Source organism: Kitasatospora sp. NPDC001261 (genome assembly GCF_042896795.1).
In the GTDB taxonomy this organism is placed as follows: Bacteria; Actinomycetota; Actinomycetes; order Streptomycetales; family Streptomycetaceae; genus Kitasatospora.
In genome coordinates, this window is record NZ_JBIAXP010000011.1 from 168,155 (window position 1) to 225,110 (window position 56,956).

A 56,956-nucleotide genomic window follows, 5' to 3' on the forward strand; every position below is an offset into this window, starting at 1 on the left:
CCCAGACCCTGGCCGCCCTCGACCTGCCGCCGCACGAGGTGCTCTACCACCTGGACGAGCAGGCCCAGCGGCTCGGCCGCGAACAGCACCTGGCCACCTGCGTCTACGCGGTGTACGACCCGATCGCCAACCGGGTGGTGATGGCCAACGCCGGGCACGTCCCGCCGGTGCTGGTCCGCCCGGACGGCACCGCCGAGCTGGTCGAGCTGGACTCCGGGGCGCCGATCGGCGTCGGCGGGGTGGACTTCAACTCCGTCGAACTGCCCGCGCCGCCCGGCTCGGCGCTGCTGCTGTTCACCGACGGCCTGGTGGAGACCCGCACCCGCCCGATCAGCGACGGCCTGGAGGTGCTGCGCGCCCGGATCGCCGCCGCCCGCTGGCAGTCCCCCGAGCAGCTGTGCCAGGAGGCGCTGCGGATCCTGCCACCCGGCGACCGGGGCGACGACATCGCGCTGCTCGGCGCCTGCTTCGACGGCATCCCGGCCGGGGACGTCGCGCACTGGTACCTCCAGCCGCGCAACGAGACGCCGGGCCGGGCCCGCCGACTGGCCGCGCACACGCTGCGCCGCTGGGGGCTGGACGAGCTCAGCGAGGCGACCGAGCTGATGGTCAGCGAGCTGGTGACCAACGCCGTCCAGCACGCGACCCGGCCGGTCACCCTGAGCCTGGTGCGCACCACCCGGCTGCGCTGCGAGGTCGGCGACGACAGCCCGCTGCTGCCGCGCCCGCGCCGCACCGGGCCGGAGGACGAACGCGGGCGCGGGCTGCAGATAGTCGCCCGGTGCGCGGACCGCTGGGGCGCGACCAGGCTGGGCACCGGCAAGGTGGTCTGGTTCGAGCAGCGGCTGCCCGTCCAGACCTGACGGCGCCCGGCGGGAACGGGTCCCGCCGGACGCCCGGACCTGCCCCCGGGTCTCAGACCCGGGCGGGCTCCCGCGCCGGCCCCTTCTCCAGCTCGGCGATCAGCTGCTCGCCCTCCATGTCGACCTTCGGCACGACCTTCTCCAGCCGCTTCGGGAACCACCAGGCGGCCCGGCCGAACAGCGCCATCGCGGCCGGCACCAGCGCCATCCGCACCACGAAGGCGTCCACCAGCACGCCCACCGCGAGGGCGAAGCCGATCGGCTGGACGATCGGGTCGTGGCCGAAGACGAACGAGCCGAACACCGCCACCATGATCAGCGCGGCCGCCGTGACCACCCGGGCCCCGTTCTTCACCCCGCCGACGACCGCCTCGCGCGGCGCCGCCCCGTGCACGTGCTGCTCCTTCATCCCGGAGACCAGGAACAGCTCGTAGTCCATCGCCAGTCCGAACAGCACGCCGATCAGCAGGATCGGCACGAAGCTCACCACCGGCCCGACCTTGGGCACGTCGATCAGCCCGTCCAGCCAGCCCCACTGGTAGACCGCGACCACCGCGCCGAGCGAGGCGGTGATGCTGAGCAGGAAGCCGGCCACCGCCTTGAGCGGGACGAGCACCGAGCGGAACGCCAGCGCCAGCAGCACCAGCGCGATCCCGACGATCACCGCGAGGAACGGCGGCAGCGCCTGGCCGAGCTTGGTGGAGACGTCGATGTTGGCGGCCGTGGTGCCGGTGACGGCGATGTCCGCGCCGGTCGCCGCCCTGAGCTCCGCCTTCTGGCCGCGGATCTCGTTGACCAGCGCCTTGGTGTCCTCGTGGTCCGGGCCGGTCCGCGGGATGACGGTCACCAGCGCGGTGCCGCTCGCCTGGTCGACGGTCGGCGGCAGCAGCGTCGCCACGCCGTCGAGGGTCTGGAGCTTCGCGGCCACGCCCTGCACCGCCTGCTCGGGCCGCGGCGCGCCGTGGGCGTCCACCACGACCACCAGCGGCGCGTTGAAGCCCGGCCCGAAGGCCTCGCCCACCAGGTCGTACGCCTTGCGCGCGTCCGTCCCGGCGGCCTGCGAACCGCCGCTCGGCAGGCCGAGGTTCAGGCTCGCGGCGGGCACCGCCAGAGCGCCCAGCCCGGCCAGCCCGACCAGCAGGACGGGCAGCGGGCGGCGGACCACGAAGCGGCCCCAGCGCTCGCCCAGGGTGGTGCGGCCGTTGGTGGCCAGGGCCCGCTTCCAGACCGGCAGCCGGTCGATGGCCCGGCCGGTGAAGCCCAGCACGGCGGGCAGCAGCGTGATCGCGACCAGGACGGCCACCACGACGGCCGCGGAGGCGGCCAGGCCCATCACGGTGAGGAAGGGGACGCCCGCGACGGAGAGCCCGGCGAGCGCGACGACCACGGTCAGACCGGCGAAGACGACGGCGCTGCCGGCGGTCGCGGTGGCCCGGGCGGCGGACTCCTCCGGCGTCAGGCCCTCGTCCAGGTGGCGGCGGTACCGGAAGAGGATGAACAGCGCGTAGTCGATGCCGACCGCGAGGCCGACCATCAGGGCCAGCACCGGCGCGGTGGTGATGATCTCGAAGGAGCCGGTGAGCGCCAGCAGGCCGGCCATCGTCACGCCGACGCCGACCAGCGCGGTCAGCAGCGGCAGCCCGGCGGCGACCAGCGTGCCGAGGGTGACCACCAGGACCACCCCGGCCACCACCAGGCCGATCGCCTCACTGGCGCCCTCGATCTGGGCCATGGTGTTGTAGGCGTCGCCGCCGAAGGCCACTTCGAGCCCGGCCGCGCGGGCCGGCTCGGCGGCGGCCTTCACGGCCTCGCGCTGCCCGTCGGTGACGTCGGCGAGCTTGTGGTCGAAGGAGACCAGGGCGATCGCGACCTTCCCGTCCGGCGAGAGCGCGCCGGTGGCGTACGGGTCGGGCACCGCGGCCACGCCCGGCACCTGGGCCATCCGGGCGACGGCCTCGCCGACCGCCCGGCCCGCCTCGGGCGTCCCGATGCCGCCGGGGGCGCCGGCGGCGAAGATGACCTGCGCGGAGCCGTGGCCCTGCGCCGGGAAGGTGTCCTTGATCCGGTCCAGGGTGGCCTGCGCCTCGGTGCCCGGGACCTTGAACTCGTCGGTGGTCTTGCCGGCGAAGGCGCCCGCGGCCCCGCCGACGGCGATGAGCAGGGCGATCCAGACGGCGACGACGGCCCGCCGTCGCCGGAAGCAGAAGCGGCCCAGTCGGTACAGGTACGTGGCCATCGGCGGTCCCTCGGGTCGGTCAGGGCAGGTCGCGTCCCACCGTAGACCGAACTTTGTCGGGTGACAAAGTTGACCGACAAGATCATGCGACGCAGTTGCCCGACCATGGCGCTACCCTGGCGGGATGGCACACGTCCCCGCCTCCGAACGCCGACCGCAACTGGTCCAGGCCGCCATCGACCTGATGACCAGGGAGGGGATCGCGGCCGGCAGCACCCGCGCGATCGCGGCCGAGCTGGGCGTGGCGCAGGCGACGGTGCACTACACCTTCGGCACCAAGAAGGACCTCTACCGGGCGATCGTCGAGCGGCTGACCTCCGACTTCGTCGGCGAGGTGCGCGCCGCCTCCCCGGGCGACGGCGCGTTCGGCGAGCAGGTCCGCACCCTGGTGCAGGCGCTCTGGGAGGCCGCCACCGGCGAGCACGGGCACTGCGTACTGCTGAGCGAGTTCGGGGCGCTGGCGCTGCGCGACCCGGACATGCGGGAGATCATGCTGGAGATGCAGCACGACATCGAGGGCACCGCCGTCGAGATGCTCGACGCCCTCGCGGCCGCCCACGGCCTGACCCTGGCACTGCCCGCCCGCCGGATCGCCGTCCACTTCCTCGGCGGCTTCGACGGCCTGACGGCCCGCCACCTGACCCTGCGCAACCCCGGCGACCGGCCCGACCCGAACACCCTGGAGGCGCTGGAGCTGCTGGTCGCCACGACGGTCGGGCTCTGCCTGGGCACCCCGGCCGCCCGCCCCGAGCCGGGCTGGCACGGGGACCGGGACGGGCTCTGAGCCGGGACTGGCCCTAGGACACGATCCGGACCGGCAGCTCGACCAGCACCTCGCGCAGCGCGGCCGCGAAGCGCTCGTACTCGGCGCTGCGGGCCGAGCCCGGCCGGACGGCCAGCCCGATCCGGCGGCCGGGCGCCGGGGCGGCGAAGCGGACGGCGGCCAGCCGGTCGGTGCGCCCGGCCTCGACGTCCAGTGCGGTGGCGGGCAGCAGGGTCACCCCGAGGCCGCCGGCGACCAGCTGGACCAGGGTGGACAGGCCGGCCGCCCGGGTGGTCGAGCCCGCCGGGTCGGCGCCGACCTCGCGGCAGATGTCCAGCGCCTGGTCGCGCAGGCAGTGGCCCTCCTCCAGCAGCAGGACCTCCAGGTCGAGCAGCACGTCGCGCGGTACGTCGATCCGACCGGCGAGCGGGTGGGTGGGCGGCGTGAGCAGGACGAAGTCCTCGTCGAACAGCGGGATGTCCCTGGTCGGCGAGGTCCCGCCGGCCGGCAGCGCGAGCAGCAGGACGTCCAGCCGGCCGGCGGCCAGGCCCTCCAGCAGCGAGGGGGTGCGCTCCTCGTGGACGTGCGGCTCCAGGTCCGGGAAGCGGTCGCGGACCAGCCGCAGCACGGTGGGCAGCAGGTAGGGCGCGACGGTCGGGATGACGCCCAGGTGCAGCGGCCCGGTGAACGGGCGGCGGGCGGCCTCGACCTCCTCGGTGAGGGCCTGCAGCGAGGCGAGCACCCGGCGGGCATGCTGGTGCACGCGCTCCCCCAATGGGGTGACAATCACCTTGCGCGTCGTACGCTCGACCAGTTGTGCGCCCAGCGACTCCTCCAGCGCCGCGACCGCCCCGGACAGCGCGGGCTGGCTGGTCCCGGTGGCGGCGGCGGCCTCCCGGAAGTGCCGGTGCTCGGCCACCGCGACGAAGGCCCGCAGCTGGGCGACGGTCGGGGTGCGCGGGCTGCGGACTGTGGCGCTCGCCACAGTCGGGTCGGCCTTCGTGCCGCCGTTCCTGCGGGAACCCGGCCGCGACGTGGGGGATTCGTTACTGATAACAATCTCCGATCAGACACATCCAGTGTAGCTATTTCCCTGATCAGTCCACGATGTGGAACTGTGAGCGGTGTCCGGATTCCGGACAAAGCTCCCCTCATCTCACTTCAGGAGAAGCGAACGTGCTCACGATCGGTGACAAGTTCCCCGAGTTCGACCTCAAGGCCTGTGTCGACCTGGATGCCGCGAGCGCCTTCGCCGACATCAACCACAAGTCCTACGAGGGCAAGTGGAAGGTCGTCTTCTTCTGGCCGATGGACTTCACCTTCGTCTGCCCGACCGAGATCGCCGCGTTCGGCAAGCTGAACGACGAGTTCGCCGACCGCGACGCCCAGATCCTCGGCGTCTCCGGCGACTCCGAGTTCGTGCACCACGCCTGGCGCAAGGACCACAAGGACCTGCGCGACCTGCCCTTCCCGATGCTGGCCGACATCAAGCACGAGCTGATGCGCGCCTGCGGCGTCGAGGGCGAGGACGGCACCGCCCAGCGCGCCGTCTTCATCGTCGACCCGAACAACGAGATCCAGTTCGTCATGGTCACCGCCGGCTCCGTCGGCCGTAACCCCAAGGAGGTCCTGCGGGTGCTGGACGCCCTGCAGACCGACGAGCTGTGCCCGTGCAACTGGAACAAGGGCGAGGACACCCTCGACGCCCAGGCCCTGCTGGCGGGCTGACCCATGGCTCTCGACGACCTGAAGGCCGCCCTCCCGGACTACGCCAAGGACCTCAAGCTCAACCTGGGCTCGGTCATCGGCAACTCCGACCTCCCCGCCCAGCAGCTCTGGGGCACCGTGCTGTCCTGCGCGATGGCCACCCGCAGCCCCGGCCTGCTGCGCGAGCTGGAGCCCGAGGCCAAGGCCAACCTCTCCCCGGAGGCGTACACCGCCGCCAAGGGCGCGGCCGCGATCATGGGGATGAACAACGTCTACTACCGGACGCTGCACCTGCTCTCCGACAAGGAGTACAGCACGATGCGGGCCGGTCTGCGGATGAACATCATCGGCACCCCGGGCGTCGAGAAGGTCGACTTCGAGCTCTGGTGCTTCGCAGTCTCGGCCATCAACGGCTGCGGCCAGTGCCTCGACTCGCACGAGGCCGTGCTGCGCAAGGCCGGCGTCGAGCGCGAGGTCGTCCAGGCCTCGATGAAGATCGCCGCCGTCCTCCAGGCCGTGGCCGGCGTCCTCGACTCCGAGGCCGCCCTGGCGGACGTCACCGCCTGACGCACCCCGGCACCCCGACGGGCCCCTCCCGGACACCATGTCCGGGAGGGGCCCGTCGTCGCTCTCCCGCGCCGGTCGCCCCGGCACGGCGGGGGGTCAGTCGGTGGCGGGCGCGGCCGACGGGGCGGGGTGGGCGGCCGCGGTACGCTCGGCGGCGGGTTCGGCCGTGCGCCCCGCCGTACGCTCGGCGGCCTCACGGGCGGCTTCGAGTGCTGTGAAGACGGCCTGGCCGGCCTCGTTGCGGCGGCGCAGGTGGGCGACCACGGTGTTGGTGACGGCGATCAGCGGGACGGCGACCACCGCGCCGCCGATGCCGCCGATGATGCCGCCGGCCGCGACGCCGAGGACGACGCCGAGCGGGTGGACCCGGACGGCCCGGCCGAGGATCAGCGGCTGGAGGATGTGGCTCTCCACCTGCATCACCGCGACCAGCACCACCAGCACCATCAGCGCCGTCCACGGCCCCTGGGTGACCAGCGCGATCAGCACCGCCACGGTGCCGGTGATCAGCGCGCCGACCAGCGGGACGAAGGCGCCCAGGAAGATGATCACGGCCAGCGGCAGCGCCAGCGGCACGCCCAGCAGGTCGACGCCGATGCCGATGCAGAGCGCGTCGATGAAGGCCACGCACACCGTGCCGCGCACGTAGGCGGTGAGCGTCGCCCAGGCCTTCGGGCCGGCCCCGGCCATCGCGAACCGGGAGTGCCGGGGCAGGCCGCGCAGCGCCCAGTTCCAGATCTTCGCGCCGTCGTAGAGGAAGAAGAAGGTGGTGAAGAAGGTCATCAGCAGCGCGGTCAGCACCTCGACGGCGATCTGCGCGCCGGTGATCGAGGCCGAGGTGAGCTGATCGGTGTTGGTGGTGATGGCCTTGGTGATCTGGTTGGCGAAGTCGGTGATCTGCTGCTGGGTCAGGTGCAGCGGTCCGGTGACCAGCCAGTCCCGCAGCTGGTTGACGCCGGTCTTCACCTGGGTGGTGACGTCCGAGAGGTTGGTCGACACCTGCCAGACGACGAACCAGCCGACCAGCCCGATCCCGGCCAGACCGCTGAGGAAGACCCCGCCGGCCGCCAGCGAGCGCGGCACGCCGTGCCGGCGCAGCCAGGAGACCGAGGGCTCCAGCAGCGCGGTGATCAGCAGCGAGGCCAGCACCGAGAAGGCCACCAGCCGCAGCATGTCGACCACGTAGAAGACGACGTAGAGCGCGGCACCGAGCAGCAGCAGCCGCCAGGTCGACTCGGCGGCCACCCGCAGGCCCCACGGCACCGCCTCGGCGGGCGTGGCCGGGCGGCCGGGGTGGTACTCCCGCCCGAGCCCGACGTGCGCGGCCGGGGCGGCCGGGGCCGGTTGGGCCGCCGGAGCCGTCGGGGCCGGCGCGGCGGACGGCGGGACCGGCTCGGCCGCCGGGGCCGGGTCGGCCTGCGGCACCGGAACGGCCCGCGGGACCGGGACGGGGCCCGGCGCCTCGACGAGTGCCGGGACGTGCCCGTCCACGAGCGCCGGCACCGGCCCTTCGGCCAGTGCCGGGAGTGCCGGTTCGTGCGGGTCGGCCGCCATCGCGGCACGCCGGCGCCGTTCGATCACGGCGGCCGCGCTCGCCACCACGGCCATGCCCTTGGCCACGGCCTTGAAGGCCTTTCCGCCCCGCGCCATCCTCGCTACCACCGCTCCCCTGCCGAACCCGCCGTGTCCGGCGGTACGCCGCGGGTCCTGCCGCGGCCGTCAGGGATGACGCTACCCGCCGGAGGAGCGGCGAGTCCGGTCGCCGGTCCGTTCGACTCGAACCGTCCATCCCGATGAACCGGACAAAACGCAAGGTTCCATGCGGTTTCGGACACGGTTCACCGGGGAGGAGTCGGGACGAGACCCCGGAGCCCAGCCGCCGAGGTCGCCCCACGGCCAACCGCCGGCGGACCGGCCGGTGCGGGGAGCAACCAGGACCCCTCCCCGCGCCCCGCGTCCGCAACCGGGGCCGCACCGCCCGAGGGCGCACTGGTCAGCGCCGCCCGGGCGGCGCGGTCCGCCCCCTCGCCGCGAACCGGAGAACCGCCGAGCCGGAGAACGTCCTGGCCGCGAACCGGAGAACGTCCTGGCCGGAGAACGCCACGGCCCCCGGTCGCTCGCCCGAGGAGGGCGAACGGCCGGGGGCCGGGTGGAACCGCGCCGCCGGAGCGGCAGCCGTTTCCTAGTACCAGTTGTGCGCCTGCCAGAACGACCACGCACCGCAGGGGCTGCCGTAGCGGGAGTTCATGTAGCCGACGCCCCACTTGATCTGGGTGGCCGGGTTGGTGCGCCAGTCGGCACCGGCCGAGGCCATCTTGGTGCCGGGCAGCGCCTGGACCAGACCGTAGGCGCCGGAGCTCTTGTTGGTCGCGGTGTAGTCCCAGCCGCTCTCGCGCTTCACGATCTGGCTGAAGCACTGGAACTGCGCGTCGTTGCCGACGATCTGCCGGGCCAGGTCCTGGACCGAGCCGGGGCTGACCGAGACGGGCGGCGCGCTGTCCTCCACCGCGCTCATCGCGGAGCGGGACTTGGAACGGTTCGCGGCGGCCTCGTCGGCCTTGCGCTTGTCGTCCGCGGCCTTGGCGGCCTTCTCCGCGTCGGCCTTGGCCTGGGCGTCGGCCTTCGCCTGGGCGTCCGCGGCGGCCTGCTGGCGCGCGGCCTCCTCGGCGGCCTTCTGCTCCGCGGCGGCCTTGGCGGCGGCGTCGGCGGAGGCCTGCTGGGCGGATGCCTGCTGGCCGATGTTGTCACTGATGGTCTGCGCCTGGGCGCCAGAGGGGACTTCGGCAAGCAGGGTCGCGCCCGCGACGTCGACCGTCTGCGTCGTCTTGCCCTCGCTGCCCGAGGCCATGCCCACGACGGCACCGACAGCGGTGACGGCGGTGGCGGAGGCCACAGCGACTCCCCGGACCGAGATCCGAGTCACATGGATTCCTTCCAGCATCGCCCACGCGTGACCGTACGGGCGCAACATGCCCCTTGACACTGACCTCCGCACGGTGCACTGGTCACGGGAGGTGCTGGCCCGGCGTCCGGCCGAGGTGAGTCGACCAGGCGTTGGAATCGGGCGGCGTACGGCTCAACGTTCTTCAATTGTGCGTCCACCGACCGGAGTTGGTGGACCTTCCGGGGCCTGACCTCCGGTGGCCGGAAGCCCTGCCGCGCCGTACGCGGGGCCTGACAGAACCCTCACCATGCCGCACCGGGTACGGTCGACGCAATTCCCGCCCGCGTGGCGCATGTCACATTCACCGCACGGCAGTTCCCCGGACGGAAAGCACTCGATGTGATGAAACGGACGGGGCCCGCTCCCTCAGGAGCGGGCCCCCGGCCATGAGTTGACCGTATTGTCCGACTATGCCCTCGGAGGGCGGATCACGGGTGGATGTCCTCCAGCATCTCCGTGACCAGCGCCGCGATCGGCGAACGCTCCGAGCGGGTGAGCGTGATGTGGGCGAAGAGCGGATGACCCTTCAGCTTCTCCACCACCGCCACCACGCCGTCGTAGCGGCCCACCCGGAGGTTGTCCCGCTGCGCCACGTCGTGGGTGAGCACCACCCGCGAGCCCTGGCCGATCCGGGACAGCACCGTCAGCAGGACGTTCCGCTCCAGCGACTGCGCCTCGTCCACGATCACGAAGGCGTCGTGCAGCGAGCGCCCCCGGATGTGGGTCAGCGGCAGCACCTCCAGCATCCCGCGGGAGATGACCTCCTCGATCACGTCCGGGGTGGTGACGGCGGAGAGGGTGTCGAAGACCGCCTGCGCCCAGGGGCCCATCTTCTCCGCCTCGGAACCGGGCAGGTAGCCCAGCTCCTGCCCGCCGACCGCGTACAGCGGCCGGAAGACCATCACCTTGCGGTGCTGCCTCCGCTCCAGCACCGCTTCCAGCCCCGCGCACAGCGCCAGCGCCGACTTCCCGGTGCCGGCCCGGCCGCCCATCGAGACGATCCCGATCTCCGGGTCGAGCAGCAGGTCCAGCGCCACCCGCTGCTCGGCGCTGCGCCCGCGCAGCCCGAACGCCTCGCGCTCCCCGCGCACCAGCCGCACCCGGCCGTCGCCGGTGACCCGGCCGAGCGCGCGGCCGCGCTCCGAGGTCAGCACCAGTCCGGTGTGGACCGGCAGCTCGGCGGCCCCGTCGACGTCCACCCCGGCGTCGTGGCCGACCGAGAAGAGCGCGTCCACCTGATCGGCCGGGACGTGCAGCTCGGTCATGCCCGTCCAGCCCGAGGTGATCGCCAGCTCGGCCCGGTACTCCTCGGCGAGCAGGCCCACCGAACTGGCCTTGATCCGCAGCGGCAGGTCCTTGGACACGACGGTGACGTCGTAGCCCTCGGCCTGGAGGTTGCGGGCGACCGCGAGGATCCGGGTGTCCGCCTCACCGCCGCCGGCCCGGTAGCCGACCGGCAGTATCGACACGTCGGAGTGGTTGAGCTCGACCCGGATGGTGCCGCCGAGCTCGCCGACCGGGATCGGCTCGTCGAGCCGGCCGTGCCGGATGCGGTAGTCGTCGAGCAGCCGCAGCGCCTGACGGGCGAAGTAGCCCAGCTCCGGGTGGTGCCGCTTGGCCTCCAGCTCGGTGACGACCACCACCGGGAGGACGACCTCGTGCTCCTCGAAGCGGGTCATGGCGAGCGGGTCCGCCAGGAGCACGCTGGTGTCGAGAACGTACGTGCGCCGGTCTGGTGTCCGGCGGCTCTTGGAACTGACCACTAGGCCTCCAGAGCGGATGACCCTGCGTCATCCGCGGCAAGCCGGCCCCCGCTGCCCCGGTGGCCTCGGGACCGGACTGACTGGAGTATTCCCAGGCGGGGAACGGTGCATTCGCGCCCCCGGCGAACTGACGGATCATTGCCGGTGAACGTTTGGCCTCGCCCGGGCGCCGGGTAGGCCAGGCCTACGGCGGTCATTTCCTCCGGACGGCCGGACCTGGGACGACGGCCCCCGGACACGGGGTCACCGCCCCCGAGGGCGCGGGGCACCGGCCCCGGGAACGCGGGGCACCGGCCCCGGGACGCCGGGCCGGAACCGGCCGATCCGGGACTACAGCCCCAGCCGCCGGTGGCGCTGCTCGTAGGCGCGCAGCGCGCGCAGGAAGTCGACCTTGCGGAAGGCCGGCCAGTACGCCTCGCAGAAGTAGAACTCGCTGTGCGCGCTCTGCCAGAGCAGGAAGCCGGACAGCCGCTGCTCGCCCGAGGTGCGGATGATCAGGTCCGGGTCGGGCTGGTTGCGGGTGTACAGGTGCTCGGCGATGTGCTCGACGGTCAGGACCTCGGCCAGTTCCTCGATCGAGGTGCCGCGTCCGGCCTGCTCCTGGAGCAGCGAGCGGACGGCGTCGGCGATCTCGTGCCGACCGCCGTAGCCGACCGCGACGTTGACCGTTATCCCGTCGATGTCGGCGGTCTGGTCGGCGGCCCGCTTGAGCACGTCGGCGGTGTGCTGGGGCAGCAGGTCCAGCGCGCCGACCGGGTTGACCCGCCAGCGGCGGGCGGCGGCCAGGCCGGTGACGGCGTCCTCGATGATGCCGAGCAGCGGGACGAGCTCGTCGGCCGGGCGGTCCAGGTTGTCGGTGGAGAGCATCCAGAGGGTGACGACCTTGACGTGGGTCTCGTCGCACCAGCCGAGGAACTCGCTGATCTTGTCGGCGCCGCGCTGGTGGCCGTACGCGGTGGAGCCGCCCGCCGCCTTGGCCCAGCGGCGGTTGCCGTCCAGGATCACGCCGATGTGGCGCGGGGTGCTCGCGAGGTGGACCTCGACCCGTCGCCCGTAGAGCCCGTACATCCCGCCGAGCAGGGTGCGCAGCCCCGGCGTCCGTTCGGCGACATCGCGCAGACCCATGTTTCCCGGCCCCTCCGTGCTCGTTGCAACTGGTGCGTCTCCGCCCCCGGCGCAGCCTACTCCGGCGCGCAGGTGCACAGTAAAGCCGCAGGTAGCGGTCTGGTCACGGTCCTGTACGAAGTCTGTCCCGACGGGCGTGTCGGGGGTCCTCCGGACGGGTGGCGGGGCCTCCGCGGGGCCGCTGCGGGGCCTCCGGGGCGCGGACACGGAACGGTCTCCGAATCCTTAACGGAACCGTAAGCCGTTCTTCCGATGCTTGACGACCAGCAATGGTCTAGTCCAGCTTTTGATCCGGGACGGAACGATCCTCCTGCTCCGCCCCGCAGGCTCACTTCGGACCTCCCCTCCCCCACACGCGGCCGCCGCGCCCCCCACCGCGGCGGCCGCTCCTCCCCCAGGAGCGTCACCCCATGGCCCGTACGCTGAACCAGCCTTCGCACAAGCGCCGGCGCAGCCCCCTCCCGGCCGTCGCGGCCGGCGCCACCGCCCTCGCCCTGGCCGGCGGCGGCCTCGCCCTCTTCGCCGGCGGTGCCAGCGCGGCGGTCGGCAACCTGGTCGCCAACGGCGGCTTCGACGGCGGGCTCGGCGGCTGGACCTGCACCGGCGCCGCGACCACGGTGTCCTCCCCGGTCCACTCCGGCACCGGCGCGCTCCAGGCCACCCCGGGCGCCGGCGACACCGCCGAGTGCGCCCAGACCATCAGCGTGCTGCCCAACACCAGCTACACGCTGAGCGCGTGGGTCCAGGGCCCGTACGTCTACCTCGGCGCGCGCGGCACCGGCGGCACCGACCCGTCCGCGTGGTCGAACCAGAACAGTTGGAACCAGCTGTCCACCACCTTCACCACCGGGGCGAACGCCACCAGCGTCACCGTCTACCTGCACGGCTGGTACGGCCAGAGCGCCTACCTCGCCGACGACGTCGCACTGGTCGGCCCCGGCGGCACCGGCACCCCGTCGCCGACCGCGACCCCCACGCCGACCCCGACGCCGACGGCCACCGCCTCCCCCACGGCCACCGCGACGCCCACCCAGACGGCGACCCCGACCCCCACCGGGACGCCCACCCAGACCCCGACGGCGACCCCCACCGCCACGCCGACCAGCACCACCCCGCCGGTCACCGGCCTGCCCGCCCACGCGGTCACCGGCTACTGGCAGAACTTCGACAACGGCTCGACCGCGCAGCGGCTGAGCGACGTCCAGAGCGCGTACGACATCATCGCGGTGTCCTTCGCCGATGCCGTGCCGACCAGGACCGGCGCGATCAGCTTCACCCTGGACCCGGGCCTGTCCAAGGCCCTCGGCGGCTACACCGACGCCCAGTTCCGCGCCGACGTCAAGGCCAAGCAGGCGGCCGGCAAGAAGGTCATCCTCTCCATCGGCGGCCAGAACGGCGCGATCACCGTCGGGGACGCCACCGCCGGCGCCAACTTCACCAACAGCGCCTACGCGATCATCAAGGACTACGGCTTCGACGGCATCGACGTCGATCTGGAGAACGGCGTCCAGGCCGGCCCGCTCGGCGACGCGCTGCACGCCCTGCAGGCCAAGGTCGGCCCCGGCTTCGTCCTGACCATGGCCCCCGAGACCATCGGGATGTACAACACCTCCGGCGCCTACTTCCAGCTGGCGCTGAAGACCAAGGACATCCTCACCGTCGTCAACACCCAGTTCTACAACTCGGGCGGCATGAACGGCTGCGACGGCAAGGTCTACAACCAGGGCACCATCGACTTCATCACCGCGCAGGTCTGCACCCAGATCCAGGGCGGCCTGCGGCCGGACCAGGTGGGCATCGGCGTCCCGGCCTCCAGCCGGGCGGCGGGCGGCGGCTACGTCTCGCCGACCGTGGTGAACAACGCGCTGGACTGCCTGGCCACCGGTAACAACTGCGGCAGCTTCGTGCCGCCAGCCAAGTGGCCGACCATCCGCGGCGCGATGACCTGGTCGACCAACTGGGACGCCAACAACGGCAACGCGTTCTCCAACACGGTCGGCCCGTTCGTCCACAAGATGCCGTGACGGCCGGGAGGCCGTGACCCCCTAGAGCCCAACTCCCCCGGCGCGCCGCTCCTTGAGGGTGGGGCCTGCGCGTCGGCGGCGGGGCCCGTCGTACCGACCGGTACGGCGGGCCCTTCCGTTTCCCCTGTCCCCTCTATTAGGGACGGGGTCCGGCGGGGGCGGTGGCGGGGTCCCCCGGGAGCCGGGAGCGGGGTGGACCGGAGGCCGGGGCGGCTCCCGGTCGTCGCCTGGTACGGCTCCGCTCACCGCGCCAGGACCGCGGTGAGCGCGCCGAGCAGCAGGAACGGGCCGACCGGGAGGTCGAGCCCGCGCACCGGGCGGCGGCGGGCCAGCGCGGCGGCGGCCCGCAGGGTGCCCCACAGCCCGGCGAGCACCATCGCGGCGAACAGCCCGCCGAGCGCCACCGACCAGCCGAACCAGCCGAGCAGCCCGCCCAGGGCGAGCCCGAGCGGAGAATCCCCGGGGCCCAACGCGCCCAGCCAGACGGCCAGTTCGAGGACGCCCCCGACCGCCAGCGCGACCAGCAGGCAGCGCAGCAGCGCACCCGGGTCCCGCTCGGCCTGCGCCGCGACCAGCAGCAGCGCCGCCACCCCGCCGAGCAGCGGCACGGTCAGCCCGTACGGCAGCCGGCGCACCCGCGCGTCGACGAAGCCGAGCGCCACGCCGAGCGCCGCCGCCCAGCCCAGGGCCAGGGTCACCACCACCAGGCGGTCCGCCGCGTACGCCACCGCGACGGCGACCGCCGCCGCGACCGCCTCCACCGTCCAGGGGCCGGCGCCCAGCCGCTCCCGGCAGCCCGGGCAGCGCCCGGTCGGCGGCAGCAGCCGCACCGCGCGCCCGCAGGACGGGCAGGCCTCGCACCAGGGCTCGCCCTCCGGCACCGCGAAGCGGGCGATCCGCCCGCGCAGCGGCGGAGCCGCCAGGAGACCGACCAGAACCGCCGCGACCACGACCGGGACCACCGGCGCACCCCCTCCTCGACCGACACGACCGACACGACCGGCCACATCCTCCCGCGCCGGGCGTGTGCCGTCCGTCTCGCTTCCATGGAACGGTGCGGCGGCGCTCCTCGCATACAGGAGCATTCCGGACATTCGACTGCCGGTTCACAAGGCCGCCCGCCGCCCCTGCCTGCCGATCCAAGGGGGCCGTTCCGACCCTCCGAAGCACCCCCGCGGAGACCCGCCGCACGGCCGCTCCGTACCCCTAAAGTAGGCGGACATGCAGGTCATCCAGTCCAGCAAGCTCGCCAATGTCTGCTACGACATCCGCGGACCGGTACTCGACGAGGCGATGCGGCTGGAGGAACAGGGCCACCGCATCCTCAAGCTCAACACCGGCAACCCGGCCACCTTCGGTTTCGAGGCGCCCCCGGAGATCCTCCAGGACATCCTGCGCAACCTCGCCACCGCGCACGGCTACGGCGACTCCAAGGGCCTGCTCTCCGCCCGCCGCGCGGTGGTCATGCACTACGAGGACCGCGGGCTGCACGGCCTCTCCGTCGACGACGTCTTCCTCGGCAACGGCGTCTCCGAACTGATCCAGCTGGCCATGACCGCGCTGCTGGACGACGGCGACGAGGTGCTCGTCCCGGCCCCGGACTACCCGCTGTGGACCGCCTCGGTCTCGCTGGCCGGCGGCACCGCCGTGCACTACCGCTGCGACGAGCAGTCCGAGTGGTACCCGGACCTCGCCGACATCGAGGCCAAGGTCACCGACCGCACCAGGGCCATCGTGGTGATCAACCCGAACAACCCGACCGGCGCGGTCTACCCGCGCGAGGTGCTGGAGGGCATCGCCGAGATCGCCCGCCGGCACGACCTGGTGGTCTACGCGGACGAGATCTACGACAAGATCCTCTACGACGACGCCGAGCACGTCCCGCTGGCCACCCTGGCCCCGGACCTCTTCTGCGTCACCTTCAACGGGCTGTCCAAGGCGTACCGGGTCGCGGGCTTCCGCTCCGGCTGGATGGTGCTGTCCGGCGACCGGCACCGGGCCCGCAGCTACATCGAGGGCCTGACCGTGCTCGCCTCGATGCGGCTCTGCGCCAACATGCCGGCCCAGCACGCGGTGGCCGCCGCGCTCGGCGGGCGGCAGTCGATCCGCGACCTGGTGCTGCCCGGCGGCCGGCTGCACGCCTCGCGCGACGCCGCGTACAAGCTGCTCAACGACATCCCCGGGGTCAGCTGCGTCAAGCCCAAGGGCGCGCTGTACGCCTTCCCCCGGCTGGACCCCAAGGTCCACAAGATCAAGGACGACGCCCGGATGGTGCTCGACCTGCTGCGCTCCCAGCGCATCCTGCTGGTCCAGGGCACCGGCTTCAACTGGCCCGAGCCGGACCACTTCCGGCTGGTCACGCTGCCCCGGCCGGAGGAGATCACCGACGCGGTGACCCGGATCGGCGACTTCCTGAGCGGCTACGTCCAGCCGTAGCCACCGGGCCCGACGACACCCGGGACGGCTCCCGGGAAAACACTACGGCCGGAGTTCCGGCCCGGGCGATCTCCTTGGTCGGGGGAAAATCGCCCGGCGGAACTCCGGCCGTCCTGCCGCTCGGCGGGGCGCGCGGTTCGTGCCGCGCGCCCGCCGCTACCGCGGCTGAGGCTCAGGCTCAGCCGAGGCGCGCGACGAGGTTCCGGTACTCGTCCCACAGCTCCTTCGGGGTGTGGTCGCCGAAGGTCTCCAGGTGGGCCGGCACGAGCGCGGCCTCCTGGCGCCAGATGTCGGCGTCCACGGTGAAGAGCAGGTCGAGGTCCTCCTTGGAGAGGTCCAGGTCGCCGAGGTCGAAGCCCTCGACGGTCGGCAGCACGCCGATCGGGGTCTCGACGCCCTCGCCGGTGCCCTCCAGGCGCTCGACGATCCACTTGAGCACGCGGCTGTTCTCGCCGTAGCCGGGCCAGACGAACTTGCCCTCGGCGTCCTTGCGGAACCAGTTGACGTAGTAGATCTTCGGCAGCTTGGCGGCGTCCGCCTGGGCGCCGACCTTCAGCCAGTGGGCGAAGTAGTCGCCCATGTTGTAGCCGCAGAACGGCAGCATCGCGAACGGGTCGCGGCGCAGCTCGCCGACGGTGCCCTCGGCGGCGGCGGTCTTCTCGGAGGCGATGTTGGCGCCCAGGAAGACGCCGTGCTGCCAGTCGAAGGACTCGGTCACCAGCGGGACGGCGGTGGCGCGGCGGCCGCCGAACAGGATCGCCGAGATCGGCACGCCCGCCTGGTCCTCCCACTCCGGGGCGATGGTCGGGCACTGCGCGGCCGGGACGGCGAAGCGGGCGTTCGGGTGGGCGGCCGGGGTGCCGGACTCGGGGGTCCAGTCGTTGCCGCGCCAGTCGGTCAGGTGCGCCGGGGGCTCATCGGTGAGGCCCTCCCACCACACGTCGCCGTCGTCGGTGAGGGCGACGTTGGTGAAGACGGTGTTGCCCCAGAGCGTCTCGATGGCGTTGGCGTTGGTGTCCACGCCGGTGCCGGGGGCGACGCCGAAGAAGCCGGCCTCGGGGTTGATGGCGTACAGGCGGCCGTCGGCGCCGAAACGCATCCAGGCGATGTCGTCGCCGATCGTCTCGACCTTCCAGCCCGGGACGGTCGGCTGGAGCATGGCCAGGTTGGTCTTGCCGCAGGCCGAGGGGAAGGCCGCCGCGACGTACTTGACCTCGCCGCTCGGCGGGGTGAGCTTCAGGATGAGCATGTGCTCGGCCAGCCAGCCCTCGTCGCGGGCCATGGTCGAGGCGATGCGCAGCGCGTAGCACTTCTTGCCGAGCAGGGCGTTGCCGCCGTAGCCCGAGCCGAAGGACCAGATCTCCTTGGTCTCCGGGAAGTGCGAGATGAACTTGGTGCTGTTGCACGGCCACGGCACGTCCGCCTGGCCCTCGGCGAGCGGGGCGCCGACGGTGTGCACGGCCTTGACGAAGTCGCCGTCCTCGCCGAGCTGGTCCAGCACGGCCTGACCCATGCGGGTCATCACGCGCATGGAGACGGCGACGTAGGCGGAGTCGGTGATCTCGACGCCGTACGCGGCCAGCGGGGAACCGACCGGGCCCATCGAGAAGGGCACGACGTACATCGTGCGGCCCTTCATCGCGCCGCGGAAGAGGCCCTGCTCGCCCTGGAAGATCTCCCGCATCTCGGCGGGGGCCTTCCAGTGGTTGGTCGGTCCGGCGTCCTTCTCCTGCTCGGAGCAGATGAAGGTGCGGTCCTCCACGCGCGCCACGTCGGACGGGTCCGAGGCGGCGTAGTAGGAGTTGGGGCGCTTCTCCTCGTTGAGCTTCTTGAAGGTGCCCTGCGCCACCAGCAGGTCCGCGAGGCGCTGGTACTCCTCGTCGGAACCGTCGCACCACTCGATGCGGTCCGGCTGGGTGAGCTCGGCGATCTCGCTCACCCAAGCGAGCAGCTGCTTGTGGCGGGTGGGCGCGGATGCGCTGAGAGCAGAGATCTCGTACGACACGATCGCTCCGTTTCACGCCATCTCGGCGTGGAGATGGCGTCGCGGGGGTCTGAGGGTGCTTGCAGCGTAGCTCCGGACTCAAGGCCGGAACGCGGCGAAGCGTCGAAATTGACGCACCCTTTACTACAGCCAGTATGATTACTCATCGGTAACATGCCGACCGACCCCGCGACGGAGTGCGCGGCGCCACACTCCAAATACTCCAAAACGTCTAAGAGTGACGATCGCCACTTCCTACGCGTGAGTAACCTACGGAGCCGTAGGTAACGGGTAGCATGCTGCGCATGACTGCTGCTGCGCTCGCGGAGAGTGCACTCACGGAGAGCAAGCCGAAGTGGCGCGGCTGGCTGCACGCCGGAATGTTCCCCGCCACGGTGGCCGCCGGGATCGTGCTGATCTGCCTGGCCGACTCCACCCCCGCCAAGATCGCCTGCGCGATCTACTCGGTCAGCGCCTGGCTGCTGTTCGGGGTCAGCGCGGTGTACCACCGCTTCAACTGGGGGCCGCGCGGGGACGCCGTGCTGCGCCGGCTGGACCACGCGAACATCTTCCTGATCATCGCGGGCACCTACACGCCGTTCACCATGCTGCTGCTCAAGGGCGCCGACCAGCAGGTCCTGCTCTGGGTGGCCTGGGGCGGCGCGCTGGCCGGGATCGCGTTCCGGGTGTTCTGGGTCGGCGCGCCGCGCTGGCTGTACACACCGGTGTACCTCGCGCTGGGCTGGGCCGCCGCCTTCTTCCTGCCGGACTTCCTGCGCGCCGGCGGGGTCGCCGTCCTGGTGCTGATGATCGTCGGCGGGGTGCTCTACAGCATCGGCGGCGTGGTGTACGGGCTCAAGCGGCCCAACCCCTCACCGCGCTGGTTCGGGTTCCACGAGGTGTTCCACGCCTTCACCCTGGGGGCGTTCATCGTCCAGTACGTCGGCGTCTCGCTGGTGGCCTACAGCACCACCGGGTGACCACCGGTGCCGTACGCCATGGCCGGGTGAACACCGGTGCCGTACGCCACGGCCGGTCGGCCACCGGTGGCGTACGGCACGGTCGGGTGATCACTGGTGGCGTACGGCACGGCCGGTCGATCCCGGCGCACCCCGACGGGCGGTCGAACGGTCCACGGACCGGACGGCCGCCCGTTCCGCCGTCCAGGGCCGCTCGTACGGGGCCCGGAGCTGCGGGCGGCGCGGGTAGGCCGCGTGGTCGGCCGCGCCGGCCTCCGGCTGCGGGCCCGGATCCTGCAGCGGCCCGTGCGCGTGGTGCTGCTCGCCGTACCCGTGGTGCTGCTGCCCGCCGTGCGCGTGGTGCTGCTCCCCGTGCGACTCCCGGTGGGGCTCGCGCGGCGGCCAGGCCGGCGCCGGGAGCGCCTCGGGCTCGGGCCACCGCACCGCGCCGACCGCACGGCCCCGCGCCTGCCGGGCGTCCAGCGCCTCGCGGGCCCGGCGGCAGCGCTCGCAGTGCGCGGCGTCCGGGATGCCGCGGCGCGGACGGTGCCGCACCGGGGCCGGCCCGCCGCGCATCGCGCGCCAGCGGCGGGCGACGTAGACCATCAGCAGCAGGGTCTCCACCCCGGCGACCGCCAGGACCAGTGGGGCACCCTTGATCAGATAGGCCGCCACCACGGCCAGCGCAGAGCCCACCACCACCGCCGAGCCCCACACCTGGGAGCTCATCTGCTTGTCGTCCGCGTCGGCCACCTCGGTCCCCTTTCCCGGTGCCGGGCTCGTGGTCGGCTCCCGCCGCCCCACCTCTTCTCCGCTCTCGGCACGCGTCGGCCAGCACTGACCGATTGCCACATCGTATCTACCGTCAGTCATGGCCAACCGCCCCCAGGCGGCGAACGACAGATCAACGTTGCGTCAATTCCTTGTGCGGAAGCAGCACTTCCAGGACACATCACGGAACGTGACCACGGCAAGGCGCCCGGCCGGGAGAACCCGGCCGAGCGCCTCGGTGAACCTCTCGCGACCCCGCCCGCCGTCAGCCGCGGCGGACGCCCCTCCGCCGCAGCACGGCACCCGCGCCCACCAGGGCGGTGGCCCCCAGGGCGGCCGCCGCCGTCACGGCCGGCAGTGCCGAACCGCCGCCCGCGGGTCGCGGTGCGACCGCGAGTTGCGGGCCCTCCCCGGGCTGCGGTGCCGTCCCGGACCGCGGCGCGGCCGCGAGTTCCGGCGCGGCGTCCGCCTCGTAGCCGCCGCCCTTGCCCGCCCGGTCGTACGCCGAGCCGGGCAGCTTGTCCCCGTACCGCTGGTGCACCAGCTGCTGGTACGCGGCCAGCGTGACCCCGCCCGCGCCCACCGAGCGCCGCGCCTCGTCGTCCAGCGGCAGCACCCGGCCGTCACGCAGCACGTACCAGGCGTTGACCTGCGGCTCGCGGAAGGCGGTGCCACCGCCGCTGCCCGCCGCCTTCGCCGCGTAGTCGCTCTCGTCACCGCCCGAGGCGATGTTCACCACCTTCCAGCCGTCGCCCTGCCGGACGGTCCAGACCGAGGCGCTCTGCCCGTCCGCCGCGACCACCTTGCTGGCGGTGAACTCCGGCGTCGCCACCGGTGCGCCGGGGGTACCGGCCACGAAGCCGGGGTCCAGGACGTACACCGGCACGGTGTCGCCGACCAGCCGCGGCGCGGCCTCGCCCGCCGCCCGGGCCTCCTCGGCGGCGCCGATGGTCAGCTGCCGGGTCGGCGGGACGCCCTTGCGGGCGAAGAAGTGGCCGACCTTGTCGAGGACGGCCGGGTCCTGGACCGCGCCGCGGGCCTGCGCCAGCTCGGCGGCGGGCACCGGGGCCGGGGCGGACGGGGAGTCCGCGTGCGCGGCCGGGGCGAGCGCCAGCGCGAGGCCGGCGGCGAGCAGGGCGGTGGCGGTCGCGGTGGCGGCCCGACGGCGGCTCTTGGTCTCGGTCATGGCCGCCCTCACGCGCCGATCCGGTACAGGGAGTGGGTCCACGAGAACGTGTTGTTGTTCACGTAGTACCCGTAGTCCGCCCAGTTGTAGCGGTAGTTGGAGGGCCACGGATCGCCCCAGTAGACCCAGTTGCTCGACGTGTCGTAGCCGTACAGGACGTGCATGTGGCCGCCGCCCGAACTCCACTGGATGCGCGTCTCGATCGGGCGGTCCGCGTTCACCTCGGACTGCACGGTGCCGTAGTTCAGGTACCCGTTGACGTACGAGCCCGGGTTGATGCCGACCCAGTTCAGCCCGTTCTGCACGTCGCCCAGCGTGGCCTGGCTGTTGGGGCAGCTGGAGTTGGCGGAGCGGCCGAACGCGGCGTTGCAGAACTGGTTCTGGCTGTAGTTGTAGCCGAACCAGGTGGCGATGGTGTTCCCGCTCGCCGCCCAGCACCAGTTGGTCTGCTGTTGCTGCTGCATGGTGATGTTGAGCTTCTTGAAGGTGCCGGCCAGGTCGGCCGTGCTGCCGGGCGCGGCGGCCTGGCGGACCTGGTGCGCGGCCCGGTCCTGGGCCTCGGCCTGAGTCTGGGCCTGGGTCCGGTCCTGGTCCTGGTCCTGGTACTGGGCCTGCTGCCCGGCCGGGGCGGCGATCGCGGGCGCCGCCACCGCGGCGGTGAGCGCCGGGCCCAGCACGCCGAGGGCGAGCAGCGAGACCGCGCGGCGCAGCCGTATTCGTGGAACTGGCATGGCGGGAAAGCCTCCTTGCACGAGTGGAGCGAGGTGCTGTGTGGGGGCGCGGTCCGGATCGCGCCCCGAGCATCGCGCCTCGTCAGGGACAGGTCAACGGCCGTCCGCGGGGCCCGGACCGAGGTGTGAACGGGCGGACGCGGATGTGAACGGCGCCCGGAGAACCACCGCGCAGCAGGCCCGGACCGGTGACAAACCACCGCACCGATGTGAATATTCACGGTCAAACGCCGCTCCGTCCCGAGCCGCCCGCACGCCGGTCCGCCCGTCCCCCAGGAGGCCGCCATCCACAAGAGCGACCCAGCCGACCTCGCCGCCGCCCTGCGCACCGGCCCCTTCCACCTCGCCCTGCGCACCGCGATCTCCGCCCGGGGCCTCGCCCTCCACCGCATCCGCCGCCACCTCGCCCTGCGCGGCGTCACCGTCGGCCTCACCAGCCTCAGTTACTGGCAGCAGGGCCGCCGCCGCCCCGAACGCACCGAGTCACTGCGCGCCGTCGCCGCCCTGGAAGAGGTCCTCGACCTGCCCGAACACTCCCTCACCCGGCTGCTCGGCCCCCGCCGCGCCGCCGGCCCCGCCCCCGCCGGCCCGCCCGTCCGCCCCTACCGCGACCTCATCTCCCCCGCCGTCGCCGTCGACGACCTGCTCGCCACCCTCGCCGGCCCGCGCGACACCGGACTGCACACCATCACCCACATCGAACGCATCCGCGTCGGCCCCGACCGCCAACTCGCCCGCCGCGACTCCCAGCACGCCCTGCGCGCCCACCGCGACGGTATCGACCGCTACCTCGCCCTCTACCAGGGCGACCCGGGCAGCGACATCACCCGCGTCGGCGTCCGCGCCGAGGAGAACTGCCGCCCCGGCCGCATCCGCCGCGACCAGGCCCACCACCTGCTCGCCGCCGAACTCCTCCTCGACCGCCGCCTACGCGCCGGCGACACCCACCTGCTCGGCTACGGCTTCGACGACGCCCCCTCCCCCGACCCCAGCTGCGAATACGTCCGCGGCTTCAACTCCGGCGCCGGCCAGTACGTCCTCCAGGTCACCTTCCACCCCGCCGCCCTCCCCGTCCGCTGCCACCGCTTCGCACTGCACTCACCGGGCGCCGCCCCGTACGAGACCGAGGAACTCACCCTCGACGGGCACCACTGCGTCCACCTGGTGGCGACGGCGGTACGGCCGTGCCTCCTGGGGATCCGGTGGGACTGGGAGTGAGGGGGGTGGGGGTCAGTGCGACCAGTACGGGTCGTCGACGGGGTCGATCACATAGCCGTCGGCGTCGTACGGCGCACGGCCCAGCGGGGGGAGGGGCTTGTACTCGTGGGCCGGCTGGTACAGCACCCCGGCAGTCCCCACCAGGAACTTCACCCGGTACGTCGAGTCCTGCTGCGGCTTCGCGAGGAACGTCAGGTACGTCTCACCGTCCGCGTTCCCCATCCCGTCCATGCCCTGGATCCCGTCAGCGGGCTTCGACCGTTCGACCACCCTGTTTCCGAGGCCCTTCCAGGCCTGCGCCACCTGGTCCATCAGCGCCGGAAGCTTCGCCTGCGAGACCACGGTCCGAACGACCACGATCTCGGTCAGATCCGACCCCATGCTCGGCTCGCCGTCCCAGAGATCGGGTTTCCTCAGCACCTCGAAGTCGGCCCCCGCATAGCTGAGGGCGGGCGTGATCCCGTCCATGGTCACGCGCAGCGCGCGGTCGACCCGGTCCTTCGCCTGGCCCGTCCTCACCCAGTCCGACCGGCCGGCCAGTGCCAACGGCCCGTAACCGTTCAAGAACAGCGCCCAGCCACCGACCACCGCGACGACGAACGACAGCACCACCGCGCCGAGCACCTTCCACCGGGGCTTCATCGTCCCCCTGTCAGATGAACGTCGTCAGGGTTGCCCGCGATGATCGCGGCGACGTTGCCCAGCGAAGGACCACCGGTCTCCGGAGCCAGGTACTTGGTGTGCATGCCGAAGTCCCCCCAGCTCCACCACTGGCTCCAGCCGTCGACGGTGAAGCGCTTGGCCCCGAAGGAGCCGCTCGCCGGATCCCTCCCGTAGTAGAGGTCGTGCGGGTCCGCCCCGACCAAGCCGCCGAAGGGCCAGGGCACCGCCGCCGCGGTCGGCGAGGGGATCTGGGTGACCGGGTCGTCGCCGGCCGCACCCGCCCACACATGACCTGCGGGCATCCCGAGGTCCGAGGCGTGCTTCACCCCGACGCCGGGGCTCCCGATGATCACCACGTCGTCCGGCAGCGTGTAATTCCCTTGATGGGCGGCCAGCTTCGTGGCCTGGCCGACGAGGAGCGAACCGTAGCTGTGGCCCATCGAGGTGATGTGCGGGTTCTGACCACTGCTGTTGGCAGCCCGGAGCCCACTGACGAACCTCGCGTAGTCGGGTGCGCCGGCCAACGCCCGCTCGGGAGTGGTTGCCTTGAGGTCCATGTCCGGTGGGTCGTAACCGAGCCAGACGATGGAGGCCACCGAACCGCCGGGCTTGACCTTCTTGTTCGCCTCCCGCCAGACGTTCAGCGCGTTCTCCGCCTCGTTGGTACCGGGCTTGCCCGGCCCCGCCGGGCCGAGCGAGTCCGGGGTTGTGGTGATCCCGGGCACGTAGGCGGAGATGTCGGTGGCGGTGTCGGGGTTCCCGAAGGAGAGGATCGCGCGGCCCTGGCCCTCAGTGCCGATGCCGAGCAGATAGGTGCGCGGTCGACCGTCATTCGCCGCGGCGTCCTGCTTGAGGCGCTCCCAGACGGGCACGAGCTTCGCAAGCTCCGCCTGCTCTTCCTTCGTCCGGTCCTTCTTCTCACGGAGCTCGCGCAGCCGGTTTGTCAGGTAGCTCCGGTTGACCTGGTCCCGCACGTCCGCCGGGATCCCGTCCAGGTTCCCGACCTTCTCCGGGTGGTGGTCGATGAACCACTGCCGGCCCGCCGGGTCGAGGCCGTTCCACCAGCTGTTGACCTCGGTGGGCGGCGCTCCCACGGCCGGCATGTCCCTCAGGTACGGGGCGCCCGACCCGTTCGCCGTCCGCTGGTCGGCCTCGGCGACCGCGAGGGTCAGGCCCGACTTGCTGGTGGCGTGCTGGGTGAAGCCCCTGAGCAGCCCGGCGAGGGTCTGGTCGGCCGTCCCGGCCTCGGTGAGGGCGGCGGTGATCCGCTTGGCGATCTCCTCGGCCGCCGCCTTCTGCTTGGTCTCCCAGTTCGCGTCCACCGGGCCGGTGGGCGCGGGCCAGCTCACCGTGCCGTTGTCGCTGACGGTCAGGCCCTTGGCGCCGGCGTCGACGACGGCCTGCCGGAGTTTCGACTGGGCGAGTCCGAAGAGGTCGGCGTAGTCCCGCAGGGTCTGGCCGAGTGCGGCCAGTTCGGTTTCGGCGGCGTGCAGTTGGGTGGTCGTGCCGTCCAGTGAGGGGATCGCGGCGTCGGCGGCCGGTCCGCTCCAACCCGACCCGTGGACCCGGTCGGTGGTGCCGCGCTTCCAGTCGGCGGTGTGCTGCGCGAACGCCTTGTGGAGTGCGTCGTACGCGTCGCCGGCCGCGTGGAGGTCCCCCGGTCTGGCGTTCTTCAGGCTCGCGAAGTCGAGTCGGCCCGCGCCGGCCCGCTGATCCGGATCAGCCATGAGTGCTCCCCCCGATACTCACCGCTACCATAACCCACGTCTGCCACAGCGGCATTGGGGGAAGAGCGATGGGTGACGGCAAGGGATTCACTGTCAAACCAGGCGAGTTGACCGCCGCCGGGAACAACGCGCTGGCGGTGGCCGGGAAGGTTCCGGAGGAGACGGCGAAGCTCGCGGAGCCGGGCGACAAGGCGGCCGGGGGGCTGGCGGGGTGGCAGAGCGGGGCGGCACTGCAGGGGTGCGGCACCGCCTGGAAGTCGCTGCTGGACGGGCTCGCCGGCGACATGAAGTCGGCCGGCGGCAACCTTCTCACCTGCGCGCAGACGTACCTCAGCGCCGACCGGTTGCCCGCGCCCGCCACCGCGGCGGCCGCCACCGATCCCTTCGGCACGAAGGTGGCCGGGGTGGCGGGCGTGCATCTGACCAGGGACGCGTAACTCCGTCACCGGGGCCGGAAGTCCACGATCTGGGAGTCCTCCACCGGCAGGTAGCCGATCTGCTGGTAGATGGAGTTGCTGGTCGGGTTGGCGAGGTCGGTGTAGAGCAGGACCTCGGTGGCGCCGTGGGCGAGGAGGTGGGCCGAGACGGCGGCGGTGACGGCGGTGCCGTAGCCGTGGCCGCGGCTTTCGGCGGGGGTGTAGACCGGGCCGATGCGGGACATGCCGGCGAGCACCGGGCTGCTGCCGGCCAGGGCGACCGGGCGGCCGTCGTCCTCCCACAGGTGCAGGCAGCCGTTCGCGGTCCGCTCGTCCACCGCCCTTGGGACGTCGGGGAGTTCGACCTCGACCTCGGCCAGGAACTCCTGGTACCAGCGGATCGCCAGTTCGCGGTCGGCCGGTTCGGCCAGCCGGTGGCGGCCTGCGGGCGGGCGCGGCGGGTCGGTCAACTCGCCGAGCCGGTAGAGCCGTTCGTCGACACGGACGGACTGTTCGGTGCCGGTGGCCGCCGTCCAGGCGGCGGCGAAGGCGCGGACCGCTTCGGCTCCCCCGCCGACCCCGGTCACCGTGGTGAAGCCGGCTCCGGCGGCGGCCAGGCCGGTCGCCAGTTCGGCGGCCGCGGCCGGCGGCATGAAGGAGAGCCGGGGGGCGAACGGCGGCGTCTGGAGGAAGGCGCCCGCGACCGGACCTCCCTGCTCGGCCCGCCACCAGCCGAAGACCGGCGGCTCGCCGAACACCGTCAGGCCGGACTCGGCCAGCCGGTGCGCGATGGTGAGCAGGACGGTGTTCTCGGCGGGGCGGGCGGCCAGGAAGGCGCCCGCCCGGTCGCGGAACTCGTCGAGGGAGGTGCTGAAAGTCCAGGTCATGGCCCATGGTGGACCCGGCCGGACCCCGCTCGCCAACGATTATCCGGCCGCCGTCGAACCCCTGCCCGCCCCCACCGTCGACGGCTTGCCCGCCCCCGCCGGGGCGCCCGCTACTCGACCGCCACGCCCAGCTTCCCGGCCAGTTCCGCCGGATCGGTGGTCGGGGCGTCGCAGGCGAAGTGCCGGCAGACGTACGCCGCGGGGGCGCCGCCGACCAGCGGCCGGTCGGCCAGCAGCGGCACCTCGGGCTCCCCGGGCGCGCCGACCGCGACCACCGCTCCCGGCGCCGTCCCGAGCAGCGCGGCCCGTCGCAGCGCCGCCGTGGCCGGGTCGCCGTCCGGGCCGACCACGGCGACCTCGCGCGGCCCGTCGAGCAGCGCCTCGGCGACGGCGAGGCCCCAGCCGATGAACCGCGGCGCCCGGCCGGCGAGGGCGCCGACCACGCCGAGGGCCCGTTCGGCGGCCGTGCGGTGCCGGTCGGAGCCGGTGTACGCGGCGTACGTGAGCAGGGCGCCGGCGGCGGCCGTCCAGCCGGACGGGGTGGCGTTGTCGGTCGGGTCCTGCGGGCGGCGGATCAGCTCCTCGGCGTCGTCGGCGGTGTCGTAGAGCGCGCCGGAGGCCTCGTCGGTGAAGTGCTTGAGCACGGTGTCGAGCAGGCCGCCCGCCAGCTGGAGCCAGGAGGCGTCGCCGGTGACGGCGTACAGCGCGAGGAAGCCCTCGGCGGTGTCCGCGTAGTCCTCCAGCACGCCGGCGTTGGCACCGGCCCGGCCGTCCCGGGAGGTGCGCAGCAGCCGGCCGTCGGGCGTGAGGTGGACGGCCAGCAGCAGGTCGGCGGCGCGTTCGGCGGCCTCGACCAGGTCGGGGCGGTCCAGCAGCGCGCCGGTCTCGGCGAGCGCGGCGACGGCCAGGCCGTTCCAGGCGGCGACCACCTTGTCGTCGCGGGCCGGGGCGGGGCGGGCCGCCCGGGCCTCGGCCAGCCGCGCCCGGATCGTCTCGTACTCGGCGAAGTCCTCGGGGTCGGCGAGGAGTTGGAGCACCGAGGCGCCGTGTTCGAAGGTGCCCCCGGCGGTGACGGTGAACAGCCGGGCGGCGGTGGCCGCGTCGGCGGGGCCGAGCAGGTCGACCAGCTGGCCGGGCTCCCACACGTAGTACGCGCCCTCGGCGGACTGCCCGGTCTCCTCGTCCAGGCTGTCGGCGTCCAGGGCCGAGGCGAACGCACCCTCGGGCGTGCGGAGTTCGCGCAGCAGGAAGTCCGCCGTGGAGAGCGCGACCCGGCGGGCCAGGGCCGATCCGGTGGCCCGCCACAGGTGCAGGTAGGCGCGCAGCAGCAGGGCGTTGTCGTACAGCATCTTCTCGAAGTGCGGCACCACCCAGCCGGCGTCCACCGCGTACCGGGCGAAGCCGCCGCCGAGCTGGTCGTGGATGCCGCCGCGGGCCATCGCCTCACCGGTGCGGACGGCCATCTCCAGGGCCGCCTCCGAGCCGGTCCGGGCGTGGTGGCGCAGCAGGAACTCCAGCACCATGGCCGGCGGGAACTTCGGCGCGCCGCCGAAGCCGCCGCGGCTCTGGTCGAAGTCCCGGCTGAGGGCCACCAGCGCCTGGTGCAGATCCGCCTCGCCGGGCGGGTTGTGGGCACCGGCCGAGTACACGGCGGCCCGCTGGGCGAGGTCGGCCCGGATCCGCCCGGCGACCTCGCCGACCTCCTCCCGCCGGTCCCGCCAGGCGGCCTCCACACCCTCCAGCACCTGCCGGAAGGACGGCATCCCGTGCCGGGGCTGCGGCGGGAAGTAGGTGCCGAAGTAGAACGGCTCCTTGTCGGGCGTGAGAAACACCGTCATCGGCCACCCGCCCTGCCCGGTCGCGGCCTGCACCGCCTCCATGTACACGGCGTCGACGTCCGGCCGCTCCTCCCGGTCCACCTTGACCGGGACGAACCGCTCGTTGAGGTACTCGGCGAGCCCGGCGTCCTCGAAGCTCTCGTGAGCCATGACATGACACCAGTGACACGCGGCGTAACCGACCGACAGCAGGACGGGCACACCGCGGCGCCGCGCCTCCTCGAAGGCCTCCGGCGTCCAGGGCCACCAGTCCACGGGGTTGTCGGCGTGCTGGAGCAGGTACGGCGAGGTCGCGTCCGCGAGACGGTTCGGCATGCCCCCCATCCTCGCGCATCCGGCGGTCGGCGCGCGGCAGGTCAGGCCGGTCCGGACCAGTAGCTGATGCCGAGGTTGGCGTCGAAGGTGCGCATCCGCCCGAGCACCTGGTCGGGGGTCGGGCCGAGGAGTTCGTCGACGATGCGGCCGTCGGCGAGGAAGACGACGCGGTCGGCGTACGAGGCCGCCACCGGGTCGTGGGTGACCATCACGACGGTCTGGCCGAGTTCCCGGACGCACCGGCGCAGCAGCGCGAGGATCTCGGCGGCGGAGCGGGAGTCCAGGTTGCCGGTCGGCTCGTCGGCGAAGACGATCCGGGGCCGGCCGGCCAGCGCCCGGACGCAGGCGACGCGCTGCTGCTGGCCGCCGGAGAGCTGGGCCGGGCGGTGGCCGAGCCGGGCGCCGAGGCCGGCCGCCTCCACCAGGGTGTCCAGCCACTGCCGGTCGGGGGTGCGGCCGGCCAGCGTCAGCGGCAGGGCGATGTTCTCCGACACCGTCAGGGTGGGGATCAGGTGGAAGGCCTGGAAGACGAAGCCCACATGGTCGCGGCGGAGCCTGGTCAGCTGGCCGTCGCTAAGCCGGGTGAGGTCCGTGTCGCCGATCCGGGCGGCGCCCGAGGTGCAGGACTCCAGTCCGGCGAGGCACTGGAGCAGGGTGGACTTGCCGGAGCCGGACGGGCCCATGATCGCCGCGAACTCCCCCTCCCGGAAGGACACCGAGACCCGCTCCAGCGCCACCACCCGGGCGTCGCCCGACCCGTGCACCTTGGTCAGGTCGACGGCCGACGCGGCGGCCGGGGCGTGGTTCGCGGCGGCCCGGGGGCCTCCGGGACGGGACGGGCCTCCCGCGAGGGACTGGGGCTCGGTCATCGGTGGTGCTCTCCTCGGTTGGACACGGGCTGAGGTCAGGACTGCGGTCTGGGCCGGGGGCCGGGCGGGTCGGCGGGCGGGGCTCCGCACGGACCGGCGGGCAGGTCGGCGGGTGGCAGCAGGCCGGTGCCGGCGGCCAGCAGGGCGAGGGAGCGGACCGCGAGCTCCCGTCCGGCCGCGGCCGGACGGCCCTGGTGGCCGCCGCTGTCGTGGTGGTCGAGCAGGACCGGCGCCGCCCCGGTGGAGGCCCGTCCGAGCGCCGCGCAGAGCTTCCAGGCGTGCCAGGGCGGCACCCGCGCGTCGTTCGCCCCGGTGGCGAGCAGCACCGCCGGGTAGGCCGTCCCGGGCACCACCCGGTGGTACGGGGAGTAGTCGAGCAGCGCCCGCAACGCCCGCGGGTCGGCCGGATCGCCGTACTCCTCCGCCCAGAGCCGGCCGAGGCCGCCGACCTGGTAGCGGGCCAGGTCGGTGAGCGGGGCCACGCACACCGCGGCGGACAGCAGACCGGGCTCCCGGGTGAGCGCGGCGGCGACCACCAGCGCCCCGTTGCTGGCGGCCAGTGCGCCCAGCCCGCCGACCGGGGCCTCGCCGCGTTCGACCAGCATCGCGGCGGCGGCCCGGAAGTCGTCCACGGTGGCGCTCTTGCCGGGGCCCCGGCCGGCGGCCGCCCAGGCGGGGCCGAGCTCGCCGCCGCCGCGCGCGTGCACCCAGGCGATCCGGCCGCCGGCCCGTAACCAGGCCTCCATGGCCGGGTCCCAGGAGGGTTCCAGCGGGAGGCCGAAGCCCCCGTAGACGGTGAGCAGGGTGGGCGCGGGGCGGCCGCGGTCCCGCGGCCCGGGGTCGCAGACCGTCACCGGGACGGGCGCGCCGTCCCGGCCGACGGCGGTGAGGGTGCGCAGCGCGGCGCGGCGCTCGGGGGGTTCAACCGGGCCGGAGCCGTCCAGGCTCCTGGTCCAGGTGCCGTACCGGGGGTCGTCGGCGAGCAGCCAGACCGACCCGCCGACCCGCCCGTGCCGGTCGTACGGGGTGGCGCCGAGGCGCAGCCGGGCGGGCCAGTGCAGTGCGGTGGCGCCGCCGCCAGGTGCCTCGCCCGGCGCCCCGCCGGGTTCCCCGCCCGGTATACCGCCCGGCGCCCCGCCCGGCCGGTGCAGGTCGAGCCGGTGAGTGGTCCCCAGCCGGCGGAGCAGCGCCAGGCCGGGCCTCCGACCGGGGCCGAGCACCCGCAGGGCGGTGACCGGGCCCGCCTGCACTTCACCGGCGGCGGGCGGTTCACCGACGGCGGGCGGCGCGACCACGGCGGGCCGCCCGGTGGCGCCCCGGGCCAGCTCGTCCAGGTCCAGCGCGAGCAGCTCGTCGGCGGCGAGGAAGCAGACCGTCTCGTTCAGGTCCAGGGCGGTGACCCGCCGCCCGTCGAGGTCGAGCGGCTGCCAGTCGGGCACCGCCCGGCCGGTCCACCGGGTGGCCCACCAGCGCGCCGGGCCGGACGGCTGCGGGCGGGTGCGCAGCAGCAGGTTCCCGCCGGGACCGCCGTGGAGGGTGAGCCGGACCGGGCCGGGCACCGGCAGGGCGAGCCGGCGGGCCGGGCCGCCGTCCGGGTGGCGGGCCGCCAGGGTGTGCTCGGTGCGGGTGCCGGCGGTGTACACCAGCGCCTCGCCGGTGAAGGCGAGGGTGGCGTACGGGGCCGCGTCGGGCAGGTGGTGGGGCCGGTCGCCCGGGCGGGTGGGGAGCAGGTGCAGTCCGCCGTTCTCGGCTCCGTCCCGGTGCAGTTGGACGGCGATGAACCGGCCGTGCGGCTCGGGCTGCCAGCCGGCGATCCGGTCGCCGGGGCCGACGACGCCCTCGGTGGGCGTCCGGCGGGTGCCGTCGGGGTGCCGAACGGTCAGGACGTCGCCGTCCGGGCCACGTTCGTGGCGGAAGAGCAGGCCGCCGGCCTCGGCGGGCGGGGTGGGCGTCCGGTCGGGCGCCTCCCGTTCCACCCGGTCGAGCAGGGCGGCCCAGGCGGGCTCGTCGGAGCGCTGCGGGCGGGCGGCCAGCAGGCGCCGCTGCTCGGCGAGCCAGGCCCGGGTGCGCGGGGCGTCCGCCTCCTCCAGCCAGCGGTACGGGTCCGCCGGCGTGAGGTTCGGCGCCGCCGGCCCGGGGTTCGGCGCCGCCGGCCCGGGCGGCGCGGCCCGGTGGTCGAGGTCAGCCATGGACGGCCTCCGCGGGGTTGTCGTTCCGTCGTTCCGGGGCACCCCCGGCCCCGGTCGGACCGGCGGCGGGCCCACCACCGGTCCGGCCCGCGGTGGCGGCCAGCCCGACCGCGGCGAGGACCACCACGACCACGGCCGCGCCGGCCACCGTGCCGGTCAGTCCGAACGCGTGGGCGCACAGGCCCGCGAGGGTCGGCCCGGCGGGCGCGACCAGTTGGGCGAGGAAGCCGATGCCGCTGTGCACCCGGCCCTGCAGACCCGGCGGGGTCACCTCCATCTGGGTGACCGCGATCAGCACGGTGACCACCGGCCCGGCGGCCGCGGCGAGGGCCAGCGGAAGGACCGCCGTCCAGTGCCCCTGGGCCAGGGTGAAGCCGGGCAGGGCGAGCGCGACCACGGCCGTGCCGAGGGCGATGCCCCGGGCGGGCGGCAGCCGCCGGGCCAGCGCCGGTGCGAGCAGCGATCCGGCCAGCCCGCCGGTGCCCAGGGCCGCGGTCAGCACCCCGATGTGCACGGCGCCCCCGCCCGAGGCCACCACCACGATCAGCAGCCCGTTGAACACCAGGTTGAGCACGGCCGCGTTGACCACCGCGTAGCGCAGGAAGGGCACCCGCCAGATGAACCGGACGCCTTCGGCCAGCGCGGCCCGGACGCCGGGCGCGGCCGGCTCGTCCCCGGGGCGCTCCCGCCTCCCCTTCGGCAGCAGTGCCACGCAGCAGACGGCCGCCAGGTAGCTGCCGGCGTCGACGGCAAACACCCAGGACGGGTGGACGGCCAGCAGCGCACCGCCGGCCACCGGGCCGGCCATCGCCGCGACGGCCGTCCTGCTCTGCAGCAGGCCGACCGCGCGGGGAAGGTGCTCGGGCCGCACGAAGCACCGCACCACCACGTTCTCGACGGGTGCCAGGGTGCTGCCCACCGCGCCGAGCAGCAGGGCGGCGACCAGCACCGCCCACAGCGGCGGCATGTCGCCGGAGGCCGACAGGGCCAGCGCGGCCAGGACGAGTGCGCCGGCCGCGTTGCCGGTCAGCAGCACCGTCCGCCGCTCGCGGCGGTCGGCGAGGACGCCGGCCGGCAGCCGGGCCAGCAGCACCCCGACGGAGAGCGCCGTACCGGCCAGTCCGGCCTGCCGGATGTCACCGCCGGCCCGCAGCGCGACCACCGGGAGGGCGATCACCGAGGCGGCGGTGCCCAGGGCCGAGGCGGACTCGCCGCCGTAGAGCAGCCAGAACGACCGCCCCAGCCCTCCGGCGGCCGCCGCGCTCACGCCGACCCCGTCGCGAACTGTCGCCGGATGCCGCGCAGCGGACGGGCCGCCAGCGCCGCCGGGACGGCGGTGGCGACCAGCACCCCGACCAGGACGCCGACCGTCCACGGCACGTCCAGGGCGGGCAGCACCCCCTGCCCGACGGCCCGGGCCAGCGGCACCAGGCAGATCCCGGCCGTCGCCACCGCCAGGACCGTCCCGACCAGCGCCGAGGCCAGCACCTCGTACACCACGCAGCGCAGCAGCTGCCCGCGGCCGAGGCCGAGGGCCCGCAGGTGGGCGCGCTGGGAACGGCGGTCCCGCTGGGCGATGGCGCAAGTGTTGGCGAGGGCGAGCAGCGCGTACCCGCCCACCACGGCGACGATCAGCCGGGAGGCCATGTCGTCCTGCACGTTGCGCGGCCGCAGGTGGGCCAGGTAGTCGGCCCGCGTGGCGAGCCGCTGGCCGGGCCGGAGCTCCCAGGCGCCCGGGTCACCGCGGAGCAGCACCCGGTCGGCGTACGGGGCCGGGGTGTGCTCGAGGGCGAGGTCGGCGGGGAGGACGTACGAGGGGAAGGCCAGGTCCCGCTGGTAGACGGCGACGAGCCGCAGCTGCGCCTGCTGTCCGTCGGCGAGCGTGAAGGTGACGTCCTGGCCGAGCTTCCAGTGGCGCGCGGTGGCCTCGGTGCTGCCCGCGGCGAACGTGCCGGGAGCCAACTCGTCCAGCCGGCCCTGCTGTTCGCCGAGGTCCAGGGCGCTCCGCAGGGCCGCCCCGTCGACGCCCCAGGCGCGGGTGGGCTTGGGCTTGTCGTCGTAGAAGCTGGGCGGCGCGGTCACCTTGGTCGCGATCGGCGCGACGGCCGTCCCGCCGGGCAGGCCGGCGGGCCGGGCGGGCAGCTGGTGGCCCGGCTCGGCCGTCACCACCGCGTCGGCCCGCAGCGCCTGCTCGGTCTGCTGCTGCACGGCGGCCCCGATGGTGGCCCCCGAACCGAGCAGGCAGACCACGGTGCCGACCGCCAGCAGGACGGGCACCGCGATCGCGGCCGTCCGGGCGGGCGCGGCCCGCAGCCCCGCGGCGGCGATCCGGCCGGCCTTGCGGTCGAGCAGCAGCAGCACCGCGCAGCAGGGGCCGACGAGCAGCGGCACGAACCAGGGCGCGAGCACCGCGAGCGTGGGGATGACGGCCGTGGCCAGGCCCATCACCAGCGCGCCCTGGAGCACCGGCGGCAGGTCCATCACGACCATCAGGGCCACGAGCGGCCCGCAGAGCATCAGGACCATGGCGATGCCCGCCACCAGCCGGCCGACGTTGCGGCGGGGCGGGGCCAGGGCCAGCGACTGGTCCTTGAGGAGGTCGATCGGCTGGACCCGGCCGGCCGCCAGCACGCTGGCCAGCGCGGCCAGCACCGCGACCGCGCAGGTGCCGAGGCAGGCGCCGACCGCGATCGCCCAGGTCTGCCCGGCGGAGGGCAGGTCGACCGCGGCGGGGAACAGCTCGCGCTCGATCAGCAGGCGCCGGCCGAACCCGGCCACCGGGACCGTCCCGGCCACCGCGGCGACGGCGGAGGGGGCCAGCGCGACCAGCGCGACGTCCGCGACGACCAGGGCCCGCAGCCGGCCGGCCGTCACCCCGAGGGCGCGCAGCACGGCGAACTGCCCGAGCCGCTGGTTGGTCCAGAGCGCGACCGTCGACCCCGTCACCAGCACCGCCGACATCAGCAGCATCGTCAGCAGCAGGCCCAGCAGGTTCTGCGCGTCCTTGGCCGCCGCCGCGGCGGACGAACCCTCCGGGTAGGACGGGCCGCTGACCGCCGCGAGCAGCAGCAGGCAGGCGCCCACGCCGGTGGCGGTGAGCGCGCAGGCGACCGCGACACCTATGACCCGCCCCGGGTACGCCCGTACCTCGGCGACGCACAGTCGCAGCGCGCCGAGCGGTCCGCTCGGACGGGTAGTCGGTTCTGATGCCACGGCCACGGTTAACTCACCCCAAAACGGTAAACAGAATGCAGAGCCGGGGAAGGCCGCATGTGCCGCGGCCTTCCCCTCTCTGTCACCCGGTACTGCCGGACCCAGGGGGTCAGCAGCTGAACACGCTGTACGAGCTGAACGGGGCGTCGACGACGATCTCCTCGTCGAGCTCCTGAAGCGCCAGAATGTCGGCCATCACAATCACCTCCTCCTCACCGCCTCGCCGGAACGCGGCACCGGGCCACAGGGGTCAGCAGTTGAACGCGCTGTACGAGCTGAACGGGGCGTCGACGACGATCTCCTCGTCGAGCTCCTGAAGCGCCAGGATGTCGGCCATCACAATCACCTCCTCCTCACCGCCTCGCCGGTACACGGCACCGGGCTGCCGGGATCAGCAGCTCCAGTAGCTGAGCGAGCTGAACGGGGCGTCGACGACGATCTCCTCGTCGAGCTCCTGAAGCGCCAGGATGTCGGCCATCACAATCACCTCCCCTCGTCGTCTCGCCGGAACGCGGCACCGGGCCACGGACATCAGCAGCTGAACGCACTGACCGAGCTGAACGGGGCGTCGACGACGATCTCCTCGTCGAGCTCCTGAAGCGCCAGGATGTTGGCCATCACAGTCACCTCCCCTCGTCGTCTCGCCGGGACGGGGTACCGGGCTCGGCCTGCTCCGGCATCCACCCGTGGACGGGGTGGGCGCCGGGGAGCAGGCACTGCCCGGGGCTCTTGGCGGCGGCCAGCGCCAGCAGGGCGCCGGCGGAGCCGGTGGCCAGGTCGGTGGAGAGCCGGATCAGCTGGTCCCCGTGCAGGACGCTGCCGTCCTGATGGGGGGCCAGGTGGAGGTCCACCAGCCGGAGTTGCTCCTCCGCCTCGGCCCGCCAGCGCGGCAGGCGGGCGGCGACCTGGAACAGGGTGTAGGCGAGCCCGGCGCGGCCGTTGAACAGCCCGCCCTGGACGACCACGCGGACCGCGCCGGCCCGGGCCGCGGCCTCCAGCACCCGCTCGGCGTCGAGGGCTTCGGCCTGCGCGGCGGGCAGGGCCAGGACGGCGAGCGCCACTCCGGCCGAGCCCTCCGCCAGGTACGGCAGCAGCCGGCCCGAGCTGTACGTCTGCAGCATGTCGTCGACCAGCCGGCCGTGCCGCAGGTCGCAGCGGACGGCGCGTTCGGCGGCCTCGGCCCAGGCCGTGTCGCCGGTGAGGCGGGCGCAGCGGGCGAACAGCACCGCCGGTCCGGACCAGCCGCGCAGCAGACCCGGGCGGTCCAGCAGCCCGGCCTCGCCGATCCGCCCGGCGGCCTTGGCGGCCAGGGCGAGCGCCTCGTCCGTCGCTCCGGCCTCCAGCAGCAGCTGGGCGACGCCCGTCAGGCCGCCGTACAGGCCGAGCGAGGAGGGCGGCGGGCCGGCCAGCAGCCGGTCCACCACGTTCGCGGCGTCCGGATGCCCGAGCCGGTGGAACAGCCAGCCGGCTCCGGCCAGCCCGTCGTACAGCCCGACGGGCGTGTCCGCGGGGGCGCGCCGCACGGCGGCGGCGAGCCAGTCCAGCTGTTCCCCGCCCGGTGCGGCCCCGGCCAGGTGCCGGGCGAGGAGCACGCCGGAGGAACCGTACGCCAGCCCGAGCGCGCCGCCGGGGCGCAGCCCGGCCACGTCGCCGGGGTGGAGGCGGTCCTCCCGCTCCGGGGTCGCCGCCGCGTCGATGCCGCGCAGCAGGGCCGCGGCGGTGAGCTCCGCCCGGGCACCGGCCGCGGGCCGGGCCCCGAGGTGGGGGCGCAGTGCCGGGGAGAGGGCGAGCCGCCCCGTCATCCGTTCGGCGAAGCCGGCGGGCACCGTCGGGAAGCACTCCGCGACGAGGTCCAGCAGCCCGCCGACGACGGCCGGGTTGCGCCTGGTGAGCGTGGTCAGCGCGACGAAGGCGGCGAGCTGGCAGCAGCCGAGCGCGAACAGGTCGGCCTCGCGGGCGTCGGTGATCTCCGGGTCGGTGAAGCCGGGTGCCCCGAGGGTGCGCCGGCGCGGGGTGTCCAGCGGCGTCGAGAGTTCGAAGTCGATCAGGGCGACGGTGCCGTCCGGGCGGATCATGATGTTGCGGTGGTGGAGGTCCCCGAAGGCCACCCCCTCCCGGTGCAGCGCCGCGACGCACTCCTCGACCAGCGCGAGCCGGGTGACCGCGAGCCCCGCGAAGTCGGCCAGCGCCCGGGCGTCCGGCCGGTGCCGGGTGAGCGGGTACTCCCGGCCCAGCCAGGCGCTGAAGGACTCGCCGGGGATGTACTCCATCACCAGGTAGTGGTGCTCCCAGCTGGTGAAGTACTCGTACAGCTCCGGCACGAACGGCAGGTGGCCGAGCCGCTCCAGGGCGTCCCGCTCGACCAGCAGCCGGGCCACCGCGTCCGTCTCCGAGGCGTCCAGCCCGGCGTGCGGGCGGGCCTCCTTGATGACGACCTGTCGGCCGCCCTCGTCCTCGGCGAGGTAGACCCCGCCGGCGTTGGAGAAGTGCAGCGCCTTGACCACCCGGTAGCGGCCGAGGCCGGCTCCCGCGTCGTCGGCGGCCGCGGCGATCCGCGCGGCCAGGAAGTCCGGGGTGGAGGCCCACTCCGGGACGGTGAAGCGCGGGCGCCTGGCGTCCGGCACCAGCCGGCCGTCCGGGTCCTTCACCGCGGGCACCCTGGTGCCGTCCGGCAGCTCGCACCACATCAGGGCGAAGCCCCCGTAGCGCACCGACACCGGGCCCTGGTTCCACCGCAGGTCGGACAGGACGTACGGGCCGGGGCGGCCGCCCAACGCCTCCTCCAGCTCGGCGAGGACGGTCTCCAGCTCCTCGGCCGTCCTCGGGTAGACGGTGACGACCTTGCCGCTGGCGGACCGGTCGGCGTACTTGGCGTTCGTCACCGCGACCACCAGCCGGCTGCGCAGGTACTTCCAGGGCAGCCCGAGCCGGCGGCAGACCCGCCAGGCCGTCTCGATCGTCTCCTCGGCGGATTCGGGCGTGGCGCTGACGTGGACCTTCCAGCCCTGCTCCGGCAGCTGCGGGGCGCCGGAAGGCGCCAGCACCTCCCACACACCCTGGGTGCGGCCGCGCCAGCCCTCGGGCAGCGCGCCCCCGCCCGGTGTGAACCGGGAGGCCCGGTCGTCACACCGCTCCAGGGCGTCGTACCACACCGGGTCGGCTATCGCATACGACTCGTATTTCGCGTCCACTTCGCCGTCCGCCCCCTTTCGAATATCCGCTGAACCGAATTCCGGTTTCCGCCGGAACCTTCGAAGCTCCGACTCCCCGTTCCGACAGGAACCATCCTTCCCGGGCTCCCCGTCATGTGACAACGGTGTTAAGCGGAAACTGAATCCGGCGCATACCAGGCGGAATCCCGGCCTTCACTTCGGGGGCGCCGAAAGCCCGTGCGATCATGACGCCATGAAGACGCGTGTCGTGATCGCCGACGACCAGGCGAGCGTCCGCCAGGGGTTCCGGCACATCCTGGCGGCCCAGCCCGACATGGAGGTCGTGGCCGAGGCCGCGGACGGCCTGGAGGCCCTGGAGGCCGTCCGCACCCTGCGGCCGGACGTCCTGCTGGTCGACATCCGGATGCCGGAGCTGGACGGGCTGGAGGTCACCCGCAGGCTGGCCGGCATCACCCCGGAGGTGAAGGTCGTGGTGGTGACCACCTTCGACCTCGACGAGTACGTGCACACCGCGCTGCGCAACGGCGCCTGCGGCTTCCTGCTCAAGCACTCGGGGCCCGCGCTGCTCGCCGAGGCGATCCGCTCGGCGGTGGTCGGCGACTCGCTGATCAGCCCGCAGATCACCACCCGCCTGCTGCACCGCTTCACCGGCCCGCGCCGGGTCGACCGCTCCCCCGTCGAGCCGCTGACCAGCCGCGAGGAGGAGATCGCCGTCCTGGTCGCCGAGGGACTGACCAACTCCGACATCGGCGCCGAGCTGTTCATCTCGCTGAGCACCGTCAAGACCCACCTGGCCAACCTCCAGCGCAAGTTGAAGGCCCGCAACCGGGTGGGCATCGCCACCTGGGCCTGGGAGTCGGGCCTGACCGAGCGCGGCTGAGCGGGCCCGCCCGCTCGGCCGCCGCCGGCCGCACCGGCCGCTCATCGCAGCGCCCGCCGACGGTCCCCGATCCACCGCGGGGCCGCGCCGCCGAGGGGCCGCCCCTCCCCGCCCGACGGGGCCTCGCCGCGCAGCAGTGCCCGACCCAGCGGGGTGACGGTGTGCAGCACGCCGTTGCCGCAGCGCCGGGTGTCGATCAGCCCGGACGCCCTCAGCACGGCGGTGTGCTGGCTGACCGCCGAGGCCGTCACTCCGAGCCGCCCCGCCAACTCGCCGGTGGTACAGCCGTCCAGCAGGGCCTGCAGGGCCGCGGCCCTGGTCCGGCCGACCAGGGCGGCCAGCGACTCCTCCCCGCCCCGGCCCGCGCTCTCCGCCGCCTCCCGCGCCCCCACGGGCACGGGGAGGCCGATCCGGTCGGGACGCATCGCGAAGAGCAGCGTCGGAGCCTCCTCGGGCTCCCCGTGCCGGGGCCGGAGCACCACCCCGGCGCCCTGCAGGAAGAGCGACGGGGCCAGCCGCAACCCCCGCCCGTCGAGGGTGAGTTCGACGTCCCGCTCGGCGGGGATCTCCAGCACCGGGGCGGTCCAGCGGATCCGCGGGTGCAGCGTGCCGAGCAGCGCGTCCACCCCGCCGCGGCCGGCGATCTGGCGGCGGGCGTCCCGCTCCGCCTCCAGCCGGGACCGGACGTCCGCCCAGCAGGGCTGCAGCGCCACCCGGTGGAACTCGCGGACCGCCGCCGCGACGTCGGCCCGCTGGACCACCGATTCGGCGCCGCGACCGGACGACACGATCCGGCCATTCGCCCACACCCGCAGTACGTCCCGGAAACCACCGTTGGCTCCCGAAAGGCGCCGCAGCCGCTCGGCCAGCACCGGCTGCCGCGCCAATTGCCCGCGGACGGCCCGCTGCCAGGGGCGGAAGAATTCCCCGCCGCTCCGCCACGCCTCCAGTGCCAGCACCGCCTCCATCTCCTGGTCGACATTCCCAGCAATTCGTACACGAGCCAGATCCTCGGCGGACATCGCAATGCGAATCACAGACTGATCCCCCGATCGGGGTTCATGCATCGGGACGGCCCAGGGGAACCCCGCACCCTGATCGCCGCACCGACATCCTTGCCCGCCCGCGAGGCGCGTCGCCATCGGCCGATCGGCCCATTTGATCGTTGAGAACGCCGAAATCGGCGCCTCCGGATGTGCCGAATGGCCTGGATGGACCCGTCAGCGGGCTCGAATCAGCCCTCCGAACGGCCCCGACGGAACCACCCCGCCCGGTCAGCCCCCGAGGCCCGCCACACCCTCCGTCGGCAGCACCGCGTCGACCCGCCAGCCGCCCTCCGGCCCCGGCCCGACCGTCAGCTCGCCGCCGGCCGCCTCCACCCGCTCCCGCAGGCCCGCGAGGCCGAAGCCGCCGCCCTCCCGCTCGGCCCCGCCGAGCCCGGCGCCGACACCGCCCGCGCCGCCCGTGCCACCCACGCCGCGGTCCGCACCGCCGGAGCCCCCGGCCCCGTCCGGCGCCCCGTCGTCGGTGACCGTGACGCGCAACGCCGGCCGCCCGCCGCACCGGTCCGGGCCGACCTCGATCGCCACCTCCCGGGCCCCGGGCGCGTGCCGTCGGACGTTCGTCAGCGCCTCCACCACCAGCCGGTAGCCGAGCCCGCTGATCGCCGCCGGCACCGCCGCCAGTTCGGCCTCCGCGGGGGCCTCCAGCCGCACCCGCGCGGAGCCGCTGCGGGTGAACCGCTCGGCCAGCGCGGGCAGTTCGCTCAGGTCACGGCGCAGACTGCGCGCACCGGCTCCCCCCGCCGCCGCCCGCCCCGCGCCCCGGTCGGCCGTCGCGACCGCCCCGGACCCGCGCGGCTCCGGATCGGCGTCGTCCGCCGTGAAGACCTGGACGGTCCGGTCCATGGTGACCAGTGCCTGCCGGCCGGCCGCCTCGATCCCCGCCAGCAGCTCGACCACCCGCCCCGGGTCCTTCTGGGCCAGCACCTGCGCGGCCTGGGCCAGCACCACCACCCCGGTGACGTCGTGCGCGGCGAAGTCGTGCAGGTCTCGGGCCAGGTCCAGGCGCTGCGCCCGCCGCTCGGCCACCACCGCCGCCCGCGCGCGGGTGTCCATCGAGCGCAGGTAGCGGCCGACCCCGACCACCACGCAGGCCAGCAGGGCCGAGCCCAGGCAGAGTTTGACGGTCACCACGGGCGGGGCCGGCGGCTCGGCCCAGAGGGCGATCCGCAGCGGCAGCAGCGCCACCGCCGCCACCAGCAGCGTGCCGTGGCCGAAGGCGGCGGCCGGGGACAGCCTGCGCACCGCGGGGACGACCGGCGCGAGCAGCGCGACGGCCTCCAGCAGCCACCACAACTCGATGCCGCCGGACGCCGGCCCCCGGTAGCCGGCCGTCACCAGCAGCGACACCGCGCAGGCGGCCAGCACCGAGGGGCCCACCGCGCCGACCCGCCCCGGGGCCCAGAGCACCGGGAACAGCCCGGCCACCACCGCCACCGCGCCGGACCCGACGATCAGCGGCCCCGGGTCCCCCGACCCGGCCAGCGCGGCCGCCAGCACCCCCGCCGCCGCCGTTCCGTACCCCGCCCTGCGCACCACGGTGTGCCACGACCACGTCATGGTTCGGGATCCTACGAAGCCTGACGGCCCGCCAGGACGGCTTCACCGAAGACGGACCCCGCGGACGCTTCACCGAAGACGGGCCCGCGGACGGCTCTCACCGAAGGCGGCCCCCAGCCGGTTCCGGAGAAGGCCGGCCCCCACCGGGGGGACCGGCCGACGGCTCACTCCTTCGGGCCCTCCGGCTCCTCGACGAAGTCGACCTTCTTGAACTGCCGGTTCATCGACTTGGCCAGGAACCAGGTCGCGACGCCGAGGGCGGCGAAGACGACGAAGCCGAGGAGGCCGGGGGTGACCTTGGCGTCGTCGACGGCGAGGTCAGCGGCGAGATTGACGAGGTTCACGGAGGCGCTCATATCTCTATGGTGGCCCGGCTCACGGGGAGCCGGGCCGTCGGGGGGTGGTTCAGTCGCGCGTGTCGGCGGCCTCGGCCGCCAGCGTGGGGGTGCGCAGGCCGGCGAACAGGTCGTCCTCCGGCAGGTCGACGTCGACCAGGGTACGGGCGAGCTCGTAGTCCTCGGTGGGCCAGACCTCGCGCTGGACCTCCAGCGGGACGCGGAACCACGGGCCGTCCGGGTCGATCTGGGTCGCGTGGGCGATCAGCGCGCGGTCGCGGGTCTCGAACCAGTCGCCGCAGCGGACCCGGGTGGTGATCTCGCGCTCCTTGCGGCCGCTCTTCTCCCAGCCCTCGATCCACTCGCCGTACGGCGACTCGTGGCCGTGCTCGGTGAGGTACTCGTGCAGGGCCCGGATGCGGCCCATCGGGAAGCCGTGGTTGTAGTACAGCTTCAGCGGCTGCCAGGGCTCGCCGGCCTCCGGGTAGGCGTCCGGGTCACCCGCGGCGTCGAAGGCCAGCATGGTGATCTTGTGGGTCATGATGTGGTCCGGGTGCGGGTAGCCGCCGTTCTCGTCGTAGGTCGTGATGACCTGCGGCTTGAACTCGCGGATCAGCCGGACCAGCGGCTCCGCCGCCGCCTCGACGTCCTGGAGGGCGAAGCAGCCCTCGGGCAGCGGGGGCAGCGGGTCCCCCTCGGGCAGCCCGGAGTCGACGAAGCCCAGCCAGGCCTGGTCGACGCCGAGGATCGCCCGCGCCTCGTCCATCTCCTTGCGGCGCACCTCGTGGATGTTCTCCTCGATGTACGGGTCCCCCTGGAGCTTGGGGTTGAGGACCGACCCGCGCTCGCCCCCCGTGCAGGTGGCCACCAGCACGTCCACGCCCTGCTCGACGTACATGGCCATGGTGGCCGCGCCCTTGCTGGACTCGTCGTCCGGGTGGGCGTGCACCGCCATCAGTCGCAACTGCTCAGTCAACGCCTTGCGTTCCTTCCACACTTGTCGGGCGTTCCGCGAAGTCCGGGTCTGCCCACCGTACGAACCGCTCACTCCGGGACCGCGTCGCCGCGGGGCCGGGCCGCGGATCGTCGCCGGCGCGGCCGAGCCCTGCCCCCGCCGGACCGGCCGCGGGCGTGCCCCTCCTATAGTGACGGACTGGAGGAGCGTCGCATTCCCCCGCACCACCCCGGGCGGCCCCTCCCCCAGGAGAGGACGGAGTCCGATGAGTGCAGACACCACCGCCACCGCACCGCCCGAGGGGCGCTACGGCCGTGGCGGCGACCGCGACTCGGACCGCCGCCTGAAGGTGATCGGCGCGGTCTGCGGCGTGCTGGGCCTGGGCCTGATCGCCTGGCTGGGCGGCTCCTACATGCTGCGCGAGTCGAAGATCAACGGCTCGGTGCCGACCTTCGAGGTGCTCTCCGACTCCGAGGTCCAGCTGCACCTCACCGTGCGCAAGAGCAGCGGGCAGGCCGGCAGCTGCACGGTCCGCTCGCAGGGCGACGACCACGGGGTGGTCGGGGTGGCCGACTTCCCCGTCCCGGCGGCCGGCTCCAGCTACGACGCGGTGGTCACCCTGCGCACCACCTCGCGCGGCACCACCGCCGAACTGCTGGGCTGCACCCCCGCCAAGTAGCGCACCCGCACCGCGCAACGCGCCCCGGGCGGGCGGCGCGCCCGGGCCGGACAGCGCACCCCGACCGGGGCGGCGCGCATATTCGATCCGGAGAACGGGCATCCGTAGAGGGTCCCGCACCCGGTTGCTGTACACCTCGGCGTAACGCCGCCGTCAATGGCGCGCAAACGCCCCTCCCGCTTGTCAGCAGGACTTGTTAGGCTCGTGGTTTCGCCCCTTCCGCACCGGATGGTACGGGAGCGGGCGTTGCTTTGTAGTTGAGACCGATATCACCACCGACCCCTGCTGACGACTCACACCCTCAGCACAGCCCCAGCACCTACGAGGAGCACCCGTGACCCAGACCAGTGAGAACGTGACCTGGCTCACTCAGGCCGGCTACGACCAGCTCAAGGCCGAGCTGGACCACCTGACCGGGCCCTGGCGCATCGAGATCGCCCAGAAGATCGAGGCGGCGCGCGAGGAGGGGGACCTCAAGGAGAACGCCGGCTACCACGCGGCGAAGGAGGAGCAGGGCAAGTACGAGCTGCGGATCCGTCAGCTCACCCAGCTGCTGGAGCGCGCCAAGGTCGGCGAGGCGCCGGCCGACTCGGGCATGGTGGCCCCGGGCATGGTCGTCACGGTCGCCTTCGACGGCGACGAGGACGACCTCATGGAGTTCCTGCTCGCCTCCCGCGAGGTCGCGGGCTCGGACGAGCTGGACGTCTACTCGCCGCAGTCCCCGCTGGGCCGCGCGATCGACGGCAAGCGGATCGGTGACGAGGCCACCTACGAGCTGCCGAACGGCAAGCCGGCCATGGTGAAGATCGTCAAGGTCGTGCCGCACGCCGGCTGATCCGGCCGCGCCACGACACGGGGGCGGCCGCGGGAGTCAGGGACTTCCGCGGCCGCCCTCCGGCGTTCCGGGCGGGGCCGGGCACGGGACCCAATAGCCCGAAGACCCGATCAGCTCCGGGGCCCGATCAACCCAGGGGCCCGATCAGCCCCGGGGCCCGGTCAGGCGGTGGAGGAGCGGTACTTGCGCACCGCCAGCCAGGAGAACACCGCGGTGATCACGATCGACCACAGCACCGACACCAGCGCCGCGTGCTGCATCGGCCAGGCGCTGTCCACCGGCCCGACCTGGTTGCCGAACAGCACCCGGCAGGCCTGCACGGTGGCACTGAACGGGTTCCAGTACGCGATCCCCTGGAGCCAGCCCGGCATCGAGGTGACCGGCACGAAGGCGTTGGACACGAAGGTCAGCGGGAACAGCCAGATCAGCCCGGCCGAGGTGGCCGCCTCGGGGCTGCGCACCGACAGGCCGATCAGCGCGCCGATCCAGGAGAAGGCGTAGCCGAGCAGGAGCAGCAGGCCGAAGGCGCCGAGCGCCTTGAGCACGCCCTCGTGGATCCGCCAGCCGACCAGCAGTGCGACCACCGCCAGCACGACCAGGGTGAACGCGGTCTGGCACAGGTCCGCGAGGGTGCGGCCGACGAGCACCGCGGAGCGGGCCATCGGCAGCGAGCGGAACCGGTCCACCAGCCCCTTGCTCATGTCCTCCGCGATGCCCGCCGAGGCGCCGGCGACGGCGAAGGTGACGGTCTGGGCGAAGATTCCGGCCATCAGGTACTGGATGTACGTGTCCGAGCTGGAGTCGGTGCCGGGGATCTTGATCGCCCCGCCCATCACGTACGAGAACAGCAGCACGAACATGACCGGCTGCATCAGCCCGAAGACCACGATCTCCGGGATGCGGGTCATCCGGCGCAGGTTGCGCTTGGCGACCACCCAGGAGTCGTGCAGGGAGGCGGCGATCCCCCGGCGCTGCCTGGGTATCGCCGGTCCGATGGCGTGCTCGGTGGCGGTGGTCATCTCAGCTCTCCTTCCCGGCCGCGACGGCCCGCTTGTCCGGCCCCGGGCCGCCCGGGCCGTCCGGGCCGCCCTTCCCCCTGCCCCGGCCGCGCGCCTTGGCGTCGGCGCCGTCCTCCTCCTCGGGCCGCTCCTCGGCGACGTGGCCGGTGAGGGTGAGGAAGACGTCGTCCAGGGTCGGGCGGCGCAGCCCGATGTCGTCCATCTCGATCCCGCGGGAGTCGAGTTCGCGGATCGCGTCGGCGAGCACCCGGGCGCCGCCGCTGACCGGCACGGTGATCCGGCGGGTGTTCTTCTCCACCGTCGGCTCGCTCAGCGCGTAGCGGGACAGCGCGGCGACCGCGTCGCCGACCAGGCTGGGCTCGTGCACCACGACCACGATCCGCTCGCCGCCGATCTGCGCCTTGAGCTGGTCGGCGGTGCCGCGGGCGATCACCCGGCCGTGGTTGACCACCGCGATGTCGTGGGCGAGCCGGTCGGCCTCCTCCAGGTACTGGGTGGTGAGCAGCAGCGTGGTGCCCTGCTCGACCAGCGTCTCGATGACCTCCCAGAGCGCGAGCCGGTTGCGCGGGTCGAGGCCGGTGGTCGGCTCGTCCAGGAACATCACCGGCGGGCGGACGACCAGCGCGGCGGCGAGGTCCAGGCGTCGGCGCATGCCGCCGGAGTAGGTCTTGGCGGTGCGGTCCTTGGCCTCGGTGAGGCTGAACCACTCCAGCAGCTCCAGCGCGCGGGCCTTCGCGGCGCGGTTGCTCATCTGGTACAGCTCGCCGACCATGGTGAGGTTCTCGAAGCCGGTCAGGTACTCGTCGACCGCCGCGTACTGGCCGGACAGGCCGATCAGGCTGCGGACCTGGTTGGGGTGCTTGAGCACGTCGACCCCGGCGACCACCGCGCGGCCGGAGTCGGGGCGGAGCAGGGTGGTGAGGACCCGCACGGTGGTGGTCTTCCCGGCGCCGTTCGGGCCGAGCAGCCCGAGCACCGTTCCCTCGGGGACGTCGAGGCTGACGCCGTCCAGGGCTCGTACGTCGCCGAAGGTCTTCACCAGGTTCTCGGCTTGGATGGCTGGCGCCATGGCCTTGCCTCATCTCCTCGGACGTATGGGGCGATCTGTCCCACTTTGCCCCGAATTTGGGCACACAGGCGACTCGATTCTCGGCCCGTGGGACTCGAACGCGATGTATCGCGAGTCTCCCAGTACGCGATATATCGCGTCAAGGGTGGGAGCTCAGCCGGCGACCACCACGTACCCCGCGTCCCGCAGCTCCCCGACCACCAGCGCGCAGTGCTCCGGCCCCTTGGTCTCCAGGTGCAGGTCCACCTCGACCTCGGTCAGCCCCAGCCGCGGGTCGGTCCGCACGTGCGCCACGTCCAGCACGTTGGCGTCCACCCTGGTCAGCACGCCCAACAGGTCCGCCAGCGCGCCCGGCTTGTCCGCCAGCCGCACCCGCAGCGACAGGTAGCGCCCGGCCGCCGCCAGCCCGTGCCGCAGCACCCGCTGCATCAGCTGCGGGTCGATGTTGCCGCCGGACAGCACCGCCACCACCGGCCCCTCGAAGGAGTCCGGCCGCTCCAGCAGCGCCGCGATCGGGGCCGCCCCGGCCGGCTCGACCACCAGCTTCAGCCGCTCCAGCCCGAGCAGCAGCGCCCGCGACAGCGCGTCCTCGGAGACCGTCCGGACGCCGTCCGCCAGCGTGTTGACCACCTCGAACGGGATGTCGCCGGGGCGCCCGACCATGATCCCGTCCGCCATGGTGGCGAAGTGCTCCAGCGACACCGGGCGCCCCGCCGCCAGCGAGGGCGGGTACGCGGCGGCGCCGGCCGCCTGCACCCCGACCACCCGTACGTCCGGCCGCAGCGGCTTGACCGCCGCCGCGATCCCGGCCAGCAGCCCGCCGCCGCCCACCCCGACCAGGATGGTCCGCACCTCCGGGCACTGCTCCAGGATCTCCAGCCCGACGGTCGCCTGGCCGGTGACCACGTCCCAGTGGTCGAAGGGGTGGATGAACACCGCGCCGGTCGCCTCCGCGTACCGCTGCGCGGCCTGCAGGGCCTCGTCCACGGTGGCCCCGTGCAGCCGCACCTCGGCGCCGTACTCCCGGGTGGCCGCGACCTTCGGCAGCGGCGCCGCGACCGGCATGAACACCGTGGAGCGCACGCCCAGCAGCGCGGCCGCCAGCGCCACCCCCTGGGCGTGGTTCCCCGCGCTCGCCGCCACCACCCCGCCGGCCCGCTGCACCGGCGAGAGTCCCGCGATCCGCACGTACGCCCCGCGCAGCTTGAAGGACCCGGTGCGCTGGAGGTTCTCGCACTTCAGGTGGACCGGCGCGCCGATCAGCCCGGAGAGGTGCCGGCTGCCCTCCATCGGGGTCACCCGGGCGACCCCGGCGAGCATCTTCTGGGCGCCGCGGACGTCGTCGAGGGTGATCGGCCAGGTGTGCATGGCGCCAGGGTACGGGGACGGGGAGAGGCAATCCGGCATGCCGGGCCTGTTCCCGGGCCCGCCCGGCCCGCGTACGCTGCTGCTTCTGAGTCTCTCTCACCGCACGACGATCGTGAGCCGCGATGACGACGACCTCGCCCCAGGCCACCGACCGCACCGACCCCGTGCACACCCAACTCCAGTACCAGCTCGCGGTGTTCGCGCGCCGAATGGAACAGGTCCGGACCTCCGGCGGCGGCGGGGTCGGGGTGCTGGACCGGGCCGCCTACCTGCTGCTCGACCGGCTGGAGCGGCACGGGCCGGCCAACGTCAAGGCGCTGGCCGAGGCGCTGGGCGTGGACTCCTCCACGGTGACCCGCCAGGTCGCCCCGCTGGTCGCGGCCGGGCTGGTCGGCCGGGTGCAGGACCCGGCCGACCGCCGTGCCGTACGGCTCGCGCTGACCTCGCACGGCGTCGGCCGGCTCACCGAAGTCCGGGACGGCCGGGCCGAGTTGACCCGCCGCCTGGTGGCCGACTGGCCGCCGGAGGAACAGCGCGCGTTCTGCGCCCTGCTGGCCCGCTTCAACCTCGCGATGGAGTCGTACACGGCGGACCAGCAGGGGCAGTGAGGGGCCCCAGGCCCCTCAACCGGCTCAGCCCAGCGCCTGCTTGAGGTCGGCCAGCAGGTCGTCGATCGACTCGATGCCGACCGAGACGCGCACCAGGTCGGACGGCACCTCCAGCGCCGAACCGGCCACCGAGGCGTGGGTCATCCGGCCCGGGTGCTCGATCAGCGACTCGACGCCGCCGAGCGACTCGCCGAGGGTGAACAGCTGCGCGCGGTTGCAGACCTCGACGGCCGCCTCCTCGCCGCCGGCGACCCGGAACGAGACCATGCCGCCGAAGGCCTTCATCTGCTTGGCCGCGATGTCGTGGCCGGGGTGCTCGGGCAGGCCCGGGTAGAGCACCTGGCTGACCTTCGGGTGGCCCGCCAGCAGCTCGGCGACCTTCTCCGCGTTGGCGCTGTGCCGGTCCATCCGGACACCCAGCGTCTTGATGCCGCGCAGCACCAGCCAGGCGTCGAACGGGCCGGAGACGGCGCCCATCGCGTTCTGGTGGTACGCGACCTCCTCGCCGAGGCCCGCCTCGGCCAGCACCAGCGCACCGCCGACCACGTCCGAGTGGCCGCCCATGTACTTGGTGGTGGAGTGCACGACCGCGTCCGCGCCGAGCGCGATCGGCTGCTGGAGGTACGGGCTGGCGAAGGTGTTGTCGACCACCAGCAGCGCGCCGGCGCCGTGCGCGATCTCGGCGAGCGCGGTGAGGTCGGTGATGCCCAGCAGCGGGTTGGACGGGGTCTCCACCCACACCGCGCGGGTGTTGGGGCGCAGCGCCTCGCGGACGGTGGCCAGGTCCTGGGTGTTGGCGACGGAGAACTCGACGCCCCAGCGGGTCAGCACCTTGGCGAACAGCCGGAAGGTGCCGCCGTAGGCGTCGTTGGGGATGACGATGTGGTCGCCCGGCTTGAGGATGGTCCGCAGCAGGGTGTCCTCGGCGGCCAGGCCGGAGGCGAAGGCGAGGCCGCGGGCGCCGCCCTCCAGTGCCGCGAGGCACTCCTCCAGCGCGGTGCGGGTCGGGTTGGCGCTGCGGCTGTACTCGTAGCCGCCCCGCAGGCCGCCCACCCCGTCCTGCTTGTAGGTGGACACCTGGTAGATCGGCGTGACGACAGCCCCGGTCTGGGGGTCTGCTTCCTGACCCGCGTGGATGGCGAGAGTCTCGAAGCCCTGAGGAAGCTGGTGCTCGGTCATGGGTCCGAGCCTAGTGTGCGAATGCCGCCAAGCCCGCACGAACCGGGAACCGGGACGAACCCGCAGGTCGGAGCGGGGGCGCGGCGGGCCGGAACCCCGGTGCGCCGAACCCCCGGGGCCGCCGCGACCTCCACCGGTCGCACACGTGTTCACCATGCGAAAACCGCGCGGCGGGCCTTCCCGGCCCCCGCGCGGAACGGACGGCCGCTCCCGGAATCCGGGGGCGGCCGTCCGCGTTGGACACTGCGCCAGGTTTCCCGACCCGCTGGAGCAGGCCGTGCTGTTCAACCGCCACAAGACCTCGCTGGTCCCCGCCGACCAGGCGCTGCCCGGCCGGCCCACCCCGGCCTTCACCCTGACCGAGCCGCACACCGTGCTCGGGCACCCGCTGTCCGGCCCGTACCCGGAGGGCCTGGAGGTGGCCGACTTCGGGCTGGGCTGCTTCTGGGGCGCCGAGCGCGCCTTCTGGCGGCTGCCCGGCGTCTGGACGACGCTGGTCGGCTACCAGGGCGGCCACACCCCCAACCCGACGTACGAGGAGGTGTGCAGCGGGCTGACCGGGCACACCGAGGCGGTCCGGGTGGTGTACGACCCGGCGGTGATCCCGTACGAGCGGCTGCTGAAGACCTTCTGGGAGGCGCACGACCCGACCCAGGGCAACCGCCAGGGCAACGACGTGGGCACCCAGTACCGCTCCGCCGTCTACACCCACTCCCCCGCCCAGGCCGAGGCCGCGGTGGCCACCCGGGACGCCTTCCAGCCCTCGCTGACCGCGCTCGGTTACGGCCCGGTCACCACCGAGATCGCCCCGGCCGGCCCGTTCTTCCCGGCCGAGCCGTACCACCAGCAGTACCTGTCGGAGGCCAAGAACCCCAACGGCTACTGCGGTCTCGGCGGTACCGGCGCCTCCTGCCCGATCGGCGTGGCCCGCACCCGGGACTGACCTCCGGCCCCGGGGCGCCCCTCGGACCGCCCCGGCCCGCCCGACCCCGCCCCGGGATCGACCACCCAACGTGACCGATCCCCGATCCGGGCGCAGACTGGAAGGGCCAGCAGGGCCGGCCCGGCCACCCACTGGCGGCCGGGCGGTCCTCGCGGGAGAGGAGTGCGCCATGTCCGGTCTCTACCAGCGGAACTTCGACGATCCCGAGGAAGTCCGCCCCTTCGAGGAGGGCACGGGGGAACTGCGGCTGGTCAACCTGGACGGCGGCCCGGTGGGCCGGGCCGTGTTCGAACCGGGTTGGCAGTGGTCCAAGCACGTGAAGCCGATCGCCGGGACCGAGAGCTGCCAGGCCGCCCACGCCGGGTACGTGCTCTCCGGCCGGATGAGGATCGTCATGGACGGCGGCCAGGAGGCCGAAGTGGGCCCCGGCGACTTCATGCTCTGCCCGCCCGGGCACGACGCCTGGACCGTCGGTGACGAGCCCTGCGTGATCGTCGACTGGCAGGGCTTCGCGGACTACGCGAAGCGGTGAGCGGAGCTGTGAGCGGAGCTGCGGGCGGACCGGGTCACAGCTGCTGCGGGGCCCGCTCGTCGGCGCCGTCGGCGGTGGTGCCCGGCAGCTCCGCCAGGAGCCTGCCCTCGGAGTCGTACGCCGCGATCGCCGGGCTCACCGGACGCCGGTGGGCGGCCGGATCCGCCTCCGGCAGCGGCGGCAGCACCACGTAGTAGCCGATCCACCGCTGCATTCCGACGGTGCTGACCAGGGTGGCGACGGTCGCCCTGCCCCCTGTGAACGCGACGATCCTCGCCGGGGCGACCGGGCCCAGGTAGAAGCTCGCGACGATGAAGCGGTCGCGGTCGCCGTGCGACTGGGCGTAGAGGGCGGGTCTGTCGTGCTCCAGGTTGTCGCTGCGCACGTCCCGGCAGTCCGTGCCGGAGTCGGAGCCGTCCGGCTGGTAGTTGTCGCACTTCTCGAACGGGCTGACCCACATCCGGGCGCCGGCCGCCATCTCGATGCGCTGCCCCGGGCCGACCTGCCGTACCGGCGAGAGCGGCAGCGGCGTGGCGGTGGCCGTGGGGCTCGGCGTGGCGGTGGGCGTGGGGCTCGGGACGGCGACGGGGCTGAACGCCGCCCCCGCCTCGCCCGCGACCTGCCCGACGTGCCGGGCGCTGCCGGCCGTCACCGCCGTCGCCCCGCAGACCAGCGCCACCGCGACCGCGGCCGCGGCGGTCCCGGCTCTGCGCCTGGCCCGGCGCCGTCGGGCGGCGGCGATGATCGGTACCGGGTCCGGCCCGGTCGCGTACGGGTCCTGGTCCTTGAGCAGTTCGCCGAGCCGGTGTTCGAAGCTCATACCGTCACCTCGATGTGCGTCGTGGGACTCGCCGTCACGCCGGAACGGTCGGCGAGTTCGGGCAGTGCGCGCAGCTTCGACATGGCCCGGTGCAGCGTGCTCTTCACCGTGCCCTGGGCGATGCCCAGTTCGGCCGCGACGGCGGCCTCGCTGAGGTCCCCGTAGTACCGCAGCACGACGACCGTCCGCTCCCGGCGGGTGAGGGTGCCCAGCGCCTGGTGCAGCAGGGCGCGTTCGGCCTGCCGCTCGGCGAGGTCGTCGGAGAGCGGCCGGTCGGGGGTGTGCTCGACGGGCAGCTCGTGGTTGCGCAGTCGGCGCCACCAGTCGCGGTGCTGGTTGACCACGATCCGGCGGACGTACGCGGTGGGGTCGTCCCCGGTGATCCGGTGCCAGTGCAGGTAGGCGCGCTCCAGCGCCGACTGCACGATGTCCTTGGCCCGGTCCGGGTCGCCGGTCAACAGCTCGGCCAGCCGCAGCAGTTGCCGACCGCTCCCGGCGACGAACTCGCTGAACTCGTCGTCCTGCCGCTGTCTCTGCTCGCGTTTCACACCCGTCCTACTCCTCGGGCGGACCACGAGGTTCGGTCCGCCCGGGGAGTTTTTCCGACCGGTGGGTTCTCCGACCGGGGTCCGGCCGGTCGGGGTGCGGGGCCGGGTCAGACGGCGCTGCCGGCCTTCCAGGCGGCCCAGCCCATGTTCCAGCCGTTCAGGCCGTTGTCCGGGGCGACCGTCTTGTCGCCGGAGTTCACGACCTCGACCACGTCGCCGACCATCGAGGACTTGTAGAACTTGAAGCCGTCCGTACCGCTGTCCTGGGCGCCCTGGGCGTCCCGGAGGCCGATGCAGCCGTGGCTGGTGTTCTGGCCGCCGAAGATCGACGGCGAGGACCAGTAGTTGCCGTGGATGAAGGTGCCCGAGGTGCTGAGGCGCTGGGCGTGCGGCACGTCCGCGATGTCGTACTCGCTGCCCAGGTTGACGGTCTGCGAGTTCATCCGGGTCTGGGTGTACTGCTCGGAGATCACCATCTTGCCGCCCCAGGTCATGTGCTCGGGCGAGCCGCCGGAGATCTTGTAGACCGCGCTGACCTGGCCGTCGGTGGTGACGGTGAGCTTCTTGGCGGCGAGGTCGGCGACGCTGGTCTGGGCCCGGCCGATGGTGAAGCTCACGTCCTTGGACTGGGTGCCGTACACGCCCTTGGCGCCCTCGACGTCCTTGAGCCGGAGCTTGAGGGTGACCTTGGTGCCCTTGGCCCAGTACTCCTGCGGCCGGAAGTCGAGGCGGGTGCTGGAGAACCAGTGGCCGACGATCTCGACGCCCGGCTCGGCTATCACGGTGATCGCCTGCTGGACGGCCTTGCGGTCGGTGACCGGCTTGCTGAAGTTGATCGAGACCGGCATGCCGACGCCGACCGTCGAGCCGTCCTCGGGGGTGAAGTAGCCGACGAAGGTGTTGGCCGGGGTCGCCGTGGTGAAGACGGCGTTGGAGTCCGCCTCCAGCTTGTCCTTGTCGAGGGCGGTGGCGGCGACGGTGTACTTGGTGCCGCTGGCGGGGGCGGCGGCCGAGGTCCAGCCGGTGCCGTCGGTGGAGAGCTGGCCGGCCAGCTCCTTGCCGGCGGTGTCGGTGACCTTGACGCTGGTCAGGGTGCCGTTGGCGACGGCGACCTTGACCGGCTCGCTGAAGCTCGCGGAGGCGGCGCCGTCGGCCGGGGTGACGGTGATGACCGCGGCCGAGGTCTTGGGGGCGCTGCTGCCCGTGCCGCCGGAGGCCGGGGTGCCGTTCGCGCCGCCGGAGCCGCCGCTACCGCCGCTGGCGCTGTTGTCGTTGCAGGCGGTCAGCAGCAGGACGGGCGCTCCGATCAGGCCCGCGAGGACCCCGCGTCGGCTCCAGCTGCTTCCGGCCGCCCGTCCCTGACCGTCCCGTGCCGTCACGTCGCGTCTCCCTGCTGATCATCCCGGGCATTACGGATACAGAAACGCAATACGCCCGTTCACGGTTCCATCACCGAAGGGTAAGCGATCGTATGAGATGACCCAACTTCCCGACGAACAGGGACAAAACGCCCGGCCCGCGGAGCGGACCGGGCGTTCACGGGCGGTGACGGTGAGGACCGTCACCCGACGGTTCCCCGCCCTACTCGGCGGAGCCTTCCACCGCGTACTCGTCCCACTCCTCGTCGTCCGGGTCGAACTCGGTCTGCGCCGACTCCCAGGTCGCCGAGGCGAGCTCCACGCCGGGCACGTCGCCGAGCAGCGCGACGGGGTCGATGAAGTGGGCGAGCGAACCCGACGGGTCCACCTCGATGGCCTCGACGGACTGGGCGCGCTCCTCGTCGTCGAGGTACTCGTCGGCGGTGACGGCCTCCAGGGCGGCCGCCTTGAGCGCGCCCTCGTCGGTGATCTCCGCGATGAGCTCGATCTTCACCCGGACGTAGCGCGGGGCATCCTGGTCGGTCGTTTCAGTGCTGGTCATGCGTGCGAGCGTACGGGACGGGCGCGCCCGGCGCGGCGCACGGGCGGCCGCTCGGAGTGCACCCCGCGCGCCCGGCGTGAACGGCGCGAACGGAACGTGCGACGGCGCGAACGGAAGGGGCCGGTCCCTCGGAGAAGGACCGGCCCCACCGTTCCCCGCCTGGGCTCCCCCACCCGGGAGCCGCGGGACACGCGCCGTGCGGCGCGGTGCTGCCGCGGGAGCCGCCGCACCCTGTCGACCGGCCGGGGCCGGTCAGGGGCGGGACGACGGCGCCTCCCGCGGCGGGAGGACACAGCGGCCGGGTCAGGGCCACCCGATGTGTCCGGAGCCGACCGCGGTCGCCGGGGAGCCGCTCCCGGACGGTTGCCGTCGCCTCACTCGGCGTCCTGCCGTTGACCACCACGATGCCCGAGCCGTGTTAACCACGTGCTGCGGACAGGTGACGCCGGTGTACCACTTCCCCCGTGGACGAATCCTCCGCATCCATCCGCGGGGGGCGGTGGTGACGCCGGGTCAGTGCTGGGCGCGGCCGGTCAGGAAGCCCAGCAGGTCCTGGCGGGTGACGATGCCCTGCGGCTTGCCCTCGACCAGCACGACGGCCGCGTCGGCCTTCTCCAGCACGGTCATCAGGTTGGTGACGGTCTCGCCCGAGCCGACCACCGGCAGCGGCTTGGACATCACCTTGTCCAGCGTGTCGGTGAGCTCGATGTCCTTGGCGAAGATGCCCTCCAGCAGCAGCTTCTCCACCACCGAGCCGATCACCTCGCCGGCCATGATGTCCGGGTGGCCGGCGCCCGGGGAGACCACCGGCATCTGCGAGACGCCGTACTCGCGCAGCACCCGGACCGCCTCGGCGACCGTCTCGTTGGGGTGCATGTGGACGAACTGCGGGACGCCGCCCTGCGCGAGGGACTCCTTGCGGGCCAGCACCTCGCCGATGTGCGCCTCGTCGGTGGCCGAGGGCAGGAAGCCGTAGTCGGCCATCCAGTCGTCGTTGAAGATCTTCGACAGGTAGCCGCGGCCGCCATCCGGCAGCAGCACCACGACGACGTCGTCCGGGCCGAGCTTCTTGGCGACCTCCAGCGCGGCCACCACGGCCATGCCGCAGGAGCCGCCGACCAGCAGGCCCTCCTCCTTGGCCAGGCGGCGGGTCATCTGGAACGAGTCCTTGTCGGAGACCGCGACGATCTCGTCCGCGACACCGCGGTCGTAGGCGGTCGGCCAGAAGTCCTCACCGACGCCCTCGACCAGGTACGGCCGGCCGGTGCCGCCCGAGTAGACCGAGCCCTCCGGGTCGGCGCCGATCACCTTGACCCTGCCGCCGGAGGCCTCCTTCAGGTAGTTGCCGGTGCCGGAGATGGTGCCGCCGGTGCCGACGCCCGCCACGAAGTGGGTGATCTTCCCGTCGGTCTGCTCCCACAGCTCCGGGCCGGTGGAGTGGTAGTGCGAGGCCGGGTTGTCCGGGTTGGAGTACTGGTCCGGCTTCCAGGCGTTCGGGGTCTCCCGGACCAGGCGGTCGGAGACGTTGTAGTAGGAGTCCGGGTGCTCCGGGGCGACGGCGGTCGGACAGACGACCACCTCGGCGCCGTACGCGCGCAGGGTGTTGATCTTGTCGGTGGAGACCTTGTCAGGACAGACGAAGATGCACTTGTAGCCCTTCTGCTGGGCCACGATCGCCAGGCCCACACCGGTGTTGCCGGAGGTCGGCTCGACGATGGTGCCGCCCGGCTTGAGGGCGCCCGAGGCCTCGGCGGCCTCGATCATGCGCATCGCGATGCGGTCCTTGACCGAGCCGCCGGGGTTGAAGTACTCGACCTTGGCCAGCACTGTCGCGCTGATGCCCTCGGTGACCTTGTTCAGCTTGACCAGCGGCGTGTTGCCGACGAGGTCGATGATCGAGTTGTGGTACCGCACGGGGATCCTCCCGGTCTGTGGGCATGCGATTTCGGTACTGCGGAGTTCGGTACTGCAAAGCGTAGGGCGTGGCACCCGCCCCGCGGCTCCCCTCCTGCACCCCTCCCCCAATGGCCCACCCCCAGCGGCACCCCCGGTACTCCCGCCCTCCGCACGGGTAAGAG

Annotated in this window: 50 protein-coding genes (1 of these 50 only partly in view); 15 read left to right on the top strand and 35 right to left on the bottom strand. The window is 73.6% G+C overall.

From position 1 onward, the window contains the following. On the top strand, positions 1-863 hold the 3' portion of the coding sequence (locus tag ACFY4B_RS17020) for an ATP-binding SpoIIE family protein phosphatase (protein ID WP_107418672.1). Its footprint begins 1,048 nt before the window's first position; 863 of the gene's 1,911 nt are visible here — the last part of the coding sequence; its start codon lies off the left edge, out of view; its stop codon occupies positions 861-863. Between the two features lie 52 nt (positions 864-915). Here ACFY4B_RS17020 and ACFY4B_RS17025 read toward each other — a convergent pair whose 3' ends face one another. Further along, entirely contained in the window at positions 916-3,099 is a 2,184-nt protein-coding gene (locus ACFY4B_RS17025; protein ID WP_387968469.1) for an MMPL family transporter, read from the bottom strand. A 124-nt stretch (positions 3,100-3,223) separates the two neighbouring features. Between ACFY4B_RS17025 and ACFY4B_RS17030 the strand changes: the two genes are divergently transcribed. Further along, positions 3,224-3,883, top strand: a complete 660-nt coding sequence (locus tag ACFY4B_RS17030; protein ID WP_387968471.1) for a TetR/AcrR family transcriptional regulator — start codon at positions 3,224-3,226, stop codon at positions 3,881-3,883. A 13-nt stretch (positions 3,884-3,896) separates the two neighbouring features. Here the strand turns inward: ACFY4B_RS17030 and ACFY4B_RS17035 are convergent, their stop codons facing one another. Continuing rightward, complete coding sequence (locus ACFY4B_RS17035; protein WP_082346232.1) at positions 3,897-4,847, bottom strand: LysR substrate-binding domain-containing protein; 951 nt, start codon at positions 4,845-4,847, stop codon at positions 3,897-3,899. A gap of 191 nt (positions 4,848-5,038) precedes the next feature. Here ACFY4B_RS17035 and ACFY4B_RS17040 point away from each other — a divergent pair, with 191 nt between their 5' ends. Then, positions 5,039-5,590 carry a peroxiredoxin gene (locus ACFY4B_RS17040; RefSeq protein WP_049659815.1) on the top strand — a complete coding sequence of 184 codons (552 nt, stop codon included), beginning with the start codon at positions 5,039-5,041 and terminating at the stop codon, positions 5,588-5,590. 3 nt (positions 5,591-5,593) lie between these two features. Further along, on the top strand, positions 5,594-6,136 hold the full coding sequence (locus ACFY4B_RS17045) for an alkyl hydroperoxide reductase (protein ID WP_049659817.1): 543 nt from the start codon (positions 5,594-5,596) through the stop codon (positions 6,134-6,136). Positions 6,137-6,232: 96 nt separating this feature from the next. On the opposite strand, the gene ACFY4B_RS17050 is transcribed toward ACFY4B_RS17045, so the two are convergent. The 4 genes from ACFY4B_RS17050 to ACFY4B_RS17065 form a co-directional block, all read right to left on the bottom strand. Next, entirely contained in the window at positions 6,233-7,786 is a 1,554-nt protein-coding gene (locus ACFY4B_RS17050) for an AI-2E family transporter (RefSeq protein ID WP_387968473.1), read from the bottom strand. Positions 7,787-8,318: 532 nt separating this feature from the next. Next, positions 8,319-9,077: a transglycosylase SLT domain-containing protein gene (locus tag ACFY4B_RS17055; protein WP_181970664.1), complete on the bottom strand. Its 759-nt coding sequence runs from the start codon at positions 9,075-9,077 to the stop codon at positions 8,319-8,321. 431 nt (positions 9,078-9,508) lie between these two features. Continuing rightward, the gene (locus ACFY4B_RS17060) at positions 9,509-10,843 is read right to left on the bottom strand and encodes a PhoH family protein (RefSeq protein WP_049657856.1); all 1,335 of its coding nucleotides are present in this window, start codon (positions 10,841-10,843) and stop codon (positions 9,509-9,511) included. A gap of 330 nt (positions 10,844-11,173) precedes the next feature. Continuing rightward, positions 11,174-11,968, bottom strand: a complete 795-nt coding sequence (locus ACFY4B_RS17065; RefSeq protein ID WP_181970663.1) for an isoprenyl transferase — start codon at positions 11,966-11,968, stop codon at positions 11,174-11,176. 410 nt (positions 11,969-12,378) lie between these two features. Between ACFY4B_RS17065 and ACFY4B_RS17070 the strand changes: the two genes are divergently transcribed. After that, positions 12,379-13,992, top strand: coding sequence for a chitinase (locus tag ACFY4B_RS17070; RefSeq protein ID WP_380737570.1), 1,614 nt, complete (start codon positions 12,379-12,381; stop codon positions 13,990-13,992). A gap of 242 nt (positions 13,993-14,234) precedes the next feature. Here ACFY4B_RS17070 and ACFY4B_RS17075 read toward each other — a convergent pair whose 3' ends face one another. After that, a complete protein-coding gene (locus ACFY4B_RS17075; protein ID WP_079271861.1) occupies positions 14,235-14,954 on the bottom strand; it encodes a hypothetical protein in 720 nt (239 codons plus the stop codon). 259 nt (positions 14,955-15,213) lie between these two features. On the opposite strand from ACFY4B_RS17075, the gene ACFY4B_RS17080 reads away from it, so the two are divergent. Continuing rightward, entirely contained in the window at positions 15,214-16,428 is a 1,215-nt protein-coding gene (locus tag ACFY4B_RS17080; RefSeq protein WP_074001322.1) for a pyridoxal phosphate-dependent aminotransferase, read from the top strand. A gap of 178 nt (positions 16,429-16,606) precedes the next feature. On the opposite strand, the gene ACFY4B_RS17085 is transcribed toward ACFY4B_RS17080, so the two are convergent. Continuing rightward, positions 16,607-18,433, bottom strand: a complete 1,827-nt coding sequence (locus ACFY4B_RS17085; RefSeq protein WP_049659026.1) for a phosphoenolpyruvate carboxykinase (GTP) — start codon at positions 18,431-18,433, stop codon at positions 16,607-16,609. 284 nt (positions 18,434-18,717) lie between these two features. Between ACFY4B_RS17085 and ACFY4B_RS17090 the strand changes: the two genes are divergently transcribed. Beyond that, positions 18,718-19,392, top strand: a complete 675-nt coding sequence (locus tag ACFY4B_RS17090) for a hemolysin III family protein (RefSeq protein WP_049659028.1) — start codon at positions 18,718-18,720, stop codon at positions 19,390-19,392. Between the two features lie 90 nt (positions 19,393-19,482). Here the strand turns inward: ACFY4B_RS17090 and ACFY4B_RS17095 are convergent, their stop codons facing one another. The 3 genes from ACFY4B_RS17095 to ACFY4B_RS17105 all read right to left on the bottom strand — a co-directional run bounded on the left by ACFY4B_RS17095 (position 19,483) and on the right by ACFY4B_RS17105 (position 22,059). After that, positions 19,483-20,124 (bottom strand): hypothetical protein, encoded by a 642-nt coding sequence (locus ACFY4B_RS17095; RefSeq protein ID WP_074001321.1) that lies wholly within the window; start codon positions 20,122-20,124, stop codon positions 19,483-19,485. Between the two features lie 283 nt (positions 20,125-20,407). Then, positions 20,408-21,328 carry a hypothetical protein gene (locus ACFY4B_RS17100; RefSeq protein ID WP_387968476.1) on the bottom strand — a complete coding sequence of 307 codons (921 nt, stop codon included), beginning with the start codon at positions 21,326-21,328 and terminating at the stop codon, positions 20,408-20,410. An 8-nt stretch (positions 21,329-21,336) separates the two neighbouring features. Continuing rightward, positions 21,337-22,059: a papain-like cysteine protease family protein gene (locus ACFY4B_RS17105; RefSeq protein ID WP_387968478.1), complete on the bottom strand. Its 723-nt coding sequence runs from the start codon at positions 22,057-22,059 to the stop codon at positions 21,337-21,339. A gap of 285 nt (positions 22,060-22,344) precedes the next feature. Here ACFY4B_RS17105 and ACFY4B_RS17110 point away from each other — a divergent pair, with 285 nt between their 5' ends. Continuing rightward, positions 22,345-23,277, top strand: a complete 933-nt coding sequence (locus ACFY4B_RS17110) for a hypothetical protein (protein WP_049658495.1) — start codon at positions 22,345-22,347, stop codon at positions 23,275-23,277. 12 nt (positions 23,278-23,289) lie between these two features. On the opposite strand, the gene ACFY4B_RS17115 is transcribed toward ACFY4B_RS17110, so the two are convergent. Beyond that, positions 23,290-23,919, bottom strand: a complete 630-nt coding sequence (locus ACFY4B_RS17115; protein WP_387968480.1) for a hypothetical protein — start codon at positions 23,917-23,919, stop codon at positions 23,290-23,292. Then, positions 23,916-25,667: an alpha/beta hydrolase gene (locus tag ACFY4B_RS17120; protein ID WP_387968482.1), complete on the bottom strand. Its 1,752-nt coding sequence runs from the start codon at positions 25,665-25,667 to the stop codon at positions 23,916-23,918. Before ACFY4B_RS17120 ends, ACFY4B_RS17115 begins: the two co-directional genes overlap by 4 nt. Before the next feature lie 68 nt (positions 25,668-25,735). Here ACFY4B_RS17120 and ACFY4B_RS17125 point away from each other — a divergent pair, with 68 nt between their 5' ends. After that, complete coding sequence (locus ACFY4B_RS17125) at positions 25,736-26,104, top strand: hypothetical protein (protein ID WP_147409158.1); 369 nt, start codon at positions 25,736-25,738, stop codon at positions 26,102-26,104. A gap of 5 nt (positions 26,105-26,109) precedes the next feature. On the opposite strand, the gene ACFY4B_RS17130 is transcribed toward ACFY4B_RS17125, so the two are convergent. From ACFY4B_RS17130 to lanKC, 9 genes are all read right to left on the bottom strand, one after another. Then, positions 26,110-26,970, bottom strand: coding sequence for a GNAT family N-acetyltransferase (locus tag ACFY4B_RS17130; protein WP_387968484.1), 861 nt, complete (start codon positions 26,968-26,970; stop codon positions 26,110-26,112). 110 nt (positions 26,971-27,080) lie between these two features. Then, entirely contained in the window at positions 27,081-29,123 is a 2,043-nt protein-coding gene (locus ACFY4B_RS17135) for a thioredoxin domain-containing protein (RefSeq protein ID WP_387968486.1), read from the bottom strand. 41 nt (positions 29,124-29,164) lie between these two features. Beyond that, complete coding sequence (locus ACFY4B_RS17140; protein ID WP_079271858.1) at positions 29,165-29,992, bottom strand: ABC transporter ATP-binding protein; 828 nt, start codon at positions 29,990-29,992, stop codon at positions 29,165-29,167. Between the two features lie 35 nt (positions 29,993-30,027). Beyond that, a complete protein-coding gene (locus tag ACFY4B_RS17145) occupies positions 30,028-32,181 on the bottom strand; it encodes a prolyl oligopeptidase family serine peptidase (RefSeq protein ID WP_387968488.1) in 2,154 nt (717 codons plus the stop codon). Beyond that, positions 32,174-33,448, bottom strand: a complete 1,275-nt coding sequence (locus ACFY4B_RS17150; protein WP_387968490.1) for an MFS transporter — start codon at positions 33,446-33,448, stop codon at positions 32,174-32,176. The genes ACFY4B_RS17145 and ACFY4B_RS17150 overlap by 8 nt, the downstream gene beginning before the upstream one ends. Next, positions 33,445-35,394 carry an FtsX-like permease family protein gene (locus ACFY4B_RS17155; RefSeq protein ID WP_387968492.1) on the bottom strand — a complete coding sequence of 650 codons (1,950 nt, stop codon included), beginning with the start codon at positions 35,392-35,394 and terminating at the stop codon, positions 33,445-33,447. The genes ACFY4B_RS17150 and ACFY4B_RS17155 overlap by 4 nt, the downstream gene beginning before the upstream one ends. A 391-nt stretch (positions 35,395-35,785) precedes the next feature. Then, entirely contained in the window at positions 35,786-35,875 is a 90-nt protein-coding gene (locus ACFY4B_RS17160) for a class III lanthipeptide (protein ID WP_198959315.1), read from the bottom strand. A 50-nt stretch (positions 35,876-35,925) separates the two neighbouring features. Beyond that, a complete protein-coding gene (locus tag ACFY4B_RS17165; protein WP_220450056.1) occupies positions 35,926-36,015 on the bottom strand; it encodes a class III lanthipeptide in 90 nt (29 codons plus the stop codon). Positions 36,016-36,017: 2 nt separating this feature from the next. Continuing rightward, complete coding sequence (gene lanKC, locus ACFY4B_RS17170) at positions 36,018-38,585, bottom strand: class III lanthionine synthetase LanKC (RefSeq protein ID WP_387968494.1); 2,568 nt, start codon at positions 38,583-38,585, stop codon at positions 36,018-36,020. A gap of 214 nt (positions 38,586-38,799) precedes the next feature. Between lanKC and ACFY4B_RS17175 the strand changes: the two genes are divergently transcribed. After that, entirely contained in the window at positions 38,800-39,447 is a 648-nt protein-coding gene (locus ACFY4B_RS17175) for a response regulator transcription factor (protein WP_049659617.1), read from the top strand. Positions 39,448-39,488: 41 nt separating this feature from the next. On the opposite strand, the gene ACFY4B_RS17180 is transcribed toward ACFY4B_RS17175, so the two are convergent. The 4 genes from ACFY4B_RS17180 to mca form a co-directional block, all read right to left on the bottom strand. Then, a complete protein-coding gene (locus tag ACFY4B_RS17180) occupies positions 39,489-40,406 on the bottom strand; it encodes an ArsR/SmtB family transcription factor (RefSeq protein ID WP_380743408.1) in 918 nt (305 codons plus the stop codon). Between the two features lie 315 nt (positions 40,407-40,721). Then, positions 40,722-42,068: a sensor histidine kinase gene (locus ACFY4B_RS17185; protein WP_387968496.1), complete on the bottom strand. Its 1,347-nt coding sequence runs from the start codon at positions 42,066-42,068 to the stop codon at positions 40,722-40,724. A 164-nt stretch (positions 42,069-42,232) separates the two neighbouring features. Then, complete coding sequence (locus ACFY4B_RS17190; protein WP_049654716.1) at positions 42,233-42,424, bottom strand: hypothetical protein; 192 nt, start codon at positions 42,422-42,424, stop codon at positions 42,233-42,235. A 49-nt stretch (positions 42,425-42,473) separates the two neighbouring features. Next, positions 42,474-43,379 (bottom strand): mycothiol conjugate amidase Mca, encoded by a 906-nt coding sequence (mca, locus tag ACFY4B_RS17195; protein ID WP_049654715.1) that lies wholly within the window; start codon positions 43,377-43,379, stop codon positions 42,474-42,476. Between the two features lie 244 nt (positions 43,380-43,623). Here mca and ACFY4B_RS17200 point away from each other — a divergent pair, with 244 nt between their 5' ends. Together ACFY4B_RS17200 and greA are read left to right on the top strand one after the other, a co-directional pair. Next, positions 43,624-44,037: a DUF4307 domain-containing protein gene (locus ACFY4B_RS17200; RefSeq protein WP_049654714.1), complete on the top strand. Its 414-nt coding sequence runs from the start codon at positions 43,624-43,626 to the stop codon at positions 44,035-44,037. Positions 44,038-44,371: 334 nt separating this feature from the next. After that, entirely contained in the window at positions 44,372-44,872 is a 501-nt protein-coding gene (gene greA / locus ACFY4B_RS17205; protein WP_049654713.1) for a transcription elongation factor GreA, read from the top strand. A 161-nt stretch (positions 44,873-45,033) separates the two neighbouring features. Here the strand turns inward: greA and ACFY4B_RS17210 are convergent, their stop codons facing one another. From ACFY4B_RS17210 to ilvA, 3 genes are all read right to left on the bottom strand, one after another. After that, complete coding sequence (locus tag ACFY4B_RS17210; protein WP_049654712.1) at positions 45,034-45,891, bottom strand: ABC transporter permease; 858 nt, start codon at positions 45,889-45,891, stop codon at positions 45,034-45,036. 1 nt (position 45,892) lies between these two features. Beyond that, complete coding sequence (locus tag ACFY4B_RS17215; RefSeq protein ID WP_387968498.1) at positions 45,893-46,960, bottom strand: ATP-binding cassette domain-containing protein; 1,068 nt, start codon at positions 46,958-46,960, stop codon at positions 45,893-45,895. A 153-nt stretch (positions 46,961-47,113) separates the two neighbouring features. Further along, positions 47,114-48,328 (bottom strand): threonine ammonia-lyase, encoded by a 1,215-nt coding sequence (ilvA, locus tag ACFY4B_RS17220; RefSeq protein ID WP_049654709.1) that lies wholly within the window; start codon positions 48,326-48,328, stop codon positions 47,114-47,116. 122 nt (positions 48,329-48,450) lie between these two features. Here ilvA and ACFY4B_RS17225 point away from each other — a divergent pair, with 122 nt between their 5' ends. After that, positions 48,451-48,936 carry a MarR family winged helix-turn-helix transcriptional regulator gene (locus ACFY4B_RS17225; RefSeq protein WP_380660343.1) on the top strand — a complete coding sequence of 162 codons (486 nt, stop codon included), beginning with the start codon at positions 48,451-48,453 and terminating at the stop codon, positions 48,934-48,936. Between the two features lie 24 nt (positions 48,937-48,960). On the opposite strand, the gene ACFY4B_RS17230 is transcribed toward ACFY4B_RS17225, so the two are convergent. Continuing rightward, positions 48,961-50,115 carry a cystathionine gamma-synthase gene (locus tag ACFY4B_RS17230; RefSeq protein ID WP_387968501.1) on the bottom strand — a complete coding sequence of 385 codons (1,155 nt, stop codon included), beginning with the start codon at positions 50,113-50,115 and terminating at the stop codon, positions 48,961-48,963. A 277-nt stretch (positions 50,116-50,392) separates the two neighbouring features. Here ACFY4B_RS17230 and msrA point away from each other — a divergent pair, with 277 nt between their 5' ends. Next, positions 50,393-51,058: a peptide-methionine (S)-S-oxide reductase MsrA gene (msrA, locus tag ACFY4B_RS17235; RefSeq protein ID WP_049654705.1), complete on the top strand. Its 666-nt coding sequence runs from the start codon at positions 50,393-50,395 to the stop codon at positions 51,056-51,058. 169 nt (positions 51,059-51,227) lie between these two features. Further along, a complete protein-coding gene (locus tag ACFY4B_RS17240; protein WP_049654704.1) occupies positions 51,228-51,590 on the top strand; it encodes a cupin domain-containing protein in 363 nt (120 codons plus the stop codon). A 34-nt stretch (positions 51,591-51,624) separates the two neighbouring features. Here the strand turns inward: ACFY4B_RS17240 and ACFY4B_RS17245 are convergent, their stop codons facing one another. The 5 genes from ACFY4B_RS17245 to ACFY4B_RS17265 all read right to left on the bottom strand — a co-directional run bounded on the left by ACFY4B_RS17245 (position 51,625) and on the right by ACFY4B_RS17265 (position 56,792). Next, positions 51,625-52,410 carry a hypothetical protein gene (locus tag ACFY4B_RS17245; protein ID WP_074001307.1) on the bottom strand — a complete coding sequence of 262 codons (786 nt, stop codon included), beginning with the start codon at positions 52,408-52,410 and terminating at the stop codon, positions 51,625-51,627. Next, positions 52,407-52,958, bottom strand: a complete 552-nt coding sequence (locus tag ACFY4B_RS17250; protein WP_053112304.1) for a SigE family RNA polymerase sigma factor — start codon at positions 52,956-52,958, stop codon at positions 52,407-52,409. Before ACFY4B_RS17250 ends, ACFY4B_RS17245 begins: the two co-directional genes overlap by 4 nt. Before the next feature lie 107 nt (positions 52,959-53,065). Further along, positions 53,066-54,337: an Ig-like domain-containing protein gene (locus tag ACFY4B_RS17255; RefSeq protein WP_387968504.1), complete on the bottom strand. Its 1,272-nt coding sequence runs from the start codon at positions 54,335-54,337 to the stop codon at positions 53,066-53,068. A gap of 202 nt (positions 54,338-54,539) precedes the next feature. Continuing rightward, on the bottom strand, positions 54,540-54,878 hold the full coding sequence (locus tag ACFY4B_RS17260) for a hypothetical protein (protein WP_063780291.1): 339 nt from the start codon (positions 54,876-54,878) through the stop codon (positions 54,540-54,542). A gap of 513 nt (positions 54,879-55,391) precedes the next feature. Then, positions 55,392-56,792, bottom strand: a complete 1,401-nt coding sequence (locus ACFY4B_RS17265) for a cystathionine beta-synthase (protein ID WP_074001305.1) — start codon at positions 56,790-56,792, stop codon at positions 55,392-55,394. Between the last annotated feature and the right edge of the window lie 164 nt (positions 56,793-56,956).

Bases quoted from the DNA above. Each gene is read 5' to 3' on its own strand.
- ACFY4B_RS17025 (WP_387968469.1), bottom strand. From the start codon at position 3,099: ATGGCCACGTACCTGTACCGACTGGGCCGCTTCTGCTTCCGGCGACGG.
- ACFY4B_RS17030 (WP_387968471.1), top strand. From the start codon at position 3,224: ATGGCACACGTCCCCGCCTCCGAACGCCGACCGCAACTGGTCCAGGCC.
- ACFY4B_RS17045 (WP_049659817.1), top strand. From the start codon at position 5,594: ATGGCTCTCGACGACCTGAAGGCCGCCCTCCCGGACTACGCCAAGGAC.
- ACFY4B_RS17050 (WP_387968473.1), bottom strand. From the start codon at position 7,786: ATGGCGCGGGGCGGAAAGGCCTTCAAGGCCGTGGCCAAGGGCATGGCC.
- ACFY4B_RS17055 (WP_181970664.1), bottom strand. From the start codon at position 9,077: ATGCTGGAAGGAATCCATGTGACTCGGATCTCGGTCCGGGGAGTCGCT.
- ACFY4B_RS17065 (WP_181970663.1), bottom strand. From the start codon at position 11,968: ATGGGTCTGCGCGATGTCGCCGAACGGACGCCGGGGCTGCGCACCCTG.
- ACFY4B_RS17070 (WP_380737570.1), top strand. From the start codon at position 12,379: ATGGCCCGTACGCTGAACCAGCCTTCGCACAAGCGCCGGCGCAGCCCC.
- ACFY4B_RS17080 (WP_074001322.1), top strand. From the start codon at position 15,214: ATGCAGGTCATCCAGTCCAGCAAGCTCGCCAATGTCTGCTACGACATC.
- ACFY4B_RS17090 (WP_049659028.1), top strand. From the start codon at position 18,718: ATGACTGCTGCTGCGCTCGCGGAGAGTGCACTCACGGAGAGCAAGCCG.
- ACFY4B_RS17100 (WP_387968476.1), bottom strand. From the start codon at position 21,328: ATGACCGAGACCAAGAGCCGCCGTCGGGCCGCCACCGCGACCGCCACC.
- ACFY4B_RS17105 (WP_387968478.1), bottom strand. From the start codon at position 22,059: ATGCCAGTTCCACGAATACGGCTGCGCCGCGCGGTCTCGCTGCTCGCC.
- ACFY4B_RS17115 (WP_387968480.1), bottom strand. From the start codon at position 23,919: ATGAAGCCCCGGTGGAAGGTGCTCGGCGCGGTGGTGCTGTCGTTCGTC.
- ACFY4B_RS17120 (WP_387968482.1), bottom strand. From the start codon at position 25,667: ATGGCTGATCCGGATCAGCGGGCCGGCGCGGGCCGACTCGACTTCGCG.
- ACFY4B_RS17125 (WP_147409158.1), top strand. From the start codon at position 25,736: ATGGGTGACGGCAAGGGATTCACTGTCAAACCAGGCGAGTTGACCGCC.
- ACFY4B_RS17130 (WP_387968484.1), bottom strand. From the start codon at position 26,970: ATGACCTGGACTTTCAGCACCTCCCTCGACGAGTTCCGCGACCGGGCG.
- ACFY4B_RS17135 (WP_387968486.1), bottom strand. From the start codon at position 29,123: ATGCCGAACCGTCTCGCGGACGCGACCTCGCCGTACCTGCTCCAGCAC.
- ACFY4B_RS17140 (WP_079271858.1), bottom strand. From the start codon at position 29,992: ATGACCGAGCCCCAGTCCCTCGCGGGAGGCCCGTCCCGTCCCGGAGGC.
- ACFY4B_RS17145 (WP_387968488.1), bottom strand. From the start codon at position 32,181: ATGGCTGACCTCGACCACCGGGCCGCGCCGCCCGGGCCGGCGGCGCCG.
- ACFY4B_RS17175 (WP_049659617.1), top strand. From the start codon at position 38,800: ATGAAGACGCGTGTCGTGATCGCCGACGACCAGGCGAGCGTCCGCCAG.
- ACFY4B_RS17185 (WP_387968496.1), bottom strand. From the start codon at position 42,068: ATGACGTGGTCGTGGCACACCGTGGTGCGCAGGGCGGGGTACGGAACG.
- ACFY4B_RS17190 (WP_049654716.1), bottom strand. From the start codon at position 42,424: ATGAGCGCCTCCGTGAACCTCGTCAATCTCGCCGCTGACCTCGCCGTC.
- ACFY4B_RS17200 (WP_049654714.1), top strand. From the start codon at position 43,624: ATGAGTGCAGACACCACCGCCACCGCACCGCCCGAGGGGCGCTACGGC.
- ACFY4B_RS17210 (WP_049654712.1), bottom strand. From the start codon at position 45,891: ATGACCACCGCCACCGAGCACGCCATCGGACCGGCGATACCCAGGCAG.
- ACFY4B_RS17215 (WP_387968498.1), bottom strand. From the start codon at position 46,960: ATGGCGCCAGCCATCCAAGCCGAGAACCTGGTGAAGACCTTCGGCGAC.
- ilvA (WP_049654709.1), bottom strand. From the start codon at position 48,328: ATGCACACCTGGCCGATCACCCTCGACGACGTCCGCGGCGCCCAGAAG.
- ACFY4B_RS17225 (WP_380660343.1), top strand. From the start codon at position 48,451: ATGACGACGACCTCGCCCCAGGCCACCGACCGCACCGACCCCGTGCAC.
- ACFY4B_RS17230 (WP_387968501.1), bottom strand. From the start codon at position 50,115: ATGACCGAGCACCAGCTTCCTCAGGGCTTCGAGACTCTCGCCATCCAC.
- ACFY4B_RS17240 (WP_049654704.1), top strand. From the start codon at position 51,228: ATGTCCGGTCTCTACCAGCGGAACTTCGACGATCCCGAGGAAGTCCGC.
- ACFY4B_RS17245 (WP_074001307.1), bottom strand. From the start codon at position 52,410: ATGAGCTTCGAACACCGGCTCGGCGAACTGCTCAAGGACCAGGACCCG.
- ACFY4B_RS17260 (WP_063780291.1), bottom strand. From the start codon at position 54,878: ATGACCAGCACTGAAACGACCGACCAGGATGCCCCGCGCTACGTCCGG.